Here is a 45,280-nt window from a genome sequence, read left to right on the forward strand (position 1 = left end):
ACGTTGCCCGCCTTGTAGGCCGCCATCAGCCCGGGGACGCCGAGCACGCTCTCGGGCCGGAACACCTCCGGGTCCAGGTAGTCGTCGTCGATCCGGCGGTAGATCACGTCGACGCGTTGCGAGCCGGTCGTGGTCCGCATGTAGACGACCTCGTCCTCGACAAACAGGTCGGGACCCTCCACCACCTCGATGCCCATCTCGTCGGCCAGGAAGCAGTGCTCGTAATAGGCGCTGTTGTAGGATCCGGGCGTCAGGATCGCGACGCGCGGCACGGTGCGGCAATTGGGCGGCGCGACCGATTTCAGCGTCTCGAGCAGTTCCTCGGGGTAGTGGCCGACCGGGGCCACGCGGTGCGCGCCGCAGAGGTCGGGGAACAGCCGCAGCATCGCCTCCCGCCCCTCCAGCATGTAGGAGACGCCGGACGGCGTGCGACAATTGTCCTCGAGCACCCAGAAATTGTCGGGGTCGGTGCGCACCACGTCGATGCCGGCGATGTGCGTGTAGACGCCGCCCGGCGGCACGAAGCCCGCCATTTCGGGGCGGAAGGCCTCGTTCTGGCGGACCAGCGCGGCCGGGATGCGTCCCGCGCGAATGATCTCCTGCGCGCCATAGACGTCGAGCAGGAACAGGTTCAGCGCCCGCACGCGCTGTGTAAGCCCGCGCGAGAGCGCCTCCCATTCCGCGCGCGCCAGGATGCGCGGGATGATGTCGAAGGGGATCAGGCGCTCCGGGTCGCCCCCTTCGCCATAGACGGCGAAGGTGATGCCGATGCGCTTGAACAGCAGCTCGGCCTCCTGCCGCCGGCGTTCCAGCGCGGCGGCCGGCGTCGCGGCCAGCCAGCGGGCGATCTCGGCATAGGGGCCGCGGACGAGGCCGTCGGCCGCCATCTCGTCGAAGGCAGGGGTGGTCTTGGTCACCGGCGCGAGGTCCTCCGGCCACGAGCCTTGCCGCGCGGCGCGGCGCGGCGCAAGCCCGCTGACGGCCGCGCCGCGCAGGAAACGCCGCCGGATGCCCAGGAAGCGGGCGCCGACTGCCCCCGGATGGGCAAGCAGGGCGCCGCCCGCCTATCCTCCGGCCACCCCGCCGGAGACCGCACATGACCGAACCCGCCACGCCGACCGCCGCCGATGCGCTCGCCGCCGCCTTCGCTGCGGCCGGCACCCGGCGCATCTACGGTGTGCCCGGAGGCGGGTCGAGCCTCGACCTCATCGCAGCGGCGAAGGCGCGCGGGATCGACTTCGTGCTGGCGCGGCACGAGACCTCGGCCGTGATCATGGCCGCGACCGAGGCCGAGCTGTCCGGCGCGCCCGGCGTCGCGCTCTGCACCCGCGGCCCCGGCGTGGGCAACGCGGCGAACGGCATCGCGCATGCCGCGCTCGACCGCGCGCCGGTCGTGCTGGTCGCCGACGGCTTCGCCCCCGCCGAGCGCGCCTTCGCGACGCACCAGTATTTCGACCAGGCGGCGATGCTGGCGCCGGTGACCAAGGCGCAGCTTTCGGTCGGGCAGATGGCAGCGGGGGAGGCTGCGACGCGCGCCATCGCGGCCGCGCTGGCCGCGCCGCGCGGGGCCGCACTGATCGAGCTGTCCGGCGCCGCCGCGAAGCAGCCCGCCGCGCTGTCGGCCACCGCGGTGCCGCCGCCGCCGATGCCCGACAGGGCGGCGATCGAGGCCGCCCGCCAGGTGCTGGCCCGGGCGTGCCGGCCCGTCGTGATCGTGGGCCTCGAAGCCGTCGCGCAGGACAGCGCGACCTGGTTGCGCCACCTTGTCGCGTCGCTCGGCTGCCCCGCGCTCGTCACCTACAAGGCGAAGGGGGTGATCGCCGACGACGATCCGGCCTTCGCCGGCATCTTCACCTGCGGCGCGGCCGAAGGCCCGGTGCTCGACCGCGCCGACGCGGTGGTCATGGTGGGCGCGGATCCCGTCGAATTCATCCCGAAGCCCTGGCGATGGGACGTGCCGGTCATCGAGGTCGCGACCGCGCCCCGCGCGATGCCCTATGCGCACCCGGCCGCGACGGTGACCGGCGCGCTGCCGGCGGCGATCGAAGGCCTCGCGCGCGGCGCGGCGCGATCGGCATGGGACCCGCGCGAGGTCGCGGCACTGCGCGAAGGCTGGCTGCGCGCGCTCGCCAACGACCCGCGGCGCGGCGCGGGCATCGGGCCGCAGCGCGTGGTGGAGATCACGCAGCTGGCCTGCCGCGAGGCCGGCTTCGATCCGCGTGTGGCGGTCGATGCCGGGGCGCACATGTTCCCCGCCACCACCAACTGGCGCTGCGCGCGGCCGGGCGACCTGCTGATCTCGAACGGCCTCGCGACCATGGGCTTCGCCGTGCCGGCGGCGATCGCCGCGGCGCTGCACGACCCGGCGCGCGGGGCGCTGGCCTTCACGGGCGATGGCGGGCTGCTGATGGGGCTCGGCGAACTGGCGACCGCGGCCGTGCTCGGCGCGCGCGTGGTCGTCGTCGCGTTCAACGACGCGACGCTTTCGCTCATCGACATCAAGAAGGACGCGCGCGACCTGCCGGAGGGGGCGCTTGGCTGGCCGCGCGCGGACCTGGCGGGCGCGATGCGGGCGCTGGGCGGGGTCGGGCTGTCGGTGACGACGGAGGCGGAGCTGGCGCAGGCGATGGCGGAGGCCTGCGCGTCGACCGGGTCGGTCCTGGTCGACGTTGCCGTGGACCCGTCCGGCTATCCCGCACAGATCAAGGCGCTCAGGGGATGACGGGTCGAGGGGGCGTTGCCCCCTCGAATTCCCCCGCCAAAGGCCGAAGGGCCTTTGGCAGGGAGGGTCCGGGAGCGGCGGCGCCCCTCCCGCGACGCCCCGCTCACGCCAGCGGCGGCATCCGCGCGTGCCAGTCGGTGTCGCGCTGGAACGCATCCGCGGCCGCCAGCACCCGCCCTTCCCCGAAGGGCCTGGCCGCCAGTTGCAGCCCAAGCGGCAGGCCCCGGTCGTCGAGCCCGCAGGGCAGGCTGATGGTCGGCAGGCCGAGGTAGTTGAAGGGCCGCGTATTCGCCGAGACCGCCATGTGCCGCGCCCAGTTGTCCGGGCTCGCGTCGATGTCGGTCTCGGCCAGCGTGGGCACGCGCATGCGCAGCGTCGGCGTCGCCACCACGTGGTGGCCGGAAAGTGCCTCGCGGCAGAATTGCCGCAGCAGCGCGCCGCGGCGGGACAGCGCCTCGACATAGAGGTGCCCGGGGATGGCGTAGCCGCCATAGAGCCGGCCCGACAGGTGGATGGCGTAGTCGGCCGGGTGCTCGCGCATCCAGTTGGCGTGGATCGCCGCCGCCTCGACCCGGCTGACCACCGAGACATAGGTGCCGATGGCCGCGAGGGACGGGCAGGACACGCGCGTGACGGTCGCGCCGCGCGCCTTCAGCACCTCGAGCGCCGCCTCGAAGCCCTGCACCACCGCGTCGTCGGCACCGTCGAGGAACCATTCGCGCGGCACGGCGACCGAGACGCCGCGGAGGTCGCCGGTCAGCGCCGCCTCGTAGTCCGGCACGGCCTCTGGCGCGCTGGTGGCGTCGCGCGGGTCGTGGCCCGAGATGACGCGCATGATTCGCGCGCAGTCCCGCGCCGTGCGCGCAAGCGGCCCGACATTGTCCATCGAGAAGGACAGCGGCATGACGCCCGCCCGGCTCACGCGGGTCTGCGTGCCCTTGATGCCGGTGACGCCGCAGATGGATGCCGGCAGCCGGATCGAGCCGCCGGTGTCCGAGCCGAGCGCGGCGGTGAAGAAGCGCGCCGCGACCCCGGCGCCGGAGCCGGAGGAGGATCCGCCGGTGCAGTAGGGCAGGCTCCAGGGGTTGTGGCAGTCGCCGTGATGCGCGTTGTGCCCGGTCGGGTTTTGCGCGAACTCGGCCATGTTGAGCGTGCCCATGTCGATCGCGCCGGCGGCGTCGAGCCGGTCCAGCACGGTTGCCGTCACGGCGGGGCGGAAGTCGCCCCGGATGCGGGACCCGCAGGTGCTCACGCGCCCGGCACGGTAGTACATGTCCTTGTGCATCATCGGCGCGCCGGCGAGCGGGCCGAGCGGCCTGCCCGCCGCGCGCGCCCGGTCCTGCGCGGTCGCGGCCTCGAGCGCCGCCTCGCGGTCGAGCCGCACCACGGCATTGACCTGGCCGTCATGCGCGTCGATGCGCGCCAGGCTGGCGCGGACCAGGGCCTCGGCGGTGGCGTCGCCCTTCGCGAAGGCGTCCGCGGCCTCGGTGGCGGACAGCGCGGCGAGGTCCGTCACGTGCCGGGCTCCTGTTCCTCGCGCAGCGCCGCCTCGAAGGAGGACGGCTCGTCCTCGAAGACGAGCGTGCCGCGCAGCGCGGCGAATTCGGCGATCAGCGCGGGCAGGTCCTCGAGGCCTCGGCGCGCCGCGGCGTTCGGCGGTTCGATGCCGGACCAGAGGCGGATCGCCGCCTCGGCCTGGTGGGTGGGGTCGGTCGCCATCCGGTCGTTCTCCTGCATACCTGGGGCGCCCATGGTTGCGCCGCACGGCTGGCTTGCAAACCCCGCGCCGCCGCATCGGCTGCCGGCATGCCGCCCGGCTGGTTTGCAAAGCCGCCGCCCCGCTGGCAGCCTCCCGACCGCCAGGATCGAGGAAACGCCCCATGAAGATCGTCGAGGTCCGTGCCTTCCCGACCTCCTTCCCGCTGCCGCAGGGCGGGCCGCGCCTCGGCATCGGCCAGGCGGTCAAGCGCGACGCGGTCATGGTCAAGGTCGTGACCGAGGACGGCATCGTCGGGTGGGGGGAAAGCCACCACGGCCGCGCCCACACCGCCATCGCGAAGCTGATCGAGACGACGCTGCGCGGCCTCATCCTCGGCATGGACGCCTTCGACACCACCGGCATCAATGCGCGCATCTACAAGTACCAGCTCGCCTCCCATGGCATGGGCGCGGCCTGCGCCATGGCGATGTCGGGGATCGACATGGCGCTGTGGGATGCGAAGGGGAAGGCGCTGAACCTGCCGCTCTACAAGCTGCTGGGCGGCGCGGCGCGGCCGGTCCCGGCCTATGCGGGGGGCGTGGCACTCGGCTACCAGCCACCGGCGCAACTGATCGACGAGGCCGCGCCGCATATCGAGGCCGGCTACAAGGCCGTGAAGCTGCGCGTCGGCGACACCGTGAAGGACGACGTGGCGCGCATGGAGGCGGTGCGCGACGCCTTCGGCCACGACCTCGCGATCCTGACCGACGCCAATATCGGCTATTCCATCGAGCAGGTGCGCCAGGTGATGCCGGAGATGGACCGGCTCAACATCGGCTGGCTCGAAGAACCCTTCCCCGCGCATGACCACCACCTCTATGCCCAGGCGCGCGGCTACGGCGCGACACCGCTGGCGGCCGGGGAGAACCACTTCACCCGCTACGAATTCACCCGCGTGCTGGAGGACGACGTCATCGCCATCTGGCAGCCCGACCTCTCGAAATGCGGCGGCATCACCGAGGCGCTGCGCATCGCCGGCATGGCGAGCGCCTTCAAGATCCCGATCCACCCGCATTCGTCCATGACCGGCGTGAACCAGGCAGCATCGATCCATTTCCTCGCCGCGATCGAGAACGGCGGTTACTTCGAGGCCGACATCTCGCAGGCGAACCTGTTCCGCGACACGCTCGGCAGCACGCCCTGGACCATCCGCCGCGACGGCACGGTGCTGCCCAACGCCGCCCCCGGCATCGGCGTCGAGGTGGACGAGGCCTTCCTCGCCGCCCATCCGCCGATCGAGGGGCCGGGCTACGTCTGAGCGGCGGCGGCGACCACATCCTGCGGCATGAGCACGCGCAGGAACCGGAAGCCGGGCGGGGCGGGCTCGACGACGCCGAAGGCGCCTTCGGGGAATTCGGCCTGGCCCAGCATCCGCCCGAACACCGCCGGGCCGAACTTGTGGATGTGGCCCACCAGCAGCGTATTGGCCCCGGGCGCGGGCGGCGTGGCGAGCGCCCGGCGCAGCGAGGCGATCGCCGCCGGCACGTCCTTCGTGTAGTCGTCCGCCACCAGGTCCATCGTGACGTCCACCGGCGCGCCGCGCGCCATGATCGCCGCGGTGTCGGATGCGCGGAACACCGGGCTCGACCGTACGGGGCGGAGCGGGATGCGCAGATGCGCCATCGCGGCGGACAGCGCCTGCGCCTGCGCAATGCCCGCGGCCGAGAGGTTGCGCTGCCCTGCCCGCTCCCCGAGCCGCCCGGTATCCACCTGCGTCCGGTCGGTGATGGCGTGGCGCATGTAGAGCACCTGCCCCCCGCCGCGCAGCAGCCCGACCCAGTCCGGAACGGCCTGCGCCGCCGCCGGCGCGGCCAGGCCAAGCGCCAGCAGCGCGCGCCGTTCAACCCGTGCCATGCATCACCCCCGCAATCTCCCGGATCAGCTTCGCGCGCATCGCGCGGGCGAAATCCTGCCGCGTCTCGGCCACCATGACGAAGGCGCCGGGGCCGCCGATCACCTCGCGCTCATAGTGCACCCGCAGCGGCTCCCCGAAGCGCGTGACGGGGGAGACCTCGATCGCCAGCCCGTTCACCACGATGCCGAGCGCGACCGCGGCGTCCCGCGCCTCGATCGCCGGCGTGAACGACCGCATGTCGGGCCCGTCGCCGGCGACGTCGATGACCTTCTCCTCCGCGCGGAAGGGCGCGGCGGCGATCAGCGCGGCGGCATGGACGATGGCGTCGCCGATCGCGTTGTAGGATTGCCGGCTGCGCGGGGCGGCGCGGATCGCCTCGGCCAGCGCGCCGGCCGAGGCAGCGTCGCGCACCGCCATCCAGTCCACCGCCGTCGCGGCGCCGCCAGGGCTGCCCCACTCGACCATCGCCACGGCAATCGCGCCCCGCGGCTTGGACACGATGGCCGCGACCACCGCCGGGTGCGTGACGGACTCTGCGAGCCCCTCCCGCTGCAGGCGGAATTCGTCCGGGTCGATGGAGCCGGAGGCATCCATCGCCAGCACGAGCAGCAGGTCCACCATCGGCGCCGGCTGCGCAACGGCCGGCACGGGCAGCAGGGCTGCGAGGGCGGCGCGGCGGGGCAGCATGACCCTAACGATGGCCTGCGCAGCGCACGTTGCAAGGGTGGAACGCGGAGGGGTGCCGCCTCTCCGCTCCTCCCCGCCAAAGGCTGAAAGACCTTTGGAAACCTTGAGATTCAATGGGGTTTCTTGGGCGAGGCCGACAGCTATCCCTCGCCGGCTCACCCCGCGATGGCATAGGCCGGTCGTCGCGGATCCGCCCCCGCCCGCACCAACCCGTCCTTCGGGTCCGACAGCACCGCCTCCACGCTGCCGGCCAGCCATGTGATCCCCGGCCAGTCCTTCACCTCGTGCCCGCGGGCGGCGAGGTCGTCGCGCACCGCCTGCGGGATGCGCGATTCCACGGCGACGCGTGCCGGGAAATAGTCGAAGGGCGCGAAGGAGGACGGGAAGGCATAGGACGCGATGCGCGGCGCCTCGATCGCCTCCTGCAGTTCCATCCCGAAATGGAAGACGTTCAGCATGACCTGGAGCATGGCCTGGATCTGCACGTCGCCGCCCGGGGTGCCGAAGGGCATGACGCCGCCATCCTCGGTCGCGACCATGGCCGGGTTGGGCGTCAGGCGCGGCCGCTTGCCGGGCGCCACGCCGGACGGATGTGCCGGGTCGGGCCGCGACTGGCTGCCACGGTTGGACGGGATGATCCCGAGCCCCGGCACGACCGGCGAATTCCAGGACCCGTCGGAGGGCGTGGCCGAGAAGGCGTTGCCCCAGCGGTCCACGACCGCGACGTAGGAGGTGTCGGCCTCGACCTTCGGCAGGTCCGCGCGCTGCGGGCCCTGGGCCGGCGTGCCGGCGCCGAGCAGCGGCGGGTACATCGACGGATGGGCGCGGGCGGGGTCGACCTGGCGCAGCCGCGCGTCGAGATGCGCCTCCGACAGCAGGACCTCGAGCGGCACCTCGGTGAACAACGGGTCGCCGAAATGGTATTCGCGGTCGGCCATGGCGGCCTTCACGCATTCGGTCAGCAGGTGCAGGTAGTCGGCCGAGTTGTGGCCCATGGCGTCGAAGCCCGCGCGTTCCATGAGCATCAGCGCCTGCGCCAGCGCCGGCCCCTGGCACCAGGGACCGCAGGTCAGCAGCGTGTGGCCGCGCCAGCGCCGCGCGACCGCGGGCTCGAGGCGGGACCGGAAGCCGGCCAGGTCCTCCATCGCCAGGAAGCCGCCTTCGGCCTGAATGAAGCGCACGATCTCCCGCGCGATGTCGCCGCGGTAGAAGGCGGCATGCGCGGCGGCGAGGCCGGCGAGGCGCCCGCCGGTCGCGGCGGCGGCGCGTTCCTGCTCCACCATGTAGGTCAGCGTGCGCGAGAGATCCGCCTGCACGAAGCGGGACCCCACCACCGGCGGCGCGCCGCCGGGCAGGAAGATCGCGGCGTTGGAAGGGTACTGCGCGTATTCGGCCGCATGCGCCGCGACCGTCTCGGCCAGCAGCGGATAGACCGCGAAGCCCTCGGCCGCGAAACGGATGGCGAAGCGCGCGACGTCGCCGAAGCCCATCGTGCCGTGGCGCTCGAGCGCGGTGATCCAGGCATCGGGCGCCGCCGGCACGACGGTCCGGCGCACGCCAGACGGGATCTCGCCGCCATGCTCGCGCATGAAGACATCGGGCGGCAGGGCGCGCGGCCAGTGGCCGAGGCCGGCGATGGTCTCGACCGTGCCGTCGGCCATGCGGATCATGATAGGCGCGACGCCCGCCACGTTCACGAGGTCGGGCAGCAGCACGCCGAGCGCGATGCCCGCCGCGCAGCCCGCGTCGATCGCGTTGCCGCCGGCCTCCAGCACCGCGACCGCGGCGGTCGAGGCCAGGTAGTGCCCGGCCGAGACGGCATGGCGCGGGCCGGAGAGCGTCGGGCGGGTGGCGAACATCGGCGGGTCCTTCCCGGTGGCAGCGCGAGACTCGGCGCAGCGCGGCCATGCGTCAACGCCGCCTTGGCGCCCGTCGGGCCAGGCCCGAGAATGGCGTGGAACGAGAGGACCCCGCCATGCCTGACCCCGTGCTGCTGTCCATCGATGCCCGCGGCATCGCCACCGCCACGCTGAACCGGCCCTCCAAGGGCAACGCCTACAACGGGGACCTGCTCGGCGCGCTGATCGCGGGGCTGGACCGGCTGCGCGACGACCCCGCGGTGCGCGCGCTGGTGATCCGCGGCGCGGGAAGGCACTTCCAGGCCGGCGCCGACCTCGACTGGCTGGCCGAGGCCGCGACCTACGGCCCCGAGCAGGCCTATGCCGCCTCCATGGCGACGACGACGGCGATGCAGAAGCTGAACGAATTCCCGAAGCCGACCTTCGCGCTGGTGCACGGCGCCTGCTTCGGCGGCGGCTGCGGCGTGGTATGCTGCGTCGACGTCGCGATCGCGACGCCCGAGGCCGTCTTTGGCCTGACCGAGGTGCGCGTCGGCGTCGCGCCCACGCCGATCAGCACGCACATGGTCCACGCGATGGGCCTCAGGCAGACGCGCCGCTACGCCATCACCGGCGAGCGGTTCGATGCGGCCGAGGCGCAGCGAATCGGCCTGGTGCACGAGGTGGTGCCGGCCGCGCAGGCCGATGCGCGGCTCGCCGAGATCATCGACCAGAGCATGCTGTCGGCGCCGTCGGCCATCGCGATGACGAAGGATTCGTTCCTCGGCGCCAACGGGTTGAAGCTCTCGGCGCGGGAGATGGCGCTGCTCGCGCATGAGAGCTGGATGCAGCGCGCCTCGGCGGAAGGGAAGGAAGGCCTTGCGGCGTTCCGGGAGAAGCGCCGGCCGGGCTGGTATCGCTGACGGATGGGCGGATGACTGCGCCGGCTGTCCGGCCGGCTGTCATCGAACGTTCATCGAAGTGAAATGCAGAGGTCTTCCAGGGCGCCTAGAAGCGGCGTCGACGATGCCCTGGCCGGGGCATTCGGACCTTCACCAGCACACGGAGAGAACGCTCATGAACAGGCGGTCCATCCTTCTCGGCGCCGGGGCGGCGCTCACCCTGCCGGCGTTCGGCGCGCGCGCGGAAGAAGCGCGGATCACCGGGGCAGGCGCCACCTTCCCGAACCCGATCTACCAGAAGTGGGCCGAGGCCGCGCGCGGTCCGACCGGAATCCAGCTGAACTACCAGTCGGTCGGCTCGGGAGCCGGCATCAACCAGATCCGCAACCGGACGGTGGATTTCGGCGCGACCGACGCGCCGCTGACCGCCGAGCGGCTGACCGAGAACAACCTGCTGCAGTTCCCGACGGTGATGGGCTCGGTCGTGCCGATCGTGAACATCCCTGGCATCGCGAACGACCAGCTCAAGCTGACCGGCCCGATCCTGGCCGATATCTACCTGGGCAAGATCACGCGCTGGAACGATGCGCAGATCGTCGCGGCCAACCCCGGGACGACGCTGCCCAACCTCGCCATCGCGCCGGCCTACCGCGCGGACGGCTCGGGCACGACCTTCGTGTGGGTGTCCTACCTCTCGGCCGTCTCGCCGGAATGGAAGGATCGCGTGGGCGTGGGCACCTCGGTCCGCTTCCCCGCCGGCAACGGTGCGCGCGGCAACGAGGGCGTGGCCGGCACGGTGCGCCAGGTGCGCGGCGCGATCGGCTATGTCGAGAACGCCTATGCCATCACCAACCGGCTGGTCACAACCCAGCTGCGCAACAAGGCCGGCAACTTCGTGAAGCCGGAGCAGCCGAGCTTCATGGCCGCCGCCTCGGCGGCCGACTGGAACGTGCCGGGCTTCGCGGCGAACATCATCGACACCACCGGTCCGGCGGCCTGGCCGATCGTCTCGCCGACCTTCATCCTGCTGCCGACCAACCCGACGGAGCCGGCGCGCAGCATGCACGTGCGCCGCTTCTTCGACTGGTGCTTCGCGAACGGCGATGCGCTGGCGCGCGAACTGGAGTACATCCCGCTGCCGGAAGCGACCAAGACCGCGATCCGCGCCGCGTGGCGGACGCAGCTCGGCGCCTGATCCCGACGGGCTTGGCCCGGCATTGCGCCGGGCCAGGCCTTCTTCCCGACCCTCCTGACGGGCAGACCACGTGAGCGCCAGCACAGCCTCCCACCCGGTTCCCGCCGCGCGCGCCCGCCGGGGCGGCGGCAATCTCGGCGACACGATCTTCGAATGGGCCTGCAGGGGCGCCGGCCTCTTCGTGCTCGCGCTGCTCGGCGCCATCATCGTCGAATTGTTCATCGCCGGGCTGCCCGCCTTCCAGGCCTTCGGCGTCGGCTTCCTGACCTCGACGGAATGGGACCCGGTGCAGGAGGTCTTCGGCGCCGGCGTGTCGGTCTACGGCACCGTCGTGACGGCGGTGCTGGCCATCGTCCTCGCCGTGCCGCTCGCCTTCGGGTCAGCCTTCTACCTGACGGAGCTGGCGCCCGTTTGGCTGCGCCGTCCGGTCGGCACCGCCATCGAGCTGCTCGCCGCCGTGCCGTCCATCATCTACGGCATGTGGGGCTTCTTCGTGATCGTCCCATTCTTCGCCACGAACATCCAGCCGGTCCTGATCGACACGCTGGGGGAGCTGCCGCTCATCGGCGCGCTGTTCCAGGGGCCGCCCTTCGGCACCGGCATCTTCATGGCCGCCTTCATCCTGGCCATCATGATCCTGCCCTTCATCGCGGCGACCATGCGCGACGTCTTCGAGCAGGTGCCCCCGGTCTACAAGGAAAGCGCCTACGGCCTCGGCGCTACGACCTGGGAGGTGATGAAGGGCGTCGTCATCCCCTACACCCGCGTGTCGGTGGTGGGCGGCATCATGCTCGGCCTCGGCCGCGCGCTCGGCGAGACGATGGCCGTGACCTTCGTCATCGGCAACGCGAACCGGATCAGCACGAGCCTGTTCGGCCCGGGCAACACCATCGCCTCCCTCATCGCGCTGGAATTCGGGGAGAGCGAGACGGGCAGCCTGAAGCTCGCGTCGCTGCTGGCGCTCGGCTTCATCCTGTTCTTCCTGTCCTTCGTGGTGCTGGCGCTGTCGCGCTACCTGCTCCGCTCCCGGCTGAAGGCCTGAGCCCATGAGCCTCTCCCTTTCCGTCGGCACGGTGCCCGGGCCGCGCAAGGACCCCTCCGTCGCCGCGGCGCTCGGCCGCCGGCGCAAGCGCGCGGACCTCGTGGTCAGGACGCTCTGCATCGCGGCGACGCTGGTCGGGCTCGCCTTCCTCGCCTCGATCCTCGTGACGCTGACCTACCGCGGCTTCGAGGCGATGAGCCTGCGCGTCTTCACCCATGTCACCGCGGCGCCGGGCTCCGACGGCGGCCTGCTCAACGCCATCGTCGGCAGCCTGATCCAGGCGCTGATGGGCACGGCGATCGGCACGCCCATCGGCATGCTCGTCGGCACCTACCTGGCCGAATACGCGCGCGGCTCCAGGCTGGGCAACGCGGTGCGCTTCGTCTCGGACATCCTGCTCTCGGCGCCGTCGATCCTGGTGGGCCTGTTCGTCTACACCATCATCGTGCTGCCGATGGGCAACTTCTCGGGGTGGGCGGGCGTCGCGGCACTCTCGATCATCGTCATCCCGGTCGTGGTGCGCACCACCGAGGACATGCTGCAGCTGATCCCGAACACACTGCGCGAGGCGGTGATGGCGCTGGGGGCGCCGAAATGGCGCATGATCGTCTTCGTGTGCTGGAAGTCGGCGCGCGCGGGCATCGTGACCGGCGTGCTGCTCGCGGTCGCGCGCGTCGCGGGGGAGACGGCGCCGCTGCTGTTCACCTCGCTCGGCAACAACACCTGGTCGACCGACCTCGGCCGCCCGATGGCGAGCCTGCCGGTCACCATCTATTCCTTCGCCGCCTCCCCGTTCGAGGACTGGATCGCGCTGGCCTGGGCCGGGGCGCTGCTGATCACGCTTGGCGTACTCGGCCTCAACATCCTGGCGCGCAGCCTGCTGCGCAGCCGCAAGTGACCGGAAGGAAGGACCCGATGTCCATCACCACCGAGAACGGCGCGACGGCCGAGGCCGCGGGGCAGAGCTTCGGCGGCGTGCAGGCGCGGTCCTCCGTCGCGCTCAATGCGCCGCGCATCGCGATCCGGGGCCTCGACTTCTTCTACGGCGACAACCGGGCGCTGAAGTCGATCGACTTCGACATCCCCGACCGCCAGGTGACCGGCATGATCGGGCCGTCCGGCTGCGGCAAGTCGACGCTGCTGCGCGTGCTGAACCGCATGTACAGCCTCTATGCCGGCCAGCGCGCGACGGGCGAGGTGATGATGGACGGGGAGAACATCATCGCCCCCGATGCCGACCTCAACGCGCTGCGCGCCCGGATCGGGATGGTGTTCCAGAAGCCGACCCCCTTCCCGATGACGATCTACGAGAACATCGCCTTCGGCGTGCGGCTGCACGAGAAGCTCTCGAAGTCGCAGATGGACGAGCGGGTGGAATGGGCGCTCGCGCGCGCCGCCATCTGGGATGAGGTGAAGGACAGGCTCGACAGCAGCGCGCTCGGCCTGTCGGGCGGGCAGCAGCAGCGGCTCTGCATCGCGCGCACCATCGCGGTCCGGCCCGAGGTCATCCTGTTCGACGAGCCGACCTCGGCACTCGACCCGATCAGCACCCTCAAGATCGAGGAGCTGATCGACGAGTTGAAGCGCGACTTCACCATCGTGATCGTCACACACAACATGCAGCAGGCGGCGCGCTGCGCCGACCAGGTCGCGTTCTTCTACCTGGGCGAACTGATCGAGGTGGCGCCGGCGGCGCAGATGTTCACCGCGCCCAGGCACCCCAAGACCCAGGAATACATCACCGGCCGCTTCGGCTGATCCGGGGAAGGACAACGTCATGCCGACCGAACACATCGTCCGCAGCTACGACGACGAGCTGCGCCGCCTGCGCGACATGGTGGCGCGCATGGGCGGCCTCGCGGAACGCCAGGTAGCGGACGCGACGCGCGCCCTGGTGCGCCGCGACACCGACCTCGCGACCGAGGTCGTCAGCCGCGACGCCCAGATCGACGCGCTGGAGCGCGAGGTCGAGGCCTTCTGCATCCGCCTCCTCGCGCTGCGCCAGCCGGTGGCGCAGGACCTGCGTGTCATCGTCGCGGCCATGAAGGCGTCCAACGACCTCGAGCGCATCGGGGACTATGCGCGCAACGCGGCCAAGCGCGCGATCGTCCTGGCCTCGCTCCCCGCCCTCGGCAGCCTGAACGGCTTCGAGCGCATGGCGCACCTGGTGCAGGAGAACCTGAAGGCGGCGATGGACGCCTTCGTGAACAGCGACGCCGGGGCCGCCCGCCGCGTCTGGGAAGCCGACGAGCCGGTGGACGCGATCTACAACGGCATCTTCCGCGAGTTGCTGACCTTCATGATGGAGGACCCGCGCAACATCACGGCGGCGACGCACATGCTGTTCATCGCCAAGAACCTCGAGCGCATCGGCGACCACACGACCAACATCGCCGAGCGCATCCACTACGCCGTGATGGGCGACAGCCTGCCCGACGACCGCCCCAAGGCCGACGAATCGGCCTTTGCGGTGGTCCGCCCGGCAGGCGGCTGAGGGACCGGAGCCGAACGAGATGGCCGAGGCCTATTCCTCCCTCGCGAAGCCGACGATCCTCGTAGTCGAGGACGAGGCCGCGCTGCTGACCCTGCTCCGCTACAACCTCGAGAAGCAGGGCTTCCGCGTCGAGGAAGCCGCCGACGGGCAGGAGGCACTGCTGCGCGTGGCAGAAGCCCGCCCCGACCTCGTGCTGCTCGACTGGATGCTGCCGGCGCTGTCCGGCATCGAGGTCTGCCGCCAGCTCCGCCGCCGCCCCGGCACGCGCGACCTGCCGATCATCATGGTCACCGCCCGCACCGAGGACCAGGACGCGGTCCGCGCGCTCGACACCGGCGCGGACGACTACATCGCCAAGCCCTTCGTGATGGACGCGCTGCTGGCACGCATCCGCGCCCTGCTGCGGCGTTCAGGCGGGGTCGCGACCAAGGGCGTGCTCGCCTACCGCGACCTCACGATGGACCAGGACGCGCACCGCGTCGCGCGTGGCGGGCGGGCGCTGCACCTCGGGCCCACGGAATACCGGCTGCTGGAATTCTTCCTCCAGCACCCGGGGCGCGTCTTCTCGCGTGAGCAGTTGCTGGACGGGGTCTGGGGGCGCGACATCCATGTCGAGCCGCGCACCGTGGACGTCCATATCCGCCGCCTGCGCAAGGCGATCAACGGAGAGACCGAGGTGGACCTGATCCGGACGGTGCGTTCGGCGGGCTACGCGCTGGACGCCGAGGGCCACTGATCCCCGCGCGCATCCGCCGCCAGGCGGATGACGCAGCGCTCGAAGGCCGCGAGGTCGTGCCAGCGCCGCCCGGCCGGCACCTCGGCGCGCTCGAAGCCGCCGCCCGCGGCCTCGATGCCGCCATCGACCATCAGATTGTCCGCCAAGCCGAAATCCTCGAGGCCCATGCGATCGGCATCCTCCCACCCGCCATCGGCACGCGGCCGCGCGGCATCGCCGAGGAAGCCCCGCGTGCGCGCCAGGAAATCCTCCGCCACGTTGCTGTAGCCCGCGACCGGCCGGCCGAGTGCCCGCATGAAACCGAGTTCGAACACCGTGCCGACGTCGGCCGAGGGCCCGCGAAACGGGGTGAGGTTAGCGATCAGCCCACCGCAGGACCGGATATGCGCCTCGTTGCCGAGGTAGATCCGCATCCAGTACGGCCGTTCGGCCGGCGGCGCGGCCGGCGGTGGGTCGAGCGGGAAAACGCCTTCCAGCCCATGCGCCGCGCAGATGCGCTTCTTCGCCGCCGCGACCTCGAGGGCGTCGGGCAGGAAGACTTCGGGACCGGCGAGATAGACGCGCATCGGCCCCGATCCTGCCTTGCCCGGCGGCGCCGCGCCATGCTCGATGCGCGCATGAACCTGCAAGCCGAATACGACAACCGCGCCCGCGTGCCCGACAGCGCCGACATCCTGGCGCGGTGGTCGCGCGATGCCGCCGCCTTCCGCACAACCTGGGCGCGCAGCCACCTCGACGTGCCCTATGGGCCGGGCGAGCGCGAGCGGCTCGACCTTTTCCTGCCGGAGGGGGCGGCCGAGGCCACGCCCCTCGTCATGTTCATCCATGGCGGCTACTGGCAGGCGCTCGACCACCGGCAGGTCAGCCATTTCGCCCGAGGCCTGCTGCTGCGGGGCGTCGCGGTGGCGGTGCCTTCCTACGGGCTCTGCCCCGAGGTGCCCATCGCCACCGCGGTCGAGCAGCTGCGGAAACTCGCCGCGATGCTCTGCCTCCAGACGAAGCAGCATGTGTATGCCATGGGCCATTCAGCCGGCGGGCAGCTCGCGGCAATGCTGCTCGGGCACGATTATTCGCGGTTCTCCAAGGCGCTCGGCTGCCAGGTGGTCCCTGGCGCCATGCCGATCTCGGGCGTCTTCGAGATCGAGCCGCTGCTCGGGACCACGATCGGCGCGGGGCTCGGCCTGACCGCCGAGGAGGCGCGCGCCCTCTCGCCGCGCTTCCTGCCGCCGCCGGGGGGCGAGCTGCACGCCGTGGTCGGCGCGGCGGAAAGCCCCGAATACCTGCGGCAGACGCGGGACTTCGCGGAAGCCTGGGGCGGCACGCATGAAGCGATCCCGGATGCGAACCACTTCACGGTGCTGGACCCGCTGGCCGACCCGGACCATCCACTGACCATCAAGGCCGCCGGGACGGCCCGGCGGCTTGCGTCCCTGTGACGCTTCGCGCTTAACAGGGGACCGGCACTTCACGACAAACAGGGGGGTTTCCATGATCGGGATCGGACGGCGCGGGTTGCTCGGCGCCACCACGGGCTTGCTGGCGGCACCCGCCCTCCTGCATGCGCAGCCCGCGGGCGGCGTGAAGATCGGCCTGGTCGCCGTGCAGACCGGCCCGCAGGCGGCGCTCGGCACGCAGCTGCGCGACGGCTTCCTGCAGGGGCTGCGCCACCTCGACGGCAAGCTCGGCGGCCTGACCGCCGAGGTCGTGCACATCGACGACGAGCTCCGCCCCGAAGTGGCCGTGACCAAGGTCCGCGCGGCGCTGGAGCGCGACCGTGTGGACTTCGTGGTGGGCGTCGTGTTCTCGAACATCCTCGCCGCCATCATGCGGCCGGTGACGGAAGCCGAGACCTTCCTCATCAGCACCAATGCCGGGCCGTCCACCTTCGCCGGGCGTGGCTGCAACCCGTTCTTCTTCACCACGTCGTACAACAACGACCAGGTCCATTCCGTGATCGGCCAGGCCTGCGAGGACCAGGGCTACAAGCGCGTCTTCGTCATGGTGCCGAACTACCAGGCGGGCCGCGACGCGGTCGCCGGCTTCAAGTCCCGCTTCAAGGGGGAGGTGGTGGACGAGGTCTATGTCCCCCTCACCCAGCTCGATTTCTCGGCGGAGCTCGCGAGGATCGCGGCCGCTCGGCCGGATGCGATCTTCACCTTCATGCCGGGCGGATTGGGCGTGAACCTGGTGCGGCAGTACCGCCAGGCAGGGCTCGCCAGCATCCCGTTCCTGTCCACCTTCACGGTGGACGAGGCGACGCTGCCCGCGCAGGGCGCGGCAGCGGAAGGCTTCTTCTCAGCCGCGTCCTGGGCGCCCAACATGGACAACCCGCAGAACGCCCGCTTCGTCCGCGACTTCGAGGCGCAGTTCAACTACGTCCCCGCCACCTACGCCGCGCAGGCCTATGACGGGGCGATGCTGCTGGACAGCGCCATCCGCAAGGTGGGCGGCAACCTGCGCGACAAGGGCGCTCTCCGCACCGCGATCCGCGCCGCCGATTTCACCTCGGTCCGCGGCACCTTCCGCTTCGGCGCGAACCACTACCCGGTGCAGGATTTCTGGCTGCTCAAGGTCGCGCGCCGGCCGGACGGCAAGTTCCAGACCGAGACGGTGCGCAAGGTGCTGGAAGCCAACGTCGATCCCTGGGCGGCCGAATGCCGCATGCGCTGATGCGCGCGGGGTTGGCGGGGCGGCCGCGCGCTGCCACGCCGCGCCGCGCGTGACGACGCAACTGCTGCTAGTGCAGGCGCTCAACGGCCTGCAGCTCGGCATCCTGCTGTTCCTGGTGGCGGCGGGGCTGACCCTCGTGTTCGGGGTGATGGACTTCATCAACCTGGCGCACGGGGTGCAGTACATGCTGGGCGCCTATATCGGCGCGGCGCTGGCGGCCGCCACGGGCTCCTTCTGGTGGGGGCTGCTGCTCGGGCTGCCGGCGGCGCTTGCGGCGGGGCTGGTGCTGGAGGTGCTGGTCTTCCGCCACCTCTATCGCCGCGACCACCTGGCGCAGGTGCTGGCGACCTTCGGCGTCATCCTGTTCCTGAACGAGGGCGTGAAGGTCGTCTGGGGCGCGGCGCCCCTGCAGGTGCCGATCCCCGCGCTGCTGCAGGGCGGCATCGAGATCATGCCCGGCCTGCAGTACCCGATCTACCGCGTGGCGGTGCTGGCCGCCGGCGTCGCGACGGGCGGCCTGCTCTGGTGGCTGGTCGAGCGCACGCGGGCGGGGATGCTGGTGCGCGCCGGCGCCACCAACCCGCAGATGGTCGCGGCGCTGGGCGTCGATGTCGGGCGGCTGTTCACGCTGGTCTTCGCCTTCGGCGCCATGCTGGCGGGCTTCGCGGGAATCCTGGCGGGGCCGATCTTCTCGGTCGAGCCTGGCATGGGCGACAACGTGCTGATCCTTGCCTTCGTGGTGATCGTGATCGGCGGCATCGGCTCGATCCGCGGCGCGTTCCTGGCCGCGCTGCTGGTCGGGCTGATCGACACGCTGGGCAAGTCGATGGCGCCTGACCTGCTGCGGCTGGTGCTCGACCCGTCGGCCGCGCGGCAGGCCGGGGCGGCACTGGCGTCGATGCTGGTCTATGTCGCGATGGCGGCGATCCTGGCGTTCCGGCCGGCGGGGCTGTTTCCGGTGCGGACGGGGTGATGCGGGGCGTGGGCGATGAAGGGCGGGGGAGGAGAACCTCCCCCGATCCCCCTCCCTTCTTTTTCACTTGGTCCCAAAGAAGATTGAGGGGGGTGTGGGGGGAGAAGTTCTCTTCTCCCCCTGCCCTGCCTTGCCCATGACCCGCGAAGCGCTTCTCCCCCTCGCCGTCCTCGCGGCCCTGGCCGTCGCGCCGCTGGCGGGCTTCGGCGGGTCCTATGAGTTGACGCTGCTCGCGCGCGCCATGATCCTCGGCATGGCGGCGGTCTCCTTGTCCTTCCTGGTGGGCGGGGCGGGGCTCGTCAGCCTCGGGCACGCGGCCTCGCTCGGCGTCGGCGCCTATGCGGTCGCGATCCTGGACGCGCATGGCGTGACCGAGGCGCTGATCGTGCTGCCGGTCGCAGTCGCCGCCGCAGCGGGCTTCTCGCTGCTGACCGGGGCGGTCGCCATCCGCACCTCGGGCGTTCATTTCATCATGATCACGCTCGCCTTCGGGCAGATGGCGTTCTTCACCACCTCCTCGCTGGCGGCCTATGGCGGGGACGACGGCTATACCCTCTATGGCCGGACGGAGGTCGCGGGGACACGGCTGCTCGAGAACCGTCTCGCCTTCCACTACATCTGCCTCGGGCTTCTGGCGCTGACCTGGGGGCTCTGCGCCATGCTGCTGGCGTCGCGCTTCGGCCGCGTACTGCGCGCGGCGCGGGAGAACGCGCAGCGCGTCGAGGCCGTGGGCCTCGCGCCCTATCCGTTCCGGCTGGTGGGGTATGCGATCGCGGGCGCGCTCGGCGGGCTGGCGGGCGTGCTGCTGGCCAACGCGACCGAGTTCGTCTCGCCGGCCACGCTGTCCTGGCAGCGCTCGGGGGAATTGCTGTTCATGGTGATCCTGGGCGGCGTCGGGCGGCTCTGGGGCGCGATCCTGGGCGCGCTGGCCTTCGTGCTGCTCGAGACCTGGCTGGCCGAGCAGATGCAGCACTGGAAGCTGGTGTTCGGGCCGCTGCTGGTGCTCGCCGTGTTGTTCCTGAAGGGTGGCCTCTCGGGCCTCGTGGCGAGGCGCCATGGCTGAGCCGCTGCTGCGCCTGGAGGATCTCCGCAAGCACTACGGCGGCCTCGACGTGACGGACGGCGTCAGCCTCGACGTCATGCCGGGCGAGATCCATGCCGTGATCGGCCCCAACGGCGCGGGCAAGACGACGCTGATCCACGAGATCACCGGCATCGTGGCCCCGGATTCCGGGCGCATCCTGTTCGCCGGGCAGGACATCACGCGGCTGTCGCTGCCCCGGCGCGTGCGCGCGGGCCTCGCGCGGTCCTTCCAGATCACGAGCATCGTTGCCGGCTTCAGCGCGCGCGAGAACGTGGCGCTGGCGGCGCAGGCGCGGAGCGGGTCCTCCTTCCGCTTCCTCCGCCCCGCGTCGGGGGAAGCGGTGCTGAACGACACGGCGATGGCCGCGCTCGACCTCGTGGGGCTGGCCGACCGCGCCGCCGTGCCGGCGGGCACGCTGAGCCACGGGGAGAAGCGGGCGCTCGAGATCGCGATCGCGCTGGCCACGAGGCCCCGCCTGTTGCTGCTGGACGAACCGCTGGCCGGCGCCGGGCCCGAGGAGACCGAGCGCCTGATCGCGCTGCTGAAGCGCCTCGGCGCCGACTACACCATCCTGCTGGTGGAGCACGACATGCAGGCGGTCTTCGCGCTGGCCGACCGCATCTCGGTGCTGGTCTACGGCCGTGTCATCGCGACCGGAACGGTGCCCGAGATCCGCGGCAATGCCGAGGTGCGCGCCGCCTATCTCGGCGAGGACGACGCCTGATGCTGGAGGTCGAAGGGCTTTCCGCCGGCTATGGCGGCAGCCGCGTGCTGAACGGCTTGGCCTTCGCGGTCGGCGCGGGGGAGGTCGTGACCCTGCTCGGCCGCAACGGCATGGGCAAGACGACCACGGTGCGCGCCGTGATGGGGCTGCTGGCGCCCGATGCCGGGCGGATCGCCTTCGACGGCGCCGAGGTCACGGGCCTGCCGCCGCACCGCATCGCGCAGCGCGGCATCGGCCTGGTGCCGGAAGGCCGCCAGGTTTTCCCGACCCTGTCTGTCGAGGAGAACCTGGTCGCGACCGCGGCCAACCGCGCGGGCGGCGCGCCGCGCTGGACGCTCGCCGCCGTGCTGGCGCTGTTCCCGCGCCTCGCCGAGCGGCGCCGCAGCCTAGGCGCACGACTGTCGGGCGGGGAACAGCAGATGCTGGCGATCGGCCGCGCGCTGATGACCAACCCGCGCCTGCTGATCCTGGACGAGGCGACGGAGGGGCTGGCGCCGCTGATCCGCGCCGAGATCTGGGCCGTGCTGGCCGCGCTGCGCGCCGAAGGCCAGGCGATCCTGCTGATCGACAAGAACCTCGGCGCGATCCTGAAACTCGCCGACCGGCACGTGGTGATCGAGAAGGGCCGCGTCGTCTGGACCGGCACCGGGGAGGCCCTGGCGGCGGCCCCGGAAGTGCGCGACACCTATCTTCACGTGTAGGAGAGGAGGCGACCATGAGTGCACTGAAGGCCGGCATCACCCCCGCCGGCGAGGGCGAGGGCGGCATCGTCTGGAACATCCTCGGGCAGACCTACAAGCCGGTCGCCTCCTGCGATTCGGCCTTCGCCTTCGAGGCCCTCGCGCCGCCGGGCACCTTCGTGCCGCCGCATATCCATACGACGCAGGACGAATTCATCCGCGTACTGGAGGGCGAGATCGACCTCATCCTCGACGGCCAGTCGCATAAGGCGCGCGCGGGCGACCTGGTGCGCATGCCCATGGGCATCATGCACGGCTTCTGGAGCAACGGGTCCGCCCCGGCGCGGGCGCTGTTCTGGGTCAGCCCCGCGCGCAGCCTGCACACGCTGTTCACCCGCATCCACAACGTGCCGGACCCGGCGGAGGTCATCCGCCTCGCTGCCGAGCACGAGGTGGAGTTCCTGCCACCGCCGGGGTGAAGACTTAGCGTACATAAGTTTCGTTTCGCTATCGGCGCGCGGACCTTATCCATGATAAGGTCCGCGCCATGAGAGACCCGACCCTCGAAGCCATCTTCGCCCGCCGCGGCGCCGTCACACGCATCGCGACGGAACTCGGCATCTCGACCGCCGCCGTGTCGCAATGGCGCCGTGTGCCCGACGAACGCGTGAGCGACGTCGCGCGCATCCTCGGCCTGCCGCCGGCCGAGATCCGCCCCGACCTGACCACGCCGCCCGCGGCCCGGCCGGAACCGCCGCCCCGCCTCGGCGTGCGCCCCGTGCTGCGCCGGCGCCGCCGAACCAAGATCATCGCGACGCTGGGCCCGGCCTCCGCGACCTTCGAGGTCATCGAGCGTCTGCACCGCGCGGGCGCGGACGTGTTCCGGCTCAACTTTTCCCATGGCAGCCACGAGGACCACGCGGCGCGCATCGCGACCATCCGGGAGGTCGAGCGCAAGGTCGGCCGGCCGATCGGCATCCTGGCCGACGTGCAGGGGCCGAAGCTGCGCGTGGGCCGCTTCCAGGCTGGGCGGGTGCAGTTGCAGACGGGGCAGTCCTTCCGGCTCGACCTCAACCCGTCACCGGGCGATGTCCGGCGCGTGAACCTGCCGCACAAGGAGATCATCGCCGCCGCGCAGATCGGCACGACGCTGCTTCTGGACGACGGAAAGCTCCGGCTGCGCGTCACGCGCACCCGGCCCGACCACCTCGAGACCGAGGTCGTGGTCGGCGGCCCGCTGTCCGATCGCAAGGGCGTCAACGTGCCGGACGTTGCGCTGCCCATTCCCGCGCTGACCGAGAAGGACCGCGCCGACCTCGACTTCGTGCTGCCGCTCGGCATCGAGTACATCGGGCTGTCCTTCGTGCAGCGGGCCGAGGACGTGGCCGAGGCCAAGCGCATCGCCGCCGGCCGCGCCTGGGTGATGGTGAAGATGGAGAAGCCCCAGGCGGTCGAGAACCTCGACGCGATCCTGGAACTGACCGACTGCGTGATGGTCGCCCGCGGCGACCTCGGCGTGGAGTTGCCGCCGGAGGAGGTCCCGCTGGTGCAGAAGCGCATCGTCCGCGCCGCGCGCGCGCTCGGCAAACCGGTGGTGGTGGCGACGCAGATGCTGGAATCCATGATCACCGCGCCGTCGCCGACGCGCGCCGAGGTGTCGGATGTCGGCACCGCGGTCTTCGACGGGGCGGATGCGGTGATGCTCTCGGCCGAGACGGCGGCCGGGCAATATCCCTATGAGGCGGTCAACATGATGGACCGCATCGTGGCGCGGGTGGAGCAGGACCCCGACTGGCGGCGCATCACCGACGCTTCGCGCCCCGCGCCGGAGCGGACCAGCGCGGGCGCCATCTCGACCGCCGCGCGCCAGGTGGCCGAGACGATCGACGCCGAGGTGATCGCGACCTTCTCCTCCACCGGGTCGACCACGCTGCGCGTGGCGCGGGAGCGGCCGGCCTGCCCGATCCTCGGCCTGACCTCGAGCGGCGTGGCGGCGCGGCGCATGGCGGTGATCTGGGGCGTCCACCCGCTCGAGGTCAGCGAGATCCACTCGATGACGGAGATGGTGGCGCGCGCGGTGAAGGCCGCGCAGCACGAAGGCTTTGCAAAGGCGGGAGATGAGGTGGTGGTGACCGCGGGCGTGCCGTTCGGGACGCCGGGGACGACGAATGCATTGCGGGTGGCGGTGGTGAAGTAGCGCCGGGGCCCTCAAGGGCCGAAGTGATGCCGGTTACGGCGGGCCGGCACACGAACGCTGCGTGAGGTCATGTGGTCGCGGTAGGATGACCGCGCCCAGGCGAGGAGCCGGATGCGTCATGAGCCATGATCAATCCCTGCCCCGCTCGATCGCCGTCGCGATCGTCGAGGTGGTGTCGCGCGATGCCGGATGCCAGCGGCTGATCCCCGAGGTGTCCCCCTATGCCATTGGCCAGAATGCCGCGGGGAGCCTGCGCAACCTCACCAACATGACGATGGAGGGGATGGCCTGGGCCGGCATGAAGGTGGTCGAACTCGTGGGCGGCACGCCCACCGGGTCCAGTTACGCAAAGGATTACTGGGAACAGCGCGGGATGGACCAGTCCTGCACCGGCATCGCCAGCGCCACGGACGCCGCGATCAATGCCGCGGTTGCGAAAGGCGACCTGCCGCGCTGGGTCCTCGGCGCCAACCCGATCTCACGCAGGCCCGAGCCGGGCAAAAGCGTACTCGCGCACCACGATGCCACCGCCGTCACCGTCGGGGATGGCAAGACCTACGTCTTCGACTGGCATGGGACGCTGTCGTTGCGCAATCCGCTCATCAGCCGCAGCGCGGCGGAATGGCGTAAGGGCGACGACCGATACCGCGTCCTGTTCAGTGTCTTCCAGGGTTGGGGATAGGGGCGGCGCACAACGCGCGGCATCCTTCGATCGCGAGCGCCGGGCCATGGCAAGGTCCGTCATGACCCGCGCTCGATACGCACGGATGACGCAGGATGGCCCGGCACCGGCGCCACGGCGGCCGGCGCGATCGGGAATGCCCCGCCGCGCCGGCCACTGCCTTACTCCGCGGCGATCGCCTCGCCGTCCTCCGCGTCCTGCCCGGCCAGCATCTGGTCCACCAGCAGCCCCGCCTGGCTGCGGATGCGCTGCTCGATCGAATTCGCCATCTCGGGATGGTCGCGCAGGAACTGCTTCGCGTTCTCGCGCCCCTGGCCGATGCGCTGGCTGTCGCAGGAGAACCAGGCGCCCGACTTCTCGACCACGTTCGCCTTGACGCCGAGGTCGATCAGCTCGCCCACCTTGCTGATGCCCTCGCCGTACATGATGTCGAACTCGACCTCGCGGAACGGCGGCGCCATCTTGTTCTTCACCACCTTGACGCGCGTGTGGTTGCCGGTGACCTCGTCGCGGTCCTTGATCGCGCCGATGCGCCGGATCTCCATGCGCACGGACGCGTAGAACTTCAGCGCGTTGCCGCCCGTGGTCGTCTCCGGATTGCCGAACATGACGCCGATCTTGAGCCGGATCTGGTTCAGGAAGATCAGCAGCGTGTTGGACTTGGAGACCGAGCCGGTCAGCTTGCGCAGCGCCTGCGACATCAGGCGGGCATGGAGGCCGACATGGGTGTCGCCCATCTCGCCCTCGAGTTCCGCGCGCGGCACCAGGGCGGCGACGCTGTCCACCACCAGCACGTCGACGGCACCGGACCGGACCAGCGTATCCGCGATCTCGAGCGCCTGCTCGCCCGCATCCGGCTGGCTGATCAGCAGGTTATCGACATCGACGCCGAGCTTCTTCGCGTAGCCCGGGTCGAGCGCGTGCTCGGCATCGACGAAGGCGCAGGTGCCGCCCTTCTTCTGCGCTTCGGCGATGACGTGCAGCGCGAGCGTCGTCTTGCCCGAGGATTCCGGCCCGTAGATCTCGATGATCCGCCCCTTGGGCAGGCCGCCGATGCCGAGCGCCAGGTCGAGCCCGAGCGAGCCGGAGGAGACGGTCTCGATCTCCCCCTGCTGCGACTGCCTGGCGCCGAGGCGCATGATCGAGCCCTTGCCGAAGGCGCGCTCAATCTGGCTGAGCGCGGCGTCCAGCGCCTTTCCCTTGTCCATGCTCTTGCCCCGCTCCTGCGAAGATTTATCAACCATAGGGCGATTTCCTTCAGGCGTCCATCGCCCATTGATCATGGAGCCCCGAGGACCCCGCGCATGGCCCACCCGCGCATGGGGGGCCGATTCGGCGCAAGACAAGGATGCGCCAAAGCGGCGCCGGCATCAAGAACGTATTAGGAACATCACGGCGCCGGCTCGACAGCCTCGGCCACGGCGGCGACCAGCTCCGCCATCCGGAAGGGCTTCTCCAGGAACCGCACGCCGCGCCCGGCGAGCCCTTCCCCCACCGTCGCCGCGGCGTAGCCCGAGACCAGGATGACCGGCAGCCCCGGCAGCCGCGCGCGCAGCGCCTCGGCGAGGCCGAGCCCGTCCATCTCCCCCGGCATGGTGACGTCCGAGACCAGCAGGTCCGGCCTGAACCCCGCCTCCACGGCCGCGAGCGCGGCTTCGGCGTCCTCCGCCACCTCGACCACGTGGCCGGCCTCGGTCAGCGCGCGCCGCGCCAGCAGGCGGAGCGCCGCCTCGTCCTCCACCAGCAGCACGCGCCGCGCGGCGGCCAAGCGGGGCACGGCCGGCGCCGCGACCAGGCCGGGCGCGGCCGGCGCCGCGACCAAGCCGGGCGCGGCCGGCGCCGCGACGGGCGCCACCGCCACCGCCCCCTCGGCGCAGGGGAACCACAGCCGGAACACCGTGCCCCTCGCCACCCCCGGCATCACCGACACGTGCCCCCCCGACTGCCTGAGAATACCGAGCACGGTCGAGAGCCCGAGCCCCGTCCCGCCATCCCCGCGCCGCGTCGTGAAGAAGGGCTCGAAGATGCGGGATAGGATCTCCGGCGGGATGCCCGGCCCTTCGTCGGCGACCGAGAGCACCGCCCAGCGCCCGGCCGGGATGACCGAGCCCTGCGCCACCTCCTCGGTGGCCAGCGCGACCTCCTGCAGCGCCACGCGGATCGCGCCGCCGCCTGCCATCGCCTCCCGCGCATTGACGACGAGGTTCACCAGCACCTGATCGAGCTGGGCGAGGTCGACTCGCACCCGCGGCCCGGGCCGCGGCACGTCGAACACCAGGCCGTGCCGGTTGCCGCGCAGTTGCATCAGCAGCGGCTCCATCGCCGCCACCGCGTCGCCGAGCGCGATCACCTGCGGCGCCAGCACCTGGCGGCTCGCGAAGGCGAGCAGGTGGCGGATCAGCCGCGCGCCGCGCGCCGCGGCATCGAGGATGCGGCGGAGATCCTCCTGCGTCTCCGCTTCCGGCCCGCGTCCGAGCGCCGCCTCGGCCGCGCCCGTGACGGCGGCGAGCAGGTTGTTGAAGTCATGCGCCATGCCGCCGGCGAGCTGCCCCACCATCTGCAGCCGCGCCCCTTCCTCGAGCTGGCGCTGCATCCGCCGGCGCCGCGTCACGTCCGTCACGCGGAGCAGCGCGCCGGGCTCGCCGCGCAGCGGCCGGCAGGCCACCTCCACCGCGGCATCGGGCGGCAGCCCGAGGTCGGCCAGGCGCGCGGCGACGGTGGGCGGCGCGGGCGGCCCGGCCAGCGCGGCGGCGATGGCGGCCTCCACGGCGGCGCGCGTGCCGGCCTCGAACAACAGCGTGGCCGCGATGCCGGTCTCGGGCGGCGTCCCGCCGTTGCACAGCGCCCAAAGCGCCGGGCTCGCGAGCCGGATGCGCCCGGCCAGGTCGAGCACGGCGAGCCCCGCCTCCTCCTCCGCCTCGAACAGGCGGCCGAAATCGTCGCTGGCGGCCGTGCTCATGCCGGACGCACGAAGGCTTCGTCGCCGCGACCCGGCAGCGCCCGGCGGCCGGCAAGCCAGCGGCGCGGCGCGGCCGATGCCGCGGGCCGAAGGTCGGAACTCCCTGCGCCTCGCATCATCCGCCCTGCCCCCGCCCGCCGAGCCGCCAGACATAGGCGATGATCTCGGCCACCGCCTGATAATGCTCCGGCGCGATCTCCGCTTCCAGGTCGAGCCGGAACAGCGCGCGCGCCAGCGGCGGGCTCGATACGATCGGCACGCCTGCCTCCTCGGCCGCGGCACGGATGCGGGCGGCGACGGCATCCGCGCCCTTGGCCACGACCCGTGGCGCAGCGCCCGACCCCTGGTCGTAGGCGAGCGCCACGGCGTAGTGCGTCGGGTTGGTGATGACGACCGCCGCTTTCGGCACTGCGGCCATCATGCGCCCGCGCGCGCGGCCTTCGCGGATCTGCCGCAACCGGGCCTTCACATGCGGGTCGCCCTCGCTTTCGCGCAGTTCCTCGCGGATGTCCTGGCGGCTCATGCGCAGGCGTTCCAGGTGCCGCCAGCGCACCCAAAGGAGGTCGAGCACGGCGATCAGCGCGAAGGCGCCGAGCGCGGCGAGCGCCAGGCCGAGCGCCGTCCGCCCGCCTTCCAGCAGCAGCGCCCCGGCCGGCAGGTGGAGCAGCGCGCCGAGCGCCGCCGGGTCCGCCAGCACCCACCAGAAGGCCGCCCCCACGAGGCCGAGCTTGAGCAGCGTGCGGAGGAACTCGATCGCCCCCTCCGGCCCGAAGATCCGCTTGAGCGCGGCCAGCGGGCTCATGCGCGAGACCTGCGGCTTCAGCGCCTTGGCCGAGACCAGGAGCCCGGTCTGCAGGAAGGTGGCGGCCATGGCGCCGGCGGCCGTCAGCACCGCCACCGGCAACACCGCCAGGATGCCGAGCCGACCGAGACCGATCGCCGCATCCACCGGCGCGATCTCGTGCCCGCGTTCGAGCACGGCGCGAAGCCCGCGCAGCATCTCGGCGCCGGCGGGCGGCAGGCCGATCGCGAGCCCGAGCACGCCGCCGGCCAGCGCGCCGAAGCCGGACGCTTCCTTGGACAGCGCGACCTGGCCTTCCTCGCGCGCCTTCTCGATCCGCCGCGGTGTCGCGGCTTCCGTGCGGTCCTGGCCCTCGGCCTCCTGGCCGCCGCCCTCGGCCATGGGTCAGCGCAGCCCGGGCAGCGCGAGAAAGGCCGCGCGCGCGGCTTCCGCGAAGGCGCCGAGCAGCGCCGGCATGACCAGCGCCAGCAAGGCCAGCCCCAACACGATCTGCCCCGGGATGGCGACGAAATAGACCTGCACCTGCGGCGCGATCCGGGCCAGCAGGCCGAGCGCCACGTTCAGCACGATCGCCGCCACCACGAAGGGCGCGGCGAGGCGGAGCGAGAGCGCCAGGCTCTCCCCCGCCGCGGCCGCCATGGCCTCGGCGCCCGGGCCCGCCGGGAAGGGGTCACCCACCGGGAACAGCACGTAGGATTGCACCAGCGCGCCGAGCGGGATGGCATAGAGCCCGCTGCCCAGCACCACCACGACCGCGGCCAGTCCGAACAGGCGCCCCGGCGCCGTGCCGAGCCCACCCAGCGCCGGGTCCGGCACCATCGCCTGCGCCAGGCCAAGCAGCAGAGCGACCATCTGCCCCGCCACCGCCATGGCGATGACGATCAGCCGTGCGAGCCCGCCGAGCCAGAGCCCGACCAGCACTTCCAGCAGGATCAGCCGCACCGCCTCGGCCGCCTGGTCCGGCGCGGCCGGCAGCGCGGGCGCGAGCCCCGGCAGCAACAGCACGACAAGCCCAAGGCCGAGGCCGAGCCGGATCTGTGCCGGCACCTCCTCCTCCCCCAGGCCCGGCAGCACCATCGCCGCGGCGCCGAGGCGCGCGAACAGCAGCACCGCCTGGAAGGCGAGGACGGGCAGCGCGTCGAGGAATTCGGCCTCGGTCACGGGTCAGCCCTTGATCCCGACCTCGACCACCGCCTGGAACAGGTTGCCGGCATAGCCGCGCAGCACGCCCGCCATGAAGGGGCCGAGGAGCACCAGCGCCGCCGCCAGCGCCACCACCTTGGGCAGGAAGCCGAGCGTCGCCTCGTTCACCTGCGTCAGCGCCTGCAGCACCGCGATGACGAGCCCGACCACGAGCATGACGATGAGCAGCGGCCCGCCGAGCTGCAGGCTGACCCAGAGCGCTTCCCGGGCCGCGAGCGCGACCTCGTTCACCGCCGGACCTTTTTCCGACGTGCGCTGCGCATCAGATCGGCATCCGCATCACATCCTGGTAGGCGGCGACAACGCGGTCGCGCACGGCGACGGCTGTCTGCAGCGTCATCTCGGCACGACCGACGGCGAGCACCACGTCGGTCACGCTGCCCTGACCGGACAGCGCGCGGGTGGTGGCGGTGTCGGCCTCGCGCCCGACCTCGACCGCCTGTTCCATGGCGCGGCCGAGCACGGCGCCGAAACCGCCGGCCTCGGTCGCGCCCTCCCGCCCCGCACGGGGCAGCGCATCGGCGGCGCGATAGGCGGCGGCCGCACCCGCCGAGGCCAGGGCCGCGGTCATCCGCGCAGCGCTTCGATCGTGCGGGTCAGCATGCCGCGCGTGACCTCCAGCACCGAGAGGTTTGCGGCGTAGGAGCGCTGCGCCTCCCGCATGTCCATCGTCTCGATCACGCTGTCGACGTTGGGCGTGCGGACATAGCCGCGCGCATCGGCCGCGGGGTGGGACGGGTCGAAGCGCACGGGAAATTCGCCCGCCGCCGTGCCGATGCGCGACACGCCCACCATCGCCGTGCCGGCGGCGCGGTCCATCCGGTTGCGGAAGGTCACGGTCTTGCGGCGATAGGGCTCGCCATCCGGGGTCTCGGCGGTGCTGTCGCGGTTGGCGAGGTTCTCGGCCACCACGCGAAGGCGTGTCGCCTGCGCCTGCATGCCGGCCGCCGAGATGCGGAGCGCGCGGTCGAGATCCATCCTTCAATCCCCTTACGAATTGCGCCCGAGCGCGGTTCGGAACAGGCCGAGGTAGCGGCGGTGCAGCCCGACCGCGAGCGCATGCGCAGTCTCGGTCTCGGCGATGCGCAGCGCCTCCCGGTCCAGCGAGACGGCGTTGCCGTCCAGCGTGCTCTCCGGCAGGCGGCGTTCGCGCTGCGCGCGCGCGTCGCGTTCGCCACTGCCGTGCAGGTGGCGAGCATGCGTCGCCTGCAGCGGCGCGGCCGCGGCCACGTGCTCGCCGAACGGGCGAAGGTCGGATGGCCGGAAGCCGGGCGTATCGGCGTTGGCCATGTTCTGCGCCAGCACGCGCTGGCGCGCGTCGAGCCAGCGCATCCTGGCTTCGGCAAGGGCGACCGGTCCGGTGCGTGTCGGGTCCATGCCCGGCTTCTCGCACGGCGGGACCCAAGGATCGGTTAATGCCTGCGGCGCGGCGGCGACAACCGCGCGGTAACCAGCGCGGCTGTTCATTGCTGCCCATGGACACCGCCGACACCCTCGCCCTCAAGGCCGCCGAAGCGCGCCAGGCGGCCGGGCTGCTTGCCGCCGTCGAGGCGATGGAGGCGACGCTCGGCGTGGCGGCGGCGCTGGCGGCCGAAGGACGGCGCGTCGACCTGGCCGGGCTCGAGGCGGAGATGGGCCGGCTCTGCGCCGCCTGCCTCGTGGCGCCGGAAGCCATGCTGCCGGCGTTGCGCGGGCGGCTCGCGGCGCTGCTCCGGCTGGTCGATGCGCTGGCCATGAGGCTCGCGCCGCCCTGACCCAACCCCCCACTCGCCGGCAGGAGGCCGCGGCATGACCCTCGATCCACAGGGCTGGGCGACCGCGCTGGCCGCGCTGCTCGGCGTTCTCGCGCTGATCCTGCTGGCCGGGGGGCTGGCGCGGCGCGCCGGGCTCGCGCCCCGGGCAGGCCAGGGGCGCCTGACGCTGGAGGAGAGCCTGCCGCTCGATGCGCGCCGGCGCCTGGTGCTGGTGCGCGTCGAGGGACGCGCGCTTCTGCTGCTGACCGGTGGCGGGCAGGACCAGGTGGTGGGATGGCTGCCGCCCGATGCCGGAGCGGCACCATGACCCGCGTGCTTGCGGTCCTGGCGCTGCTGGTCCTGCTGCCGGGCGCGGCCGCGGCCCAATCGGTCGCGATCGACCTCGGCCAGGGCGGCCAGCCGGGCGCCACGGCGCGGCTCGTGCAGCTCACGGCGCTGATCGGCATGCTCTCGCTGGCGCCGTCCCTGCTGGTCATGGCGACGGCCTTCGCGCGCATCGTGATCGTGCTGGCCCTGCTGCGCAGCGCGATCGGCGCGCAGGGCATCCCGCCCAACCCGGTGCTGGTCGGGCTCGCGCTGTTCCTCACCTTCTTCGTCATGCAGCCGGTCTTCGAAGCGTCCTGGACGCAGGGCCTGCAGCCCATGGCCGAGGGACGTATGGGCGAGATCGCCGGCCTCGAGGCCGCGGCCGAGCCGTTCCGGCGCTTCATGGCCGCAAATGTGCGCGACGACGACCTCGCGCATTTCATCGAGCTCGCGCGCCTGCCCGTCCCCGCCAGCGCGGAGGCCGCGCCCTGGCGCGCCCTGGTGCCCGCCTTCATGGTCAGCGAGCTGAAGCGCGCCTTCGAGATCGGCTTCCTCCTGTTCCTGCCGTTCCTCGTGATCGACATGGTGGTCGCCAGTGTCCTGATGTCGCTCGGCATGATGATGCTGCCGCCCTCGGTCGTGGCGCTGCCGTTCAAGCTCATCTTCTTCGTGCTGGTGGATGGCTGGCGGCTTGTCTCGGCTTCTCTCGTGCAGGGGTTCGTGGGCGTGTAGCGTTCCGGCTCCGGACAGCGAGCCGGGCAGGGAGAAAGACGCATGATCTTCGCCACCACCTCCACGCTGCAGGGCCGGGAGGTCGAGGAGTATCTCGGCATCGTCTTCGGCGACGCCGTGCTCGGCGTGAACCTGGTCAAGGACTTCATGGCCGGCATCCGCGACCTGGTGGGCGGGCGGTCCGCGACCTACGAGAAGGAACTCGGCACCGCGCGCGACACGGCGATGACGGCGCTGGCGGCGCAGGCGCAGGCGCTCGGCGCCGATGCCGTGCTCGGCATCGACATCGACTACGAGGTGCTCGGCAGCAACAACGGGATGCTGATGGTGAGCGCGAGCGGCACGGCGGTCAGGCTGAAGCGCGGTTAGCGTGACCGAGGGGGGCGCTGCCCCGCTCGCCCCCCGCCAAAGGCCGAAGGGCCTTTGGAAACCGATCCCTGGTGCCCGCCCTCGGGGGGTGGCGCGGTATGGGTGTCCAGAGGCCTTTCGGCCTTTGGTGGGGTAGGGTGGGGTTGGGGTGGGGTCCGGGGAGGGGCAAGGCCCCTTCCCGCCCTCAGCGCCCGGGCAGGTGCTCGGCGATATAGGGCGGCAGGTGGAACGCGCCCGCGTGGATCTCCGGCGTCCAGTACCGCGTGGTGCCGAGGATCCCCGCCGCCTCCGCCCGGCGCCGGATCTCCGCGGCCGGCACGCGCCGGCACGCGGCATCCTTGGCCGCCCAGCCCAGCGTCATGAAGCCGCCGACATAGGTCGGCACCGCCGCGACATAGGCCCAGATGTCCGGGAAGGCCCTGCCCCGGCGGATCGACGTCTCGCGCAGTTCCTCGGCCTGCATCTGCGGCACGCCGCACTGGTTCACGACCAACCCGCGCGGCGTCAGCAGGCGGGCGCAATTGGCATAGAATTCATCGGTGAACAGCGCCTCGCCCACGCCGATCGGGTCGGTGCTGTCGACGATCACCACGTCGAAGGCGGCATCAGGCGCGCGGCGGACGTAGTCGATGCCGTCGGCCACCAGCACCTCGGCGCGCGGGTCGGACCAGGCGTCGCCCGCGATGCCGGGCAGGAACTCCTTGGCGAGCCGGATGACCTCGCCGTCGATCTCGACCATCACGGCGCGCTCGACGGTGCGGTGCTGCAGGACGCGCCGCAGCACCCCGCCGTCGCCCGCGCCGATGATGAGCACGCTCCGCGCCTCGCCATGCGCCAACAGCGGCACATGGGCGATCATCTCCTGGTAGGAGAATTCGTCCGCTTCCGTGATCTGCACCACGCCGTCGAGCATCATGACGCGGCCATGCGTCTCGCTCTCGAAGATCAGGATGTCCTGGAACTCCGACGTCTCGCGCGCCAGTTCGCGCTTCACCCGGAAGCGCTGGCCCCAGGCGTCGTACAGCGTCTCGTTCACCCAGATGTCATAGGGCATCGGTGCCATCCCCCGTTCAAGCGAAGGGGCCGGACGCTGCCGCCCGGCCCCGGTTCGGCTCGGCGCTGGCGCGCCCGTTACCCGATCAGCCCGCGCTTGTGCTCGGCGAGCTGCACGCGTTCCGGCAGGAAGCCGCGCTTGAGCGCGGGCAGCGCCTTGTAGGGGTCGCAGTCGCCGCAGACGAAGATGTCGAGCGCCGCGTAGTCCCGCTCCGGCCAGGAATGGATGGAGACGTGGCTTTCCGCCAGCACCAGCACGCCCGACACCCCGCCATTCGGCGAGAAGTGATGGAAATGCCCGTGCAGGATCGTGGCCCCCGTGGCCAAGGCGGCTTCGCGCAGCACGGAATCGATATGTTCGGGGTCGTCGAGGTTCGTCGCCCCCCACAGGTCGATGATCACGTGCGTGCCGGCGTAGCGGACGCCGTTGCGCGCGATGAAATAATCCTTCTCGGGGTGCGCCGAGCGGTCTTCGTCGGTGTTCCGGGTGTCGCTCGGCAAATCCGAGACCATCCCCGGTTGGACGAGAGCTTCCATGTCAGGGCTCCTTCCAGCCAGCAGATGACCAGGGCGATCGGGGAATTCCGATCATTGGGTCAACGGCCGCGCCGTATGGGGCAAGGGGTCCGGGGGCGCAAGTGAATATTGACCCTCGGGACCGGAAAATTTGCAGCGCCCCGCCCGGGGGGACGCGCAACTCATCGTGTGACCGGCACAGGTCCCCGCAAGGCCTCCAGCCGCCTCGGCAGCACGCGCAGCATGCCGATCTCCCGCGCGACGCGCGGCAGGTCGGCGATGCCGCGCAGCGGGTCGCCGGTCAGCAGCGCGAAGGCCTCGGCAAGCGGCCCGTCCGCCATGCGCGGCCCATGCGCGTCCCGCAGCGCGGCCAGCAGCACCTCGTCCCCCGCCAGCGCGGCATAGGCCGCGGCGCGGGCGAGAGCGGCACGCTCCGACCGGCCGAGCGGCGCCGGCGCGGGCGGCAGGGCGGCGGCCAGGTGCTCCATCTGCGCGGCGCTGGCGCCGGCCCAGTCCTGCGCCTCGGCGCGGAGTTCCGCGCGCGGCTCCGCGCCCGCGGCGCCGAGGCCCGCCAGCACCTCCTCGGCGCCGTCGCGGTCGCCGCGGCGGGCCAGGGCGCGGGCGCGCAGCAGGGCGCGGCGGCTGGACAGCGCGGGCGACGCCTCGGCCACCTCGGTGCGGTCCAGCGCCACGATCGCCGCCGCCGCCTCCCCCTCGACCATGTGCAGTTCCGCCAGCCGCGCGCCGATCGCGGCGCGGGTGGCGGGCGCAGCGCGACGCACGGCCTGGTCGAGCAGCGCCGCGGCGCGTCCCGTCAGATCCAGCTGCGCGAGGCGGTCCGCCAGCAGCAGCACGGCCGCCTCGCCGCGCTCACCTTCGGGCAGCAGGTCGGGATGAGCGTCGAACAGGGCGGCGGCGGCGAGCGGCGGCGCCTGCTCCAGCGCCGCCGCGAAGGCCGCGGCAAGGTCGGGCTGCAGGGGCGCCGCGTCGGGCGGGAACAGCCGCGCCGTCTCCTCCAGCAGGGTGAAGGCGGCCTGGCCCTGGCCCGCCTCGAGCCTGAGTGCCGCGATCCGCCGGCGCAGCGCCACCTCCTGCAGGCCGCCGCGCCAGGCGAACAGCGCACGTTCCAGCGCCTCCGCCGCCGCCGCGGCATCGAGCGCACCGCGACCCAGGCGCAATTCGGCGGCGCGCCGCAAGGCGACCGCGCGCTGACGCCGGTCCCGGCCAGCGACCAGCGCGTCATAGGCCGCGAGCGCCGCCTCGGAATCGCCCGCCGCCTCGGTCAGCAGCGCGCGCGCGAGATCGAGGCCGGGCACCTCCCCCGCCGCCGCCAGCAGGCGCGCGGCATGGGCGGCCTCGCCGCCCGTCGCCATGGTCTCGAGCGCCATCGGCAGCAGCCTCTCGCGCAGCGCGGGCGGATAGGCGAGCAGCAGCGGCGCGCCCGCGACCAGCGCCGGCGCGGCCGCCTCCTCCCCCTCGGCCGCGGCGCGGAGCGCGCGCCAGAGCGCCACCTCGTCCGTCGCAGGCAGGCGTGGGTCGGCCAGCGGGCCGGCCTCGCCCAGCCGCCCGCCGAGCAGCGCCGCGGCGCCCTGCGCCAGCAGAAGCCGCGGGTCGTCGCGCGCCAGCGGGTCCTCGCGCAGCGCCAGCGCGGCCATCGCCTGCGCTTCCTGCGGCAGCCCAAGCGAGAGCAGCGTCTCGGCCGCGTCGCGCCGCCGCGGCCCGCGCGACAGCGGCGCCGTCTCGTTCACCGCGACCAGCTGCTGGCGCAGGCGCTCCATCAGCGCGGGCACGGGCGCGTCCGGCAGGTCGAGCGTGCGGGTCATGGTCAGGATCTCCGCCGGCGGCTCCTGCCCGCCCGCGGCACCGAGCACGAGCGCGCCGCCGCCGGCGGCCTCGAGCACGATCCGGTCGGCCAGCGGGCGCATCGCCACGCGGTCGGACCGCGCCAGCACCGCCGCACCCATCATGGTCGGCAGCAGTTCGAGTTCAGGCAGGCGCCGCGCCAGCGCAACGCCGGGCCCCGGCCGACGGAGCGTCGCGACCAGCAGGGGCAGGCCACCGAGGGGATCCGTGATGGCGACGACGCCGCCGGCCGCGCCCTCGGCCACATCGCCCAGCAGCGCGATGCGGGCCGGCGGCCCGGCTTCGGGCACGGCGCGCAGGACCGGGGCGTCGGGCGATGCCGGCTCGCGCGTCGGCTCGAGCACCCAGGCGCCGGCGTCCCGCCGCGCGACGATGCGCGCGGGCGCGGCCAAGGGCAGGCGCAGCACCGTGGCCTCGGGCGCCGGCAGGATGTCGAGCGCGCCGAAGACCGGATGCTGGCGGAGCGCCGAGAGGTCGAGCGGGACCGCGCGGTCGAGCACGGCGATGACCTCCTCGCCGCGGCGCAGCAGCGCCAGCCCCGTCTCCGGCGGCACGGGGATCGAGATCGCCTGGGACATTCGCGCCTGGCGCACGGGGCGGCCCTCGGCGGCGGCACGCGGCGCTGGCGCGGGCGGGGGCGCCTCGGCGGCGCGAACGGCATCGGCGGGCGACGGCGGCGGTGGCCGCGGCGGCGGTGCGTTCTGCGGCGCGTCGGAGACCGGGGCGTCGCGCATCGCCGGCGGGGCGGTGCGTTGGGCCGGCGCCTCCGGCGGCGGCAGGGCGGTGGCCGGGGCCGGCGCTCCCGGCGGGGGCGGCGGCGGCAAGGGCAAAGCAGCGTCGGGACCGGGCGGCACCGCACGGCGGCCGCCGCGCGCGGCCTCCAGCGCCGGCGGGACGGCCGCGGCCGCCTCGTCGGCGGGCGCGTCGAGCAGGTCCACCACCACCCGGTTGCCGAGCCGGAAATGCCGCAGCCGAGCACCCGGCGCGACGCGGATCGCGATCGCGCCCTCCGCTTCCTCGACGCCGAGCACGTTGCGCGGCGGGCGCCGCGCCGCGGCGAGGTCGAGGGCGGCCGGCGCCTCGAAGCGCAGCAGGATGCGCCCGTCCTCCTGCACCACGCCGTAGCCCACGCGCCGCGGCCAGTCGAAGACGAGCCGCCCGTGGTCGGCATGGCTGCCGGTGCGCAGCGGGACGCGCGGCGCTTCCTCCTCTGCGCGGGCCGGCAGGCCGAGCAGCAGCAGGATGCCGAGCAGCGCGGCCGCGCGGCGCATCAGTCGAAGCTGGCCAGCAGGCGGTCGATCTCGGCCTGCGAGGAGGCACCGCCCGGCAACTGCGGGCCGTTCGCGAGCGCCTGGCCCTCGGTGCGCGGCGCGGCGGGCGGCTCGGTCGCCATGGCGGCGACACGCCCGCTGGCATTCGCGACGGCGGTCTCGACCCGGCTCTCGATCGCCTTCAGGGCGGCCACGACCTTGCTGATGCGCTGGCCGGTGATGTCCTGGAAGGAACAGGCCTCGTAGATGCGCGTGACTGCGCCCTGCAGTGCGACGGCGGCAGCCGGCGGCACCTCGGATTCGAGCTTCTCGAGCACCTCGCAGCAGTCGAGGATCTCGTTCGTCGCCTGCGCGGTGTGGTCCACGATGGCGTCGAGCTCGTCGGTGGCCGAGGGGATGTGCGCGCCGGTGATCTCGTCCACCGACAATTGCGCGATCTCGGCCTTGGCGCGGGCGATGGTGCGGCCGAGCGCCTCGAGCTCGGCCAGCAGCGCGGCCTCCTTCGCCGTCAGGTCGCCCGACATGCTGCCGAGCACGGCGCGCACCGCGGCCTCGATCCGGTCGTCCTCCGGGCTGGCGGGGATCCCGTCAGGCATGGACCATCACCTTCTCGATCTTGTCCTTCAGCGTCTCGGCGTTGAAGGGCTTGACGATGTAGTTCGAGACCCCGGCCGCCTTGGCGGCGATCACGTTCTCGGTCTTGCTCTCGGCCGTGATCATGATGAAGGGGGTGGCCTTGAGCCGGGCATCGGCCCGCACCTCCTTCAGCAGGTCGAGCCCGGTCATGGGCGCCATGTTCCAGTCGCTGATGACGAGGCCGAAATTGCCCGCGCGAAGCTTGGACAGCGCCTCCTGCCCGTCGGTCGCCTCGTCCACGTTGTTGAAGTCGAGCTGCTTCAGGAGGTTGCGGATGATGCGAAGCATCGTGCGGTAGTCGTCCACGATCAGGACGTTCATGGTCTTGTCCATCGGGTCCCTGGTGCCTCCTGTGGCCGTTGATCCGTCAGTCCGATCCGGTCCGGCGCGCGCGGTGCCGGGCCAGTTCCGTCGTCACCAGCCGCGCCTGCTCGGCGCGCATCGCGCCGATCACGGGGGCGGCCTTGCGCTCGCCCATGCGGTCCAGGATCTCGACCAGCACGGGCATCTCAAGCTCGTTGAAGATCGCGGCCGCGTCGCGCGGGCGCATCGCCTCATAGGTCCGCACCAGGCCGCGCCAGCCCGCCTCCTCGCGGTCGGCCCGGCTGCGCTCCAGCGCCTCGAGGCGCTGCTGCAGGGCCGTCAGTTCCTCGACGCGGCGGGCAATGCGGCGCTCGGTCGCCTGCAGGACCACCTCCTGCGCTGCCGCGGCCTGCTCACGCGCCTCGATCTCGCCGCGCCGGGCGCGGAGTTGCTCGAGCAGCGCGCGCTCGGCCTGCTCGGCCGGCGCGCCGGGGGCCGGGGCCGGGGCCGGGGCCGGCATGGTCACCGGGACCGGGGCCGGCGGCCGGTCGGCGCGGACCGGCGGCGGCACCGCGGCGGCCGGCGGGTCGGCCGCCCGCGCGGGGCCGATGACGGCGCCCGGGCCCTGCGCCACGCCCAGCAGCGCCCCCGCCTTGACGACGAACAGCCCCGCCATGGCGAGGATCGCGACCGGCAGCAGCCGCGGGCGCGGCATCATCGCGGCGCGCCCTTCTGCGCGCCGAGCGCCAGCGCCCGCATCAGGCCGCGTTCAGCCTGGCTCTGCAGCGGCGCCTCGGGCGCACGGGGCGCCTCGGCGGCGAGTGGCCGGCCGGCCCGCACCAGGCCCTCCAGGCGGTCGGCCAGGCTCTCGGCGCGCTCGATCAGGTAGCGCAGGTCGTCGCGCAGCGGCTCGGCGGCGGCGGTGCGCTCGGCGACCTGCCGGCCGGCGAGCTCGGCCGAGGCGCGCAGCCGCACCATCGCCGCCTCCGCCATGCGCGCGGCCTCCGACAGGCCCTGCGCGCTGCCCTCCATCGCACCGCGATCGCGGCGGATTTCGCGCAGCGCGCGTTCGAGCCGGAGCGCGAAGGGAATGGCCGCGCCGAGCAGCGCGAGGAGGACGACCTGCAGCCCCCATTCCAGCATGGACATGCCTCAGCCCTCCGCCTGCCGGCCGCGCGCGATCTCGCGCGCGATCCGCACCGCAAGCCGCTGTTCCTGCCGGCCGAGCTCCGCCTCGAACAACGGGATGTCGCCGCAGCGCAACCGCACCGGCGCGCCGGGCGCGACGCCAAGGGCGATGCGGTCCCCAACCTTCAGCGAGAGCATCGACGAAAGCGGGGCGAGCTGCTCGTCCAGCACGACATCGAGCGCGACCTCGGTCGAGAGCAGCTCGTCGGCCAGATGCGTCTCCCAGATGCTGTCGCGGCCGAACTTCTCACCCATGAACTGCTGCAGCAGCAGCTCGCGCACGGGCTCGAGCGTGGCGTAGGGCAGCAGCAACTCGAGCTTGCCGCCGCGGTCCTCCATGTCGACGCGCAGCCGCACCAGCACGCAGGCGTTGGACGGGCGGGAGATGGCGGCGAAGCGCGGGTTCACCTCGAGCCGGTCGAACGCGAAGCGGACGGGGCAGAGCGGCTCGAAGGCCGCGGTCAGGTCCTCCAGCACCACGCCGATCAGGCGCTCGACCAGCGTGCGCTCGATGGTGGTGTAGGGGCGGCCCTCGATCCGCATCGCGGCGGTGCCGCGCCGCCCGCCGAGCAGCACGTCCACGACCGAATAGATCAGGGCGGAATCGACGACGACCAGGCCGTAATTGTCCCATTTCTCGATATGCGTGACGCCGAGCATCGCCGGCAGCGGGATCGAGTTCAGGTAGTCGGCGAAGCGGAGCGAGACGATGCTGTCGATCGAGACCTCGACGTTGTCGGAGGTGAAGTTGCGCAGCGTCGTCGACATCAGGCGCACCAGCCGGTCGAAGACGATCTCGAGCATCGGCAGGCGTTCGTAGGAGACGAGGCCCGAGGAGATGATCCTCTGGATGCCGCTTTCCTCGGCCGCGCCGCCGCCGCCGTTCTCGAAGCCGAGCAGGCTGTCGATCTCGGCCTGGTTCAGCACGCGCGTGGCGTCGGGCGGCGGCGCGGCCGCCTCCGCCACGCCGTCCTCCTCGAGCGCGGCGCCCCAGGCGGCGGCGAGGTCGTCTTCCTCCGGGCTGCCGCTCACTGGATCAGGATCTCCGTGAACAGCACGTCGGTGATGCGCGGCGCGCGCTGCGTGCTGCCGGCCGGCGGCGCGACCGCGACATTGGCGCGCGCGATCAGTTCCTCCCGCAGCCGGTGCGTGCCGGCCGAGCCGCGCAGTTCCTCGGGCCGCGTCTCGCGCAGGTAGGTCTGGAACAGGTCGAGCACGCGGGGCATGGCGGCCTGGATGGCGGCCGCGTCGTCCGCGCGCGTGATCTCGAGCTTGCTGCGCAGCTTGACGAAGACCGGCCGCCGACCGGGCGCGTTCAGGTTCGTGATGATCTCGGGCATGTCGAAGAAGGCCGGGGGCGCGGGCGGCGCCTCGGCCTGCGGGGTGCCTTCACCCGCGGACCCGGGGGCGGGGCCGAGGCCGAGCAGCCCGGGCAGGATGCCCGTGAACCAGAGCGCCGCGCCGGCACCGCCCAGCACGACGGGCAGCGCGAGCAGCAGGAGCTTCTTCCTGCCGCCGCCCTTCGCCGCCGTCCCGCCTTCCGCCGCTTCGGGCGCTGCCGACATCCACGATCTCCTGCCAGGGACGCAGCATCGGCGGGCGCCGTTAAGGAAGGCTTGCGCAGGGCGCGGGTGGCGGAAATGCCGGGTGGGCCGGCGCCGGCTGCCGCCGTCGGGCAGGAAATGCCGCCCCCGGCGCCCCCTGTGGCTGGCACGCCGGTTGCCCTGCCCGGACCGGTTCCTTCCGGAGACGTGCCGCATGGACAGCCCGGGCTACATCATCCTCTCGCGCCTCACGCTGCAGTCCCGCGCGACGCAGGTGCTGGCGCACAACGTCGCCAATGCGGACACGCCCGGCTACCGCGCGCTTCGCCCGGTCTTCGCCGCCCATCTCGAGCGCCAGGACGCCGCCGCCGCGCCGCCCGGCGGGCGGGACGTGCATTTCGTGGCCGACCGCGCGACCTGGCGTGACATGGAGACCGGCGCCATGCAGGTGACCGGCAATCCGCTCGATGCCGCCATCACGGGGGAAGGCTTCTTCGCCGTCGAGACCCCGCGCGGCGAGCGCTTCACCCGGGCCGGCCGCTTCAGCCTGGGCGAGGGCGGGCGGATCGTGGACATGGAAGGCCACCCGGTGCTCGGCGAAGGCGGGCTGCCCATCGCCGTCGCGCCCAATGACAGCCGCATCGAGATCCAGGGCGACGGCACGGTGCGGAGCGAGAACGGCGTGATCGGCCGGCTGCGCGTCGTCCGCTTCGAGAACCCGCAGGGGCTGCTGGCCGAGGGCGACCGCCTGTTCGACGCCGCCGCCGAGGCGGCGCTGCCGGTCGAGCGCCCGGCGCTGCGCCAGGGCGTGCTCGAGGGATCGAACGTCCGCCCGGTAGCCGAGATGACGCGGCTCACGACCGAGCTACGCGAATTCCAGTTCGCCGCCCAATTCGCCGAGCGCGAGGGCGAGCGCCTGTCCACCGCCGTCGAGCGCATCCTGCGCCGGCGCACGTAAGGAACTCCGGCCATGCGATCCCTGCACGTCGCCGCAACCGGCATGATGGCCCAGCAGAACAATGTCGAGGTCATCTCGAACAACATCGCCAACATCTCGACGACCGGCTTCAAGCGCCGGCGCGCGGAATTCCAGGACCTGATCTACCAGAACCTCCGCCGCACCGGATCGCAGTCGGCCGACACCGGCACGACCCTGCCCTCGGGCGCCCAGATCGGCCTTGGCGTGCGCACCGCGGCGGTCTACCGGATCAGCGAGCAGGGCAACCTGCAGCAGACCGAGAACCGCTTCGACATCGCCATCCGCGGCAATGGCTACTTCCAGATCCAGCTGCCCTCGGGCGAGACCGCCTACACCCGCGACGGCACCTTCGGCCTGAGCGCGGAGGGCACCATTGTCACCGCCGAGGGCTTCGTGGTGCAGCCCGGCATCACCATCCCGGCCAATGCGCGCGACGTCACCATCAACGCGAACGGCGAGGTGCTGGCCAAGATCGACGGCCAGGTGCAGCCGCAGAACGTGGGGCAGCTCCAGCTCGCGATCTTCGCGAACGAGGGCGGGCTCGAAGCCATCGGCGACAACCTGTTCCTCGCGACGCCCTCCTCGGGCGACGCGCAGCAGGGCGCGGCCGGCACGCCGGGCTACGGGCAGACCATGCAGGGCTTCATCGAGACGTCGAACGTGAACGTCGTGCAGGAGATCACCTCCCTCATCACGGCGCAGCGCGCCTACGAGATGAATTCCCGCGTCATCACGACTTCCGACGAGATGCTCTCCACCCTGACGAGGCTCCGCTGATGCTCCGCCGCGCGATCTTCCTGCTGCCCGCCCTGGCGCTGCCCGCGCGCGCCGAGGTGCTGCACCCCGCGCCGCGCCCGCTGGTGCTGGCCGAGGAGCCGGTGCTGCGCCTGGGCGACCTGTTCGAGAATGCCGGCCCCCGCGCCCTGCAGATGGTGGGCGCGGCACCCGCCCCGGGGCGACGGATGGTGCTCGATGCGGGCAGCCTCGCCGCCATCGCGCAGCGCCACGGCCTGGCCTGGCGGCCGCTCTCCGGCGAGGAGCGCAGCATGATCGAGCGCGCCGGCCGCGCGATCGACCGCGACGAGATCGAGGCGCTGCTCCGCCGCGACCTCGCGCGCATGGGCCTCGATGCCGAGGAGGCGGAGTTCGACCTGCCGGGCTTCGTCCCCCCCATGGTGCCGGCCGCGGCACTGCCAGAGGTCGACCTCGAGGCGCTGCACTACGACGCGCGCACGCGCCGCTTCGCGGGCACGCTCGTGGTCGCGGCCGAGGGCATGGCGACGCAGCGCAGCCGCATCGCGGGCCGCGCGGCGCCGACCGTACCGGTGGTCGTCGCGCTGCGGCGCCTGGCCGTCGGCGACGTGCTGCGCGACGGGGACGCCGAGGAACGCCGCAGCCGGGCCGAGCGCGTGCGCCCCGGGACCGCGCAGCGGCTGGAGGATGTCGTGGGCCGCCAGCTCCGCCGCCCGATCGGCGCGGGGCTGCCCTTCATGACGGTGGACCTGGTCGCGCCGGTGGTGGTGGCGCGCAACCAGCCGGTCGTGATGGTGCTGGAGGCGCCGGGCCTTGCGCTGACCGCGCGCGGCCGCGCGCTCGAGGATGCCGGGATGGGGGAGACGGTGCGGGTGATGAACCTGCTGTCGCGCTCGGTGGTCGAGGCGGAGGCGATCGGGCCGGGCCGGGTGCGCGTGACGCCGGGCGCCGTGCCCGTGCTGGTGGCAGGGCGGGGCTGAGATGCGCCGCGCCCTGGCTCTCCTGCTGCCGGCGCTGCTCGGCGCCTGTTCGGGCGCGGAGCGGCTGTCGCGCCTCGGCGACCCGCCGGAAATGGCGGGCGTCACGAACCCGACAGCCGACCCGCGCTGGCGACCGGTGTCGATGCCGATGCCCAACCCGCAGGACCCGCCCCTGGCGAACAACTCGCTCTGGCGGCCGGGCAGCCGGACCTTCCTGCGCGACCAGCGTGCCGCGGCGGTGGGCGACATCATCACCATCCTGGTCTCGATCGCCGACGAGGCGGAATTGCAGAACCGCACCACCAGGGCGCGCGACAATTCGGAAGGCATGGGGCTGCCGCGGATCCTCGGCCTCGAATCCTCCTATGCCCGGCTGCTGCCCACGGGCATCGACCCGACCCGGCTGGTCGAGGCCAATTCCACCAGCGGCGTGAACGGCACCGGCGCGATCCGCCGCAACGAGACGGTGATGCTGCGCGTGGCCGCGACGGTCGCGCAGGTGCTGCCGAACGGGAACCTGGTGGTGACCGGCCGGCAGCAGGTGCGGGTGAACAGCGAATTGCGCGACCTCAGCGTGGGCGGCGTGATCCGCCCGCAGGACATCGCGAGCGACAACACGGTGCGGCACGACCGGCTGGCGGAAGCGCGTATCGCCTATGGCGGGCGCGGGACCATCAGCGACGTGCAGCGTCCGCGCCTCGGGCAGGAGTTGCTCGACATCATCCTGCCGTTCTGACCCCGCCCTCACCACCCCCCCCCCGGCGCGCCCCAAGCGGCCGCGGCGGTGCGCCGCGACCGGGGGGGTATAGGGGGGCCCTGCCCCCCCTTCCGCCGGGAGGTTAGGGTTGGCGTGGCGGCTGACCTCCCGGCGGACAAAACGAATGTGCGGCAGGTATTTCCAGGCCCGGTCCTCGGGCGACATCGCGCGGTATTTCGGCACGACGAATGCGGTGCCGAACCTCGTGCCATCCTTCAACAAGGCGCCGACGCAGGAGGGGCTCGTGGTGCGCCGCCACCCCGGGACCGGCGGGCGGCACCTCGATGTCCTGCGCTGGGGGCTCGTGCCGCGCTGGTCGAAGGATGCGACGGGGGCGGCGCGCATGATGAACGCGCGGGGCGAATCGGTCGTCGAAAAGCCCGCCTTCCGCGACGCCTTCGCGAAGCGACGCTGCCTCGTGCCGATGGACGGGTTCTATGAATGGCGGACTGAGGGCCGCGCGAAACAGCCTTTCGCCTGCGCGCTGCGATCCGGCGAGCCCATGGCCTGCGCCGGCCTGTGGGAGGGGTGGAAGCAGCCGGACGGGGAGTGGCTGCGGACCTACACGATCATCACCTGCGCAGCGGCCGGGCGGCAGGCGCTGCTGCACGACCGGATGCCGGTGATCCTGCCGCCGGCAGACTGGGACAAATGGCTGGAGGGCGAGGATGAGGCGGCCGTTCTCGCGCTGCTGCGCCCGGCCGAGGATCAGCGGCTCGCCTTCTGGCCCGTGACAGGCCGGGTTGGCCGCGTGGCGGAGAATGACGCGGGGCTGATCGCGCGGGACCCGCTGGCGGTCGCCCCGGCCGGCCTCGATGACGCGTCGCCGCCGCTGACCGGCTGAACCGTCGCGCCGCGAAGCCGTGGTCGGCGCGCTGGCGGCCTGGCGTGACGCGACCTCCGATAGATGGACACCTCCAGAAACCCTGCTGTCAGTGGGCGTGATGGTCGAGCGGTGGGTGCGTACCCAGCGCCGGGATGACAGGGCTGGGGCTGCCCGTGGATGTTTGCCGGGGTGCGCGGGTTACGGGGGCGGCAGTCCCAGAGCCTACGCCGTCGCTGGCCTGCTGCT

51 protein-coding genes (1 of these 51 only partly in view) are annotated in these 45,280 nt (G+C 72.5%); 27 read left to right on the plus strand and 24 right to left on the minus strand.

Annotation, left to right across the window (positions count from 1 at the left end):
- A protein-coding gene (locus tag E8M80_RS05315; protein WP_137124683.1) for a circularly permuted type 2 ATP-grasp protein crosses the window boundary here: on the minus strand, positions 1 to 887 show its 5' portion. The gene continues 553 nt to the left of window position 1, outside the view; 887 of the gene's 1,440 nt are visible here — the first part of the coding sequence; its start codon is at positions 885 to 887; the stop codon falls past the left edge of the window.
- Positions 888 to 1,096: 209 nt separating this feature from the next.
- Between E8M80_RS05315 and E8M80_RS05320 the strand changes: the two genes are divergently transcribed.
- Complete coding sequence (locus E8M80_RS05320) at positions 1,097 to 2,722, plus strand: thiamine pyrophosphate-dependent enzyme (protein WP_137124599.1); 1,626 nt, start codon at positions 1,097 to 1,099, stop codon at positions 2,720 to 2,722.
- A 103-nt stretch (positions 2,723 to 2,825) separates the two neighbouring features.
- Here E8M80_RS05320 and E8M80_RS05325 read toward each other — a convergent pair whose 3' ends face one another.
- Both E8M80_RS05325 and E8M80_RS26520 read right to left on the minus strand, forming a co-directional pair.
- Positions 2,826 to 4,238: an amidase gene (locus E8M80_RS05325; RefSeq protein ID WP_240789902.1), complete on the minus strand. Its 1,413-nt coding sequence runs from the start codon at positions 4,236 to 4,238 to the stop codon at positions 2,826 to 2,828.
- Positions 4,235 to 4,441: a hypothetical protein gene (locus E8M80_RS26520; protein ID WP_240789903.1), complete on the minus strand. Its 207-nt coding sequence runs from the start codon at positions 4,439 to 4,441 to the stop codon at positions 4,235 to 4,237. Before E8M80_RS26520 ends, E8M80_RS05325 begins: the two co-directional genes overlap by 4 nt.
- 161 nt (positions 4,442 to 4,602) lie before the next feature.
- Here E8M80_RS26520 and E8M80_RS05330 point away from each other — a divergent pair, with 161 nt between their 5' ends.
- Complete coding sequence (locus E8M80_RS05330; RefSeq protein WP_137124601.1) at positions 4,603 to 5,739, plus strand: mandelate racemase/muconate lactonizing enzyme family protein; 1,137 nt, start codon at positions 4,603 to 4,605, stop codon at positions 5,737 to 5,739.
- Here the strand turns inward: E8M80_RS05330 and E8M80_RS05335 are convergent.
- From E8M80_RS05335 to E8M80_RS05345, 3 genes are all read right to left on the minus strand, one after another.
- Entirely contained in the window at positions 5,730 to 6,335 is a 606-nt protein-coding gene (locus tag E8M80_RS05335; RefSeq protein ID WP_137124602.1) for a histidine phosphatase family protein, read from the minus strand. The genes E8M80_RS05330 and E8M80_RS05335 overlap by 10 nt on opposite strands.
- Positions 6,322 to 7,023, minus strand: a complete 702-nt coding sequence (locus E8M80_RS05340; protein WP_240789904.1) for a DUF1194 domain-containing protein — start codon at positions 7,021 to 7,023, stop codon at positions 6,322 to 6,324. Before E8M80_RS05340 ends, E8M80_RS05335 begins: the two co-directional genes overlap by 14 nt.
- A gap of 155 nt (positions 7,024 to 7,178) precedes the next feature.
- Positions 7,179 to 8,882 (minus strand): gamma-glutamyltransferase family protein, encoded by a 1,704-nt coding sequence (locus tag E8M80_RS05345; RefSeq protein ID WP_137124603.1) that lies wholly within the window; start codon positions 8,880 to 8,882, stop codon positions 7,179 to 7,181.
- 116 nt (positions 8,883 to 8,998) lie between these two features.
- On the opposite strand from E8M80_RS05345, the gene E8M80_RS05350 reads away from it, so the two are divergent.
- The 7 genes from E8M80_RS05350 to phoB all read left to right on the plus strand — a co-directional run bounded on the left by E8M80_RS05350 (position 8,999) and on the right by phoB (position 15,230).
- The gene (locus E8M80_RS05350) at positions 8,999 to 9,784 is read left to right on the plus strand and encodes an enoyl-CoA hydratase-related protein (protein WP_170979199.1); all 786 of its coding nucleotides are present in this window, start codon (positions 8,999 to 9,001) and stop codon (positions 9,782 to 9,784) included.
- Between the two features lie 154 nt (positions 9,785 to 9,938).
- Complete coding sequence (pstS, locus tag E8M80_RS05355; RefSeq protein ID WP_137124605.1) at positions 9,939 to 10,958, plus strand: phosphate ABC transporter substrate-binding protein PstS; 1,020 nt, start codon at positions 9,939 to 9,941, stop codon at positions 10,956 to 10,958.
- Between the two features lie 70 nt (positions 10,959 to 11,028).
- A complete protein-coding gene (gene pstC, locus E8M80_RS05360; protein WP_137124606.1) occupies positions 11,029 to 12,000 on the plus strand; it encodes a phosphate ABC transporter permease subunit PstC in 972 nt (323 codons plus the stop codon).
- A 4-nt stretch (positions 12,001 to 12,004) separates the two neighbouring features.
- Positions 12,005 to 12,898 carry a phosphate ABC transporter permease PstA gene (gene pstA, locus E8M80_RS05365; protein WP_137124607.1) on the plus strand — a complete coding sequence of 298 codons (894 nt, stop codon included), beginning with the start codon at positions 12,005 to 12,007 and terminating at the stop codon, positions 12,896 to 12,898.
- Between the two features lie 17 nt (positions 12,899 to 12,915).
- Positions 12,916 to 13,758, plus strand: coding sequence for a phosphate ABC transporter ATP-binding protein PstB (gene pstB / locus E8M80_RS05370; protein ID WP_137124608.1), 843 nt, complete (start codon positions 12,916 to 12,918; stop codon positions 13,756 to 13,758).
- A gap of 19 nt (positions 13,759 to 13,777) precedes the next feature.
- A complete protein-coding gene (gene phoU / locus E8M80_RS05375) occupies positions 13,778 to 14,494 on the plus strand; it encodes a phosphate signaling complex protein PhoU (protein WP_137124609.1) in 717 nt (238 codons plus the stop codon).
- Between the two features lie 19 nt (positions 14,495 to 14,513).
- Positions 14,514 to 15,230: a phosphate regulon transcriptional regulator PhoB gene (gene phoB / locus E8M80_RS05380; RefSeq protein ID WP_137124610.1), complete on the plus strand. Its 717-nt coding sequence runs from the start codon at positions 14,514 to 14,516 to the stop codon at positions 15,228 to 15,230.
- Here the strand turns inward: phoB and E8M80_RS05385 are convergent.
- Positions 15,203 to 15,796: a nucleoside 2-deoxyribosyltransferase gene (locus E8M80_RS05385; protein ID WP_137124611.1), complete on the minus strand. Its 594-nt coding sequence runs from the start codon at positions 15,794 to 15,796 to the stop codon at positions 15,203 to 15,205. The two genes, phoB and E8M80_RS05385, sit on opposite strands and share 28 nt — an antisense overlap.
- 51 nt (positions 15,797 to 15,847) lie before the next feature.
- Here E8M80_RS05385 and E8M80_RS05390 point away from each other — a divergent pair, with 51 nt between their 5' ends.
- The 9 genes from E8M80_RS05390 to E8M80_RS05430 all read left to right on the plus strand — a co-directional run bounded on the left by E8M80_RS05390 (position 15,848) and on the right by E8M80_RS05430 (position 24,240).
- Positions 15,848 to 16,666, plus strand: coding sequence for an alpha/beta hydrolase (locus E8M80_RS05390; RefSeq protein WP_137124612.1), 819 nt, complete (start codon positions 15,848 to 15,850; stop codon positions 16,664 to 16,666).
- A gap of 52 nt (positions 16,667 to 16,718) precedes the next feature.
- Positions 16,719 to 17,900, plus strand: a complete 1,182-nt coding sequence (locus tag E8M80_RS05395; RefSeq protein WP_137124613.1) for an ABC transporter substrate-binding protein — start codon at positions 16,719 to 16,721, stop codon at positions 17,898 to 17,900.
- A gap of 49 nt (positions 17,901 to 17,949) precedes the next feature.
- Complete coding sequence (locus tag E8M80_RS05400; protein WP_137124614.1) at positions 17,950 to 18,873, plus strand: branched-chain amino acid ABC transporter permease; 924 nt, start codon at positions 17,950 to 17,952, stop codon at positions 18,871 to 18,873.
- A 136-nt stretch (positions 18,874 to 19,009) separates the two neighbouring features.
- A complete protein-coding gene (locus tag E8M80_RS05405; RefSeq protein ID WP_137124615.1) occupies positions 19,010 to 19,936 on the plus strand; it encodes a branched-chain amino acid ABC transporter permease in 927 nt (308 codons plus the stop codon).
- Complete coding sequence (locus E8M80_RS05410) at positions 19,929 to 20,681, plus strand: ABC transporter ATP-binding protein (RefSeq protein WP_137124616.1); 753 nt, start codon at positions 19,929 to 19,931, stop codon at positions 20,679 to 20,681. The genes E8M80_RS05405 and E8M80_RS05410 overlap by 8 nt, the downstream gene beginning before the upstream one ends.
- The gene (locus tag E8M80_RS05415) at positions 20,681 to 21,382 is read left to right on the plus strand and encodes an ABC transporter ATP-binding protein (RefSeq protein WP_137124617.1); all 702 of its coding nucleotides are present in this window, start codon (positions 20,681 to 20,683) and stop codon (positions 21,380 to 21,382) included. Before E8M80_RS05410 ends, E8M80_RS05415 begins: the two co-directional genes overlap by 1 nt.
- A 14-nt stretch (positions 21,383 to 21,396) precedes the next feature.
- Positions 21,397 to 21,840: a cupin domain-containing protein gene (locus E8M80_RS05420; RefSeq protein ID WP_137124618.1), complete on the plus strand. Its 444-nt coding sequence runs from the start codon at positions 21,397 to 21,399 to the stop codon at positions 21,838 to 21,840.
- Positions 21,841 to 21,908: 68 nt separating this feature from the next.
- Entirely contained in the window at positions 21,909 to 23,558 is a 1,650-nt protein-coding gene (pyk, locus tag E8M80_RS05425) for a pyruvate kinase (RefSeq protein ID WP_370287203.1), read from the plus strand.
- 118 nt (positions 23,559 to 23,676) lie between these two features.
- Positions 23,677 to 24,240, plus strand: a complete 564-nt coding sequence (locus E8M80_RS05430) for a hypothetical protein (protein ID WP_137124619.1) — start codon at positions 23,677 to 23,679, stop codon at positions 24,238 to 24,240.
- 161 nt (positions 24,241 to 24,401) lie between these two features.
- Here the strand turns inward: E8M80_RS05430 and recA are convergent, their stop codons facing one another.
- The 8 genes from recA to E8M80_RS05470 form a co-directional block, all read right to left on the minus strand.
- Entirely contained in the window at positions 24,402 to 25,448 is a 1,047-nt protein-coding gene (gene recA, locus E8M80_RS05435; RefSeq protein ID WP_137124620.1) for a recombinase RecA, read from the minus strand.
- 182 nt (positions 25,449 to 25,630) lie between these two features.
- A complete protein-coding gene (locus E8M80_RS05440) occupies positions 25,631 to 27,199 on the minus strand; it encodes an ATP-binding protein (protein WP_137124621.1) in 1,569 nt (522 codons plus the stop codon).
- Between the two features lie 115 nt (positions 27,200 to 27,314).
- On the minus strand, positions 27,315 to 28,382 hold the full coding sequence (gene flhB / locus E8M80_RS05445) for a flagellar type III secretion system protein FlhB (RefSeq protein ID WP_137124622.1): 1,068 nt from the start codon (positions 28,380 to 28,382) through the stop codon (positions 27,315 to 27,317).
- 3 nt (positions 28,383 to 28,385) lie between these two features.
- Complete coding sequence (locus tag E8M80_RS05450) at positions 28,386 to 29,162, minus strand: flagellar biosynthetic protein FliR (RefSeq protein ID WP_137124623.1); 777 nt, start codon at positions 29,160 to 29,162, stop codon at positions 28,386 to 28,388.
- Between the two features lie 3 nt (positions 29,163 to 29,165).
- Entirely contained in the window at positions 29,166 to 29,435 is a 270-nt protein-coding gene (locus E8M80_RS05455; RefSeq protein ID WP_137124624.1) for a flagellar biosynthetic protein FliQ, read from the minus strand.
- Between the two features lie 31 nt (positions 29,436 to 29,466).
- On the minus strand, positions 29,467 to 29,775 hold the full coding sequence (locus E8M80_RS05460; RefSeq protein WP_137124625.1) for a flagellar hook-basal body complex protein FliE: 309 nt from the start codon (positions 29,773 to 29,775) through the stop codon (positions 29,467 to 29,469).
- Positions 29,772 to 30,182: a flagellar basal body rod protein FlgC gene (gene flgC, locus E8M80_RS05465; RefSeq protein WP_137124626.1), complete on the minus strand. Its 411-nt coding sequence runs from the start codon at positions 30,180 to 30,182 to the stop codon at positions 29,772 to 29,774. Before flgC ends, E8M80_RS05460 begins: the two co-directional genes overlap by 4 nt.
- A 12-nt stretch (positions 30,183 to 30,194) precedes the next feature.
- Positions 30,195 to 30,581, minus strand: a complete 387-nt coding sequence (locus E8M80_RS05470) for a flagellar basal body protein (protein ID WP_137124627.1) — start codon at positions 30,579 to 30,581, stop codon at positions 30,195 to 30,197.
- A gap of 98 nt (positions 30,582 to 30,679) precedes the next feature.
- Here E8M80_RS05470 and E8M80_RS05475 point away from each other — a divergent pair, with 98 nt between their 5' ends.
- Genes E8M80_RS05475 through E8M80_RS05490 form a run of 4 tightly spaced genes read left to right on the plus strand, consistent with a single transcriptional unit; the run spans position 30,680 to position 32,365 of the window.
- A complete protein-coding gene (locus E8M80_RS05475; protein WP_137124628.1) occupies positions 30,680 to 30,958 on the plus strand; it encodes a hypothetical protein in 279 nt (92 codons plus the stop codon).
- Between the two features lie 34 nt (positions 30,959 to 30,992).
- The gene (locus E8M80_RS05480) at positions 30,993 to 31,265 is read left to right on the plus strand and encodes a flagellar biosynthetic protein FliO (protein WP_137124629.1); all 273 of its coding nucleotides are present in this window, start codon (positions 30,993 to 30,995) and stop codon (positions 31,263 to 31,265) included.
- Positions 31,262 to 31,996 (plus strand): flagellar type III secretion system pore protein FliP, encoded by a 735-nt coding sequence (gene fliP, locus E8M80_RS05485; RefSeq protein ID WP_137124630.1) that lies wholly within the window; start codon positions 31,262 to 31,264, stop codon positions 31,994 to 31,996. The genes E8M80_RS05480 and fliP overlap by 4 nt, the downstream gene beginning before the upstream one ends.
- Before the next feature lie 42 nt (positions 31,997 to 32,038).
- Positions 32,039 to 32,365 (plus strand): heavy metal-binding domain-containing protein, encoded by a 327-nt coding sequence (locus E8M80_RS05490; RefSeq protein WP_137124631.1) that lies wholly within the window; start codon positions 32,039 to 32,041, stop codon positions 32,363 to 32,365.
- 184 nt (positions 32,366 to 32,549) lie between these two features.
- Here E8M80_RS05490 and speE read toward each other — a convergent pair whose 3' ends face one another.
- The 9 genes from speE to E8M80_RS05535 all read right to left on the minus strand — a co-directional run bounded on the left by speE (position 32,550) and on the right by E8M80_RS05535 (position 40,760).
- A complete protein-coding gene (speE, locus tag E8M80_RS05495; RefSeq protein ID WP_137124632.1) occupies positions 32,550 to 33,419 on the minus strand; it encodes a polyamine aminopropyltransferase in 870 nt (289 codons plus the stop codon).
- A gap of 77 nt (positions 33,420 to 33,496) precedes the next feature.
- Positions 33,497 to 33,955 carry an adenosylmethionine decarboxylase gene (gene speD, locus E8M80_RS05500; protein WP_137124633.1) on the minus strand — a complete coding sequence of 153 codons (459 nt, stop codon included), beginning with the start codon at positions 33,953 to 33,955 and terminating at the stop codon, positions 33,497 to 33,499.
- A gap of 161 nt (positions 33,956 to 34,116) precedes the next feature.
- A complete protein-coding gene (locus tag E8M80_RS05505; RefSeq protein ID WP_137124634.1) occupies positions 34,117 to 37,068 on the minus strand; it encodes a hypothetical protein in 2,952 nt (983 codons plus the stop codon).
- Positions 37,068 to 37,664 (minus strand): protein phosphatase CheZ, encoded by a 597-nt coding sequence (locus tag E8M80_RS05510; RefSeq protein WP_137124635.1) that lies wholly within the window; start codon positions 37,662 to 37,664, stop codon positions 37,068 to 37,070. Before E8M80_RS05510 ends, E8M80_RS05505 begins: the two co-directional genes overlap by 1 nt.
- Positions 37,657 to 38,037, minus strand: a complete 381-nt coding sequence (locus tag E8M80_RS05515) for a chemotaxis response regulator CheY (protein WP_137124636.1) — start codon at positions 38,035 to 38,037, stop codon at positions 37,657 to 37,659. The genes E8M80_RS05510 and E8M80_RS05515 overlap by 8 nt, the downstream gene beginning before the upstream one ends.
- A 34-nt stretch (positions 38,038 to 38,071) precedes the next feature.
- A complete protein-coding gene (locus E8M80_RS05520) occupies positions 38,072 to 38,725 on the minus strand; it encodes a MotE family protein (RefSeq protein WP_137124637.1) in 654 nt (217 codons plus the stop codon).
- The gene (locus E8M80_RS05525) at positions 38,722 to 39,156 is read right to left on the minus strand and encodes a DUF6468 domain-containing protein (RefSeq protein WP_137124638.1); all 435 of its coding nucleotides are present in this window, start codon (positions 39,154 to 39,156) and stop codon (positions 38,722 to 38,724) included. Before E8M80_RS05525 ends, E8M80_RS05520 begins: the two co-directional genes overlap by 4 nt.
- Positions 39,157 to 39,159: 3 nt before the next feature.
- Entirely contained in the window at positions 39,160 to 40,227 is a 1,068-nt protein-coding gene (fliM, locus tag E8M80_RS05530) for a flagellar motor switch protein FliM (protein ID WP_137124639.1), read from the minus strand.
- Positions 40,224 to 40,760, minus strand: coding sequence for a flagellar basal body-associated FliL family protein (locus E8M80_RS05535; protein ID WP_170979200.1), 537 nt, complete (start codon positions 40,758 to 40,760; stop codon positions 40,224 to 40,226). The genes fliM and E8M80_RS05535 overlap by 4 nt, the downstream gene beginning before the upstream one ends.
- Positions 40,761 to 40,953: 193 nt before the next feature.
- Between E8M80_RS05535 and flgF the strand changes: the two genes are divergently transcribed.
- From flgF to E8M80_RS05560, 5 genes are all read left to right on the plus strand, one after another.
- A complete protein-coding gene (gene flgF / locus E8M80_RS05540; RefSeq protein WP_137124641.1) occupies positions 40,954 to 41,697 on the plus strand; it encodes a flagellar basal-body rod protein FlgF in 744 nt (247 codons plus the stop codon).
- A 12-nt stretch (positions 41,698 to 41,709) separates the two neighbouring features.
- Complete coding sequence (gene flgG, locus E8M80_RS05545; protein WP_137124642.1) at positions 41,710 to 42,495, plus strand: flagellar basal-body rod protein FlgG; 786 nt, start codon at positions 41,710 to 41,712, stop codon at positions 42,493 to 42,495.
- Positions 42,495 to 43,451, plus strand: coding sequence for a flagellar basal body P-ring formation chaperone FlgA (flgA, locus tag E8M80_RS05550; protein WP_137124643.1), 957 nt, complete (start codon positions 42,495 to 42,497; stop codon positions 43,449 to 43,451). Before flgG ends, flgA begins: the two co-directional genes overlap by 1 nt.
- 1 nt (position 43,452) lies before the next feature.
- The gene (gene flgH, locus E8M80_RS05555; protein WP_137124644.1) at positions 43,453 to 44,187 is read left to right on the plus strand and encodes a flagellar basal body L-ring protein FlgH; all 735 of its coding nucleotides are present in this window, start codon (positions 43,453 to 43,455) and stop codon (positions 44,185 to 44,187) included.
- A gap of 145 nt (positions 44,188 to 44,332) precedes the next feature.
- A complete protein-coding gene (locus E8M80_RS05560) occupies positions 44,333 to 45,052 on the plus strand; it encodes an SOS response-associated peptidase (protein ID WP_137124645.1) in 720 nt (239 codons plus the stop codon).
- The last annotated feature ends 228 nt before the right edge of the window (positions 45,053 to 45,280 follow it).

This window comes from Roseomonas sp. HF4 (assembly GCF_005222755.1).
Taxonomy (GTDB): domain Bacteria; phylum Pseudomonadota; class Alphaproteobacteria; order Acetobacterales; family Acetobacteraceae; genus Neoroseomonas.

Coding starts and splice junctions, on each gene's coding strand:
- E8M80_RS05320 (WP_137124599.1), top strand. CDS start 1,097: ATGACCGAACCCGCCACGCCGACCGCCGCCGATGCGCTCGCCGCCGCC.
- E8M80_RS26520 (WP_240789903.1), bottom strand. CDS start 4,441: ATGGCGACCGACCCCACCCACCAGGCCGAGGCGGCGATCCGCCTCTGG.
- E8M80_RS05330 (WP_137124601.1), top strand. CDS start 4,603: ATGAAGATCGTCGAGGTCCGTGCCTTCCCGACCTCCTTCCCGCTGCCG.
- E8M80_RS05335 (WP_137124602.1), bottom strand. CDS start 6,335: ATGGCACGGGTTGAACGGCGCGCGCTGCTGGCGCTTGGCCTGGCCGCG.
- E8M80_RS05340 (WP_240789904.1), bottom strand. CDS start 7,023: ATGCTGCCCCGCCGCGCCGCCCTCGCAGCCCTGCTGCCCGTGCCGGCC.
- E8M80_RS05345 (WP_137124603.1), bottom strand. CDS start 8,882: ATGTTCGCCACCCGCCCGACGCTCTCCGGCCCGCGCCATGCCGTCTCG.
- E8M80_RS05350 (WP_170979199.1), top strand. CDS start 8,999: ATGCCTGACCCCGTGCTGCTGTCCATCGATGCCCGCGGCATCGCCACC.
- pstS (WP_137124605.1), top strand. CDS start 9,939: ATGAACAGGCGGTCCATCCTTCTCGGCGCCGGGGCGGCGCTCACCCTG.
- pstA (WP_137124607.1), top strand. CDS start 12,005: ATGAGCCTCTCCCTTTCCGTCGGCACGGTGCCCGGGCCGCGCAAGGAC.
- pstB (WP_137124608.1), top strand. CDS start 12,916: ATGTCCATCACCACCGAGAACGGCGCGACGGCCGAGGCCGCGGGGCAG.
- phoU (WP_137124609.1), top strand. CDS start 13,778: ATGCCGACCGAACACATCGTCCGCAGCTACGACGACGAGCTGCGCCGC.
- phoB (WP_137124610.1), top strand. CDS start 14,514: ATGGCCGAGGCCTATTCCTCCCTCGCGAAGCCGACGATCCTCGTAGTC.
- E8M80_RS05385 (WP_137124611.1), bottom strand. CDS start 15,796: ATGCGCGTCTATCTCGCCGGTCCCGAAGTCTTCCTGCCCGACGCCCTC.
- E8M80_RS05390 (WP_137124612.1), top strand. CDS start 15,848: ATGAACCTGCAAGCCGAATACGACAACCGCGCCCGCGTGCCCGACAGC.
- E8M80_RS05395 (WP_137124613.1), top strand. CDS start 16,719: ATGATCGGGATCGGACGGCGCGGGTTGCTCGGCGCCACCACGGGCTTG.
- E8M80_RS05405 (WP_137124615.1), top strand. CDS start 19,010: ATGACCCGCGAAGCGCTTCTCCCCCTCGCCGTCCTCGCGGCCCTGGCC.
- E8M80_RS05410 (WP_137124616.1), top strand. CDS start 19,929: ATGGCTGAGCCGCTGCTGCGCCTGGAGGATCTCCGCAAGCACTACGGC.
- E8M80_RS05415 (WP_137124617.1), top strand. CDS start 20,681: ATGCTGGAGGTCGAAGGGCTTTCCGCCGGCTATGGCGGCAGCCGCGTG.
- E8M80_RS05420 (WP_137124618.1), top strand. CDS start 21,397: ATGAGTGCACTGAAGGCCGGCATCACCCCCGCCGGCGAGGGCGAGGGC.
- pyk (WP_370287203.1), top strand. CDS start 21,909: ATGAGAGACCCGACCCTCGAAGCCATCTTCGCCCGCCGCGGCGCCGTC.
- E8M80_RS05430 (WP_137124619.1), top strand. CDS start 23,677: ATGAGCCATGATCAATCCCTGCCCCGCTCGATCGCCGTCGCGATCGTC.
- recA (WP_137124620.1), bottom strand. CDS start 25,448: ATGGACAAGGGAAAGGCGCTGGACGCCGCGCTCAGCCAGATTGAGCGC.
- E8M80_RS05440 (WP_137124621.1), bottom strand. CDS start 27,199: ATGAGCACGGCCGCCAGCGACGATTTCGGCCGCCTGTTCGAGGCGGAG.
- flhB (WP_137124622.1), bottom strand. CDS start 28,382: ATGGCCGAGGGCGGCGGCCAGGAGGCCGAGGGCCAGGACCGCACGGAA.
- E8M80_RS05460 (WP_137124625.1), bottom strand. CDS start 29,775: ATGACCGCGGCCCTGGCCTCGGCGGGTGCGGCCGCCGCCTATCGCGCC.
- flgC (WP_137124626.1), bottom strand. CDS start 30,182: ATGGATCTCGACCGCGCGCTCCGCATCTCGGCGGCCGGCATGCAGGCG.
- E8M80_RS05470 (WP_137124627.1), bottom strand. CDS start 30,581: ATGGACCCGACACGCACCGGACCGGTCGCCCTTGCCGAAGCCAGGATG.
- E8M80_RS05475 (WP_137124628.1), top strand. CDS start 30,680: ATGGACACCGCCGACACCCTCGCCCTCAAGGCCGCCGAAGCGCGCCAG.
- E8M80_RS05480 (WP_137124629.1), top strand. CDS start 30,993: ATGACCCTCGATCCACAGGGCTGGGCGACCGCGCTGGCCGCGCTGCTC.
- fliP (WP_137124630.1), top strand. CDS start 31,262: ATGACCCGCGTGCTTGCGGTCCTGGCGCTGCTGGTCCTGCTGCCGGGC.
- E8M80_RS05490 (WP_137124631.1), top strand. CDS start 32,039: ATGATCTTCGCCACCACCTCCACGCTGCAGGGCCGGGAGGTCGAGGAG.
- speE (WP_137124632.1), bottom strand. CDS start 33,419: ATGCCCTATGACATCTGGGTGAACGAGACGCTGTACGACGCCTGGGGC.
- speD (WP_137124633.1), bottom strand. CDS start 33,955: ATGGAAGCTCTCGTCCAACCGGGGATGGTCTCGGATTTGCCGAGCGAC.
- E8M80_RS05505 (WP_137124634.1), bottom strand. CDS start 37,068: ATGCGCCGCGCGGCCGCGCTGCTCGGCATCCTGCTGCTGCTCGGCCTG.
- E8M80_RS05510 (WP_137124635.1), bottom strand. CDS start 37,664: ATGCCTGACGGGATCCCCGCCAGCCCGGAGGACGACCGGATCGAGGCC.
- E8M80_RS05515 (WP_137124636.1), bottom strand. CDS start 38,037: ATGGACAAGACCATGAACGTCCTGATCGTGGACGACTACCGCACGATG.
- E8M80_RS05520 (WP_137124637.1), bottom strand. CDS start 38,725: ATGATGCCGCGCCCGCGGCTGCTGCCGGTCGCGATCCTCGCCATGGCG.
- E8M80_RS05525 (WP_137124638.1), bottom strand. CDS start 39,156: ATGTCCATGCTGGAATGGGGGCTGCAGGTCGTCCTCCTCGCGCTGCTC.
- E8M80_RS05535 (WP_170979200.1), bottom strand. CDS start 40,760: ATGTCGGCAGCGCCCGAAGCGGCGGAAGGCGGGACGGCGGCGAAGGGC.
- flgF (WP_137124641.1), top strand. CDS start 40,954: ATGGACAGCCCGGGCTACATCATCCTCTCGCGCCTCACGCTGCAGTCC.
- flgG (WP_137124642.1), top strand. CDS start 41,710: ATGCGATCCCTGCACGTCGCCGCAACCGGCATGATGGCCCAGCAGAAC.
- flgA (WP_137124643.1), top strand. CDS start 42,495: ATGCTCCGCCGCGCGATCTTCCTGCTGCCCGCCCTGGCGCTGCCCGCG.
- flgH (WP_137124644.1), top strand. CDS start 43,453: ATGCGCCGCGCCCTGGCTCTCCTGCTGCCGGCGCTGCTCGGCGCCTGT.
- E8M80_RS05560 (WP_137124645.1), top strand. CDS start 44,333: ATGTGCGGCAGGTATTTCCAGGCCCGGTCCTCGGGCGACATCGCGCGG.